The 55,870-nt window shown below is 71.1% G+C and carries 48 protein-coding genes and 8 pseudogenes (1 of these 56 cut by a window edge); 30 read left to right on the top strand and 26 right to left on the bottom strand.

The genetic code is table 11. The features are described from left to right. The 5 genes and pseudogenes from ACQEWB_RS00280 to ACQEWB_RS00260 form a co-directional block, all read right to left on the bottom strand. Nucleotides 1-63 carry the start of a YihY/virulence factor BrkB family protein gene (locus ACQEWB_RS00280; RefSeq protein ID WP_432825719.1) on the bottom strand. 855 nt of this gene lie to the left of the window's left edge, so the window shows 63 of its 918 coding nt (coding positions 1-63); its start codon is at nt 61-63; its stop codon lies beyond the left edge, outside the window. Beyond that, complete coding sequence (locus ACQEWB_RS00275; RefSeq protein WP_432825717.1) at nt 53-556, bottom strand: hypothetical protein; 504 nt, start codon at nt 554-556, stop codon at nt 53-55. The genes ACQEWB_RS00280 and ACQEWB_RS00275 overlap by 11 nt, the downstream gene beginning before the upstream one ends. 110 nt (nt 557-666) lie before the next feature. Continuing rightward, on the bottom strand, nt 667-1,419 hold the full coding sequence (locus ACQEWB_RS00270) for an anti-sigma factor (RefSeq protein WP_432825715.1): 753 nt from the start codon (nt 1,417-1,419) through the stop codon (nt 667-669). Continuing rightward, the gene (gene sigK / locus ACQEWB_RS00265) at nt 1,416-2,000 is read right to left on the bottom strand and encodes an ECF RNA polymerase sigma factor SigK (protein ID WP_432843583.1); all 585 of its coding nucleotides are present in this window, start codon (nt 1,998-2,000) and stop codon (nt 1,416-1,418) included. Before sigK ends, ACQEWB_RS00270 begins: the two co-directional genes overlap by 4 nt. 486 nt (nt 2,001-2,486) lie before the next feature. Continuing rightward, nucleotides 2,487-2,609, bottom strand: a pseudogene (locus ACQEWB_RS00260) (NUDIX domain-containing protein); the annotation flags it as partial. A gap of 186 nt (nt 2,610-2,795) precedes the next feature. Here ACQEWB_RS00260 and ACQEWB_RS00255 point away from each other — a divergent pair. Continuing rightward, the gene (locus tag ACQEWB_RS00255; RefSeq protein ID WP_432825713.1) at nt 2,796-3,614 is read left to right on the top strand and encodes an SAM-dependent methyltransferase; all 819 of its coding nucleotides are present in this window, start codon (nt 2,796-2,798) and stop codon (nt 3,612-3,614) included. A 19-nt stretch (nt 3,615-3,633) separates the two neighbouring features. Here ACQEWB_RS00255 and ACQEWB_RS00250 read toward each other — a convergent pair whose 3' ends face one another. Then, complete coding sequence (locus ACQEWB_RS00250; RefSeq protein WP_432825711.1) at nt 3,634-4,554, bottom strand: helix-turn-helix domain-containing protein; 921 nt, start codon at nt 4,552-4,554, stop codon at nt 3,634-3,636. A 103-nt stretch (nt 4,555-4,657) separates the two neighbouring features. Next, nucleotides 4,658-4,888, bottom strand: a complete 231-nt coding sequence (locus ACQEWB_RS00245) for a DUF397 domain-containing protein (RefSeq protein ID WP_432825709.1) — start codon at nt 4,886-4,888, stop codon at nt 4,658-4,660. Between the two features lie 385 nt (nt 4,889-5,273). On the opposite strand from ACQEWB_RS00245, the gene ACQEWB_RS00240 reads away from it, so the two are divergent. After that, a complete protein-coding gene (locus tag ACQEWB_RS00240; protein WP_432825707.1) occupies nt 5,274-5,801 on the top strand; it encodes a hypothetical protein in 528 nt (175 codons plus the stop codon). Nucleotides 5,802-6,073: 272 nt separating this feature from the next. Beyond that, nucleotides 6,074-7,318, top strand: a complete 1,245-nt coding sequence (locus ACQEWB_RS00235; protein WP_432825705.1) for an NAD(P)/FAD-dependent oxidoreductase — start codon at nt 6,074-6,076, stop codon at nt 7,316-7,318. 15 nt (nt 7,319-7,333) lie between these two features. Here the strand turns inward: ACQEWB_RS00235 and ACQEWB_RS00230 are convergent, their stop codons facing one another. Next, on the bottom strand, nt 7,334-8,839 hold the full coding sequence (locus ACQEWB_RS00230; protein ID WP_432825703.1) for a cryptochrome/photolyase family protein: 1,506 nt from the start codon (nt 8,837-8,839) through the stop codon (nt 7,334-7,336). 94 nt (nt 8,840-8,933) lie between these two features. Beyond that, the gene (locus ACQEWB_RS00225; protein WP_432825701.1) at nt 8,934-10,430 is read right to left on the bottom strand and encodes an SDR family oxidoreductase; all 1,497 of its coding nucleotides are present in this window, start codon (nt 10,428-10,430) and stop codon (nt 8,934-8,936) included. A gap of 122 nt (nt 10,431-10,552) precedes the next feature. Here ACQEWB_RS00225 and ACQEWB_RS00220 point away from each other — a divergent pair. Together ACQEWB_RS00220 and ACQEWB_RS00215 are read left to right on the top strand one after the other, a co-directional pair. Beyond that, nucleotides 10,553-10,832, top strand: a pseudogene (locus ACQEWB_RS00220) (hypothetical protein). Nucleotides 10,833-11,045: 213 nt separating this feature from the next. Beyond that, a complete protein-coding gene (locus ACQEWB_RS00215; RefSeq protein ID WP_432825699.1) occupies nt 11,046-11,402 on the top strand; it encodes a hypothetical protein in 357 nt (118 codons plus the stop codon). A gap of 25 nt (nt 11,403-11,427) precedes the next feature. Here the strand turns inward: ACQEWB_RS00215 and ACQEWB_RS00210 are convergent, their stop codons facing one another. Continuing rightward, nucleotides 11,428-12,255, bottom strand: a complete 828-nt coding sequence (locus ACQEWB_RS00210) for a hypothetical protein (protein ID WP_432844406.1) — start codon at nt 12,253-12,255, stop codon at nt 11,428-11,430. Here ACQEWB_RS00210 and ACQEWB_RS00205 point away from each other — a divergent pair. Together ACQEWB_RS00205 and ACQEWB_RS00200 are read left to right on the top strand one after the other, a co-directional pair. Beyond that, nucleotides 12,152-12,361: pseudogene (locus ACQEWB_RS00205) on the top strand (DUF5825 family protein); the annotation flags it as partial. The gene ACQEWB_RS00210 and the pseudogene ACQEWB_RS00205 sit on opposite strands and share 104 nt — an antisense overlap. A 202-nt stretch (nt 12,362-12,563) precedes the next feature. Then, a complete protein-coding gene (locus tag ACQEWB_RS00200; RefSeq protein WP_432825697.1) occupies nt 12,564-13,148 on the top strand; it encodes an exonuclease domain-containing protein in 585 nt (194 codons plus the stop codon). A gap of 18 nt (nt 13,149-13,166) precedes the next feature. On the opposite strand, the gene ACQEWB_RS00195 is transcribed toward ACQEWB_RS00200, so the two are convergent. Genes ACQEWB_RS00195 through ACQEWB_RS00160 form a run of 8 tightly spaced genes read right to left on the bottom strand, consistent with a single transcriptional unit; the run spans nt 13,167 to nt 21,605 of the window. Next, nucleotides 13,167-14,372: a hypothetical protein gene (locus tag ACQEWB_RS00195; RefSeq protein ID WP_432825695.1), complete on the bottom strand. Its 1,206-nt coding sequence runs from the start codon at nt 14,370-14,372 to the stop codon at nt 13,167-13,169. A 52-nt stretch (nt 14,373-14,424) separates the two neighbouring features. Next, nucleotides 14,425-15,219, bottom strand: a complete 795-nt coding sequence (locus tag ACQEWB_RS00190; RefSeq protein ID WP_432825693.1) for an IclR family transcriptional regulator — start codon at nt 15,217-15,219, stop codon at nt 14,425-14,427. After that, nucleotides 15,216-15,944, bottom strand: coding sequence for an MBL fold metallo-hydrolase (locus ACQEWB_RS00185; RefSeq protein WP_432825691.1), 729 nt, complete (start codon nt 15,942-15,944; stop codon nt 15,216-15,218). Before ACQEWB_RS00185 ends, ACQEWB_RS00190 begins: the two co-directional genes overlap by 4 nt. Then, a complete protein-coding gene (locus tag ACQEWB_RS00180; RefSeq protein WP_432825689.1) occupies nt 15,935-17,074 on the bottom strand; it encodes a M20 family metallopeptidase in 1,140 nt (379 codons plus the stop codon). The genes ACQEWB_RS00185 and ACQEWB_RS00180 overlap by 10 nt, the downstream gene beginning before the upstream one ends. Further along, nucleotides 17,071-18,009 (bottom strand): ABC transporter permease, encoded by a 939-nt coding sequence (locus ACQEWB_RS00175; protein WP_432825687.1) that lies wholly within the window; start codon nt 18,007-18,009, stop codon nt 17,071-17,073. Before ACQEWB_RS00175 ends, ACQEWB_RS00180 begins: the two co-directional genes overlap by 4 nt. Next, nucleotides 18,006-18,959: an ABC transporter permease gene (locus ACQEWB_RS00170; protein WP_432825685.1), complete on the bottom strand. Its 954-nt coding sequence runs from the start codon at nt 18,957-18,959 to the stop codon at nt 18,006-18,008. The genes ACQEWB_RS00175 and ACQEWB_RS00170 overlap by 4 nt, the downstream gene beginning before the upstream one ends. Then, nucleotides 18,952-20,520, bottom strand: a complete 1,569-nt coding sequence (locus ACQEWB_RS00165; RefSeq protein WP_432825683.1) for a sugar ABC transporter ATP-binding protein — start codon at nt 20,518-20,520, stop codon at nt 18,952-18,954. Before ACQEWB_RS00165 ends, ACQEWB_RS00170 begins: the two co-directional genes overlap by 8 nt. Before the next feature lie 23 nt (nt 20,521-20,543). Beyond that, complete coding sequence (locus ACQEWB_RS00160; protein ID WP_432825681.1) at nt 20,544-21,605, bottom strand: ABC transporter substrate-binding protein; 1,062 nt, start codon at nt 21,603-21,605, stop codon at nt 20,544-20,546. A gap of 307 nt (nt 21,606-21,912) precedes the next feature. Here ACQEWB_RS00160 and ACQEWB_RS00155 point away from each other — a divergent pair, with 307 nt between their 5' ends. From ACQEWB_RS00155 to ACQEWB_RS00145, 3 genes and pseudogenes are all read left to right on the top strand, one after another. After that, nucleotides 21,913-22,749 (top strand): DUF1206 domain-containing protein, encoded by an 837-nt coding sequence (locus ACQEWB_RS00155; RefSeq protein ID WP_432825679.1) that lies wholly within the window; start codon nt 21,913-21,915, stop codon nt 22,747-22,749. 135 nt (nt 22,750-22,884) lie between these two features. After that, nucleotides 22,885-23,751 (top strand): calcium-binding protein, encoded by an 867-nt coding sequence (locus tag ACQEWB_RS00150; protein WP_432825677.1) that lies wholly within the window; start codon nt 22,885-22,887, stop codon nt 23,749-23,751. A gap of 150 nt (nt 23,752-23,901) precedes the next feature. Beyond that, nucleotides 23,902-24,354: pseudogene (locus ACQEWB_RS00145) on the top strand (SGNH/GDSL hydrolase family protein); the annotation flags it as partial. A gap of 187 nt (nt 24,355-24,541) precedes the next feature. Here the strand turns inward: ACQEWB_RS00145 and ACQEWB_RS00140 are convergent. Beyond that, complete coding sequence (locus tag ACQEWB_RS00140; RefSeq protein WP_432825675.1) at nt 24,542-26,227, bottom strand: PucR family transcriptional regulator; 1,686 nt, start codon at nt 26,225-26,227, stop codon at nt 24,542-24,544. Between the two features lie 258 nt (nt 26,228-26,485). Here ACQEWB_RS00140 and ACQEWB_RS00135 point away from each other — a divergent pair, with 258 nt between their 5' ends. The 3 genes and pseudogenes from ACQEWB_RS00135 (at nt 26,486) to ACQEWB_RS00125 (ending at nt 32,052) form a co-directional block, all read left to right on the top strand. After that, nucleotides 26,486-27,754 carry an aspartate aminotransferase family protein gene (locus ACQEWB_RS00135; RefSeq protein ID WP_432825673.1) on the top strand — a complete coding sequence of 423 codons (1,269 nt, stop codon included), beginning with the start codon at nt 26,486-26,488 and terminating at the stop codon, nt 27,752-27,754. Next, nucleotides 27,751-30,616: pseudogene (locus ACQEWB_RS00130) on the top strand (FAD-binding and (Fe-S)-binding domain-containing protein). The gene ACQEWB_RS00135 and the pseudogene ACQEWB_RS00130 overlap by 4 nt, the downstream one beginning before the upstream one ends. Further along, a complete protein-coding gene (locus ACQEWB_RS00125; protein ID WP_432825671.1) occupies nt 30,613-32,052 on the top strand; it encodes an NAD-dependent succinate-semialdehyde dehydrogenase in 1,440 nt (479 codons plus the stop codon). The pseudogene ACQEWB_RS00130 and the gene ACQEWB_RS00125 overlap by 4 nt, the downstream one beginning before the upstream one ends. Nucleotides 32,053-32,220: 168 nt before the next feature. Here ACQEWB_RS00125 and ACQEWB_RS00120 read toward each other — a convergent pair whose 3' ends face one another. Continuing rightward, nucleotides 32,221-32,964: an IclR family transcriptional regulator gene (locus tag ACQEWB_RS00120; protein ID WP_432843581.1), complete on the bottom strand. Its 744-nt coding sequence runs from the start codon at nt 32,962-32,964 to the stop codon at nt 32,221-32,223. Between the two features lie 278 nt (nt 32,965-33,242). On the opposite strand from ACQEWB_RS00120, the gene solA reads away from it, so the two are divergent. The 12 genes from solA (at nt 33,243) to ACQEWB_RS00060 (ending at nt 46,391) form a co-directional block, all read left to right on the top strand. Then, nucleotides 33,243-34,376 (top strand): N-methyl-L-tryptophan oxidase, encoded by a 1,134-nt coding sequence (gene solA / locus ACQEWB_RS00115; RefSeq protein ID WP_432825669.1) that lies wholly within the window; start codon nt 33,243-33,245, stop codon nt 34,374-34,376. 5 nt (nt 34,377-34,381) lie between these two features. Continuing rightward, entirely contained in the window at nt 34,382-35,356 is a 975-nt protein-coding gene (locus ACQEWB_RS00110) for an ethanolamine utilization protein EutE (protein ID WP_432825667.1), read from the top strand. 74 nt (nt 35,357-35,430) lie between these two features. Then, complete coding sequence (locus ACQEWB_RS00105; RefSeq protein ID WP_432825665.1) at nt 35,431-36,531, top strand: ABC transporter substrate-binding protein; 1,101 nt, start codon at nt 35,431-35,433, stop codon at nt 36,529-36,531. Then, complete coding sequence (locus ACQEWB_RS00100) at nt 36,524-37,657, top strand: ABC transporter ATP-binding protein (RefSeq protein WP_432825663.1); 1,134 nt, start codon at nt 36,524-36,526, stop codon at nt 37,655-37,657. Before ACQEWB_RS00105 ends, ACQEWB_RS00100 begins: the two co-directional genes overlap by 8 nt. A gap of 4 nt (nt 37,658-37,661) precedes the next feature. Then, nucleotides 37,662-38,588 (top strand): ABC transporter permease, encoded by a 927-nt coding sequence (locus tag ACQEWB_RS00095; RefSeq protein ID WP_432825661.1) that lies wholly within the window; start codon nt 37,662-37,664, stop codon nt 38,586-38,588. Next, nucleotides 38,585-39,454 (top strand): ABC transporter permease, encoded by an 870-nt coding sequence (locus ACQEWB_RS00090; protein WP_432825659.1) that lies wholly within the window; start codon nt 38,585-38,587, stop codon nt 39,452-39,454. The genes ACQEWB_RS00095 and ACQEWB_RS00090 overlap by 4 nt, the downstream gene beginning before the upstream one ends. Next, on the top strand, nt 39,451-40,842 hold the full coding sequence (locus tag ACQEWB_RS00085) for an aminotransferase class III-fold pyridoxal phosphate-dependent enzyme (protein WP_432825657.1): 1,392 nt from the start codon (nt 39,451-39,453) through the stop codon (nt 40,840-40,842). The genes ACQEWB_RS00090 and ACQEWB_RS00085 overlap by 4 nt, the downstream gene beginning before the upstream one ends. A 38-nt stretch (nt 40,843-40,880) precedes the next feature. Then, the gene (locus tag ACQEWB_RS00080) at nt 40,881-41,834 is read left to right on the top strand and encodes a succinylglutamate desuccinylase/aspartoacylase family protein (RefSeq protein WP_432825655.1); all 954 of its coding nucleotides are present in this window, start codon (nt 40,881-40,883) and stop codon (nt 41,832-41,834) included. Beyond that, entirely contained in the window at nt 41,831-43,390 is a 1,560-nt protein-coding gene (locus ACQEWB_RS00075) for an aldehyde dehydrogenase family protein (RefSeq protein ID WP_432825653.1), read from the top strand. The genes ACQEWB_RS00080 and ACQEWB_RS00075 overlap by 4 nt, the downstream gene beginning before the upstream one ends. Next, nucleotides 43,387-44,325 (top strand): aldo/keto reductase, encoded by a 939-nt coding sequence (locus ACQEWB_RS00070; RefSeq protein WP_432825650.1) that lies wholly within the window; start codon nt 43,387-43,389, stop codon nt 44,323-44,325. The genes ACQEWB_RS00075 and ACQEWB_RS00070 overlap by 4 nt, the downstream gene beginning before the upstream one ends. Nucleotides 44,326-44,383: 58 nt before the next feature. After that, on the top strand, nt 44,384-45,049 hold the full coding sequence (locus ACQEWB_RS00065) for a haloacid dehalogenase type II (protein WP_432825648.1): 666 nt from the start codon (nt 44,384-44,386) through the stop codon (nt 45,047-45,049). Between the two features lie 49 nt (nt 45,050-45,098). Then, nucleotides 45,099-46,391, top strand: a complete 1,293-nt coding sequence (locus ACQEWB_RS00060) for an NAD(P)/FAD-dependent oxidoreductase (RefSeq protein WP_432825646.1) — start codon at nt 45,099-45,101, stop codon at nt 46,389-46,391. 127 nt (nt 46,392-46,518) lie between these two features. On the opposite strand, the pseudogene ACQEWB_RS00055 reads toward ACQEWB_RS00060, so the two are convergent. Next, nucleotides 46,519-46,641, bottom strand: a pseudogene (locus ACQEWB_RS00055) (hypothetical protein); the annotation flags it as partial. Nucleotides 46,642-47,545: 904 nt separating this feature from the next. Between ACQEWB_RS00055 and ACQEWB_RS00050 the strand changes: the two are divergent. Continuing rightward, nucleotides 47,546-47,680: a hypothetical protein gene (locus tag ACQEWB_RS00050; protein WP_432825644.1), complete on the top strand. Its 135-nt coding sequence runs from the start codon at nt 47,546-47,548 to the stop codon at nt 47,678-47,680. 189 nt (nt 47,681-47,869) lie between these two features. Here the strand turns inward: ACQEWB_RS00050 and ACQEWB_RS00045 are convergent, their stop codons facing one another. Beyond that, nucleotides 47,870-49,312 (bottom strand): APC family permease, encoded by a 1,443-nt coding sequence (locus ACQEWB_RS00045; RefSeq protein WP_432825642.1) that lies wholly within the window; start codon nt 49,310-49,312, stop codon nt 47,870-47,872. Between the two features lie 62 nt (nt 49,313-49,374). Beyond that, nucleotides 49,375-50,070 (bottom strand): FadR/GntR family transcriptional regulator, encoded by a 696-nt coding sequence (locus ACQEWB_RS00040; protein ID WP_432825640.1) that lies wholly within the window; start codon nt 50,068-50,070, stop codon nt 49,375-49,377. 191 nt (nt 50,071-50,261) lie between these two features. Between ACQEWB_RS00040 and ACQEWB_RS00035 the strand changes: the two genes are divergently transcribed. The 3 genes from ACQEWB_RS00035 (at nt 50,262) to ACQEWB_RS00025 (ending at nt 52,343) form a co-directional block, all read left to right on the top strand. Beyond that, nucleotides 50,262-51,689 carry an amino acid permease gene (locus ACQEWB_RS00035; RefSeq protein ID WP_432825638.1) on the top strand — a complete coding sequence of 476 codons (1,428 nt, stop codon included), beginning with the start codon at nt 50,262-50,264 and terminating at the stop codon, nt 51,687-51,689. A gap of 107 nt (nt 51,690-51,796) precedes the next feature. Then, nucleotides 51,797-52,204 (top strand): class I SAM-dependent methyltransferase, encoded by a 408-nt coding sequence (locus ACQEWB_RS00030; protein ID WP_432825636.1) that lies wholly within the window; start codon nt 51,797-51,799, stop codon nt 52,202-52,204. Further along, nucleotides 52,185-52,343, top strand: coding sequence for a hypothetical protein (locus tag ACQEWB_RS00025; RefSeq protein ID WP_432825634.1), 159 nt, complete (start codon nt 52,185-52,187; stop codon nt 52,341-52,343). Before ACQEWB_RS00030 ends, ACQEWB_RS00025 begins: the two co-directional genes overlap by 20 nt. A 341-nt stretch (nt 52,344-52,684) precedes the next feature. Here ACQEWB_RS00025 and ACQEWB_RS00020 read toward each other — a convergent pair whose 3' ends face one another. The 3 genes and pseudogenes from ACQEWB_RS00020 to ACQEWB_RS00010 all read right to left on the bottom strand — a co-directional run. Beyond that, entirely contained in the window at nt 52,685-53,647 is a 963-nt protein-coding gene (locus ACQEWB_RS00020; protein WP_432825632.1) for a serine/threonine dehydratase, read from the bottom strand. Beyond that, nucleotides 53,644-54,522, bottom strand: coding sequence for a carbon-nitrogen hydrolase family protein (locus ACQEWB_RS00015; protein WP_432825630.1), 879 nt, complete (start codon nt 54,520-54,522; stop codon nt 53,644-53,646). Before ACQEWB_RS00015 ends, ACQEWB_RS00020 begins: the two co-directional genes overlap by 4 nt. An 80-nt stretch (nt 54,523-54,602) precedes the next feature. Next, nucleotides 54,603-54,749 (bottom strand): annotated as a pseudogene (locus ACQEWB_RS00010) (hypothetical protein); the annotation flags it as partial. An 80-nt stretch (nt 54,750-54,829) separates the two neighbouring features. Here ACQEWB_RS00010 and ACQEWB_RS00005 point away from each other — a divergent pair. Further along, nucleotides 54,830-55,774, top strand: a pseudogene (locus tag ACQEWB_RS00005) (LysR family transcriptional regulator). Nucleotides 55,775-55,870: the final 96 nt, after the last annotated feature.

The raw sequence follows: 55,870 nt of genomic DNA, 5'->3' as shown, positions 1-55,870 counted from the left end.
GGGCCACCACGCCGTGTGCGCCTGGGTCCGGCGGGCGCCCACGGCGCCGGCTTCAGCGGACATGGGGCGCGCGGTGCGGGAGGGCGCTCAGCGGGACCCGGGTGCGGCTCGTGCGTGGCGCCAGGGTCTGCTCGGCCTCCTCCGTCCTCCCCCGCAGGCGGGGGAGGACGGCGCCGGGCGGTGTGTCCGACTCCAGCCAGACCCGCAAGCCGATCTCCAGCCGGTCTCCGGAACGGGGCACCACACGGGCGCGGCAGCGGGCCACACCGGGCACGGACGCCACCCGGGTGGACAGCGCCTCGGCCAGCGCGTGCGAGCGCAGGGTGCCGCCGGGGGAGCCCACGGCCAGCCTGCGGCGCGGGCCCGAGCGCAGCTGCCGCAGGGCGGTCCAGGTGAGCAGCACTGCCAGCGCGGTCGCCACGGCGATGACGGTGGGTGCCCACCAGCCCTCCCCGTGCAACCGCGTCAGCTCGCCACGGTCCAGGAGCGCGGTGCCCACGGTCGGGGCGAGCCACCAGGACGGCATGGGCTGCGGAGTCGGAAGATCGATCGTCATGACCGTACGACAATCCGCAACCGCCCATGTGACGGGTTGCGGGTAACAACACCCGTATGCCGTACTGGCTCGGCCGTACCGACGCGGACGAGCGGACGCGGGGGCGCCGGTCAGTCAGGGAAGGCCAGCAGGGCCACCGGAGCGGACGTGGGCTGTTTCGAGCCGCCTGCGGGCTCGACGGTGATGCCCATGCCGGACGCCCCGTCGACGGCTCCTTTCATGAGCACGGACTGTGCACCGCGGTGCGAGTTCATCAGCCCAGCCGACCGCATGGTCCCGTCGTCGTCGAACCAGAGCTGGTACACCTTCCCGCTCGGCGGAGCGGTCATCCCGGAAACCGTGAACACGGCCTTGTCCTGGCTGTGCGAGACCGTGACGGTACCCGTGGCGCCGCCGGTCAGTTCCGCGGCCCGGGTACGGGCGTCCGGCGCGGCCAGCACGGCGGCGATCTCGCCGGTGGCCTGCTCGGTCCGGCGGGCCTGGGTGTCGGCGTCCCGGGCCTGGTCGTGCTGCCATACGGCCACCCCGCCCAGCGCCGCCGCGGCGGCGAGGCAGGCCGCCAGTGTCCACCGGGTCAGTGCCACCGACCGAAGCCCGGCCCGGACGGCCCGCATCCGCTCCGATCCGCCGGGTGGTTCCTGGCGGACGGTGCGGATCGTGCGCAGCACCTGCGTGCGCAGCTCCGGTGAGGGCCGTACGGCGGCCGCCAGCCCCATCCGGGCCGCGGTCTCACGCAGTTCGACCGTCTCCTGTGCGCACCCCTCGCAGCCGGCGAGGTGCCGCTCGAACGCGGCCCCTTCGTCGTCGGACAGGGCGTGGAGCGCGTAGGCGCCCGTCAGCCGGTGCAGGTCGACGGTCGTCATACCGTCACCCCCAGACAGTCACGCAGGCGGATGAGTCCGTCCCGCAGCCGGGTCTTGACGGTCCCCAGCGGAAGCGCCAGCACCTCCGCCACCTCGCGATACGTCAGCCCCCGGTAGTAGGCCAGCGTCACGGCCTGACGCTGGACCTCGCTGAGCGTCCGCAGACAGCGCCGCACCTGCTCCCGCTCCAGCCGCGCCTCGACATGCTCGACCACCTCGTCGTACTCCGGCACCCGGTCGAGGAGGGCCGCCTTGTGGTCCCGGGCCGCCGCGGCCTCCACCGAGCGCACCCGGTCCACCGCCCGGCGGTGCGCCAGCGTGAGGATCCAGTTGATGGCCGTGCCCCGCTCGGGCCGATAGCGCGGCGCGGTGCGCCACACCTCCACCAGCACCTCCTGCGCCACCTCCTCCGACTGCGCCAGGTCCCTGACGACGGCCCGCACGACCCCGAGCACCCCGCTCGCGACAGCGTCGTAGACACCGGCGAACGCCTCCTCGTCACCCAGGGCCACTCGGCCGACCAGCTCCTGCAGATCAGGCTCGGTCGATGGATTTCTACCGATGTGTACCGCTTCCCTCACTGAGAGCCTCCGTCGTCGCGCGTGTCCAGCCGTAATCCGTTCCTGTCGGGACGACGGATTGGATGCAGCGGCGACGAAGTGGCTGGTGGCGGGGCGCGTCGAGGTAGGTGACCGGGGTCGCCAGGTCGCGGGCGCGCGGTGGCCGGATTCGCGTGCCGTGGCGGAGTCACCGCCGTGTGTCAGCGACGGCCTGACCGAGCCGCCAACCACGCCGCATGCCGACGGATTCGGAGCAGATCGTCGGGAAAGCAGCTCTCCCAGCCGTCCTCCAGCCGTCCTCCAGCCGTCCCCCAGCCGTTTCCAGTGCGCGGGATGCCCGTCCTCCGGGACGAGAGAGGCCGAGGCGTCGACGACGGCGGCGTACGACAGGCCGAGAGTTGGAGGCCAGTCCGGGTGGTAGGAGCGGACGGCGACCGCCGCGGGCTCGGGCAGCAGCTCCACCCGAAGGCCCGTCTCCTCGACAAGCTCGCGGGCCGCGCCTTCGCGTGGTGTCTCCCCGATCTCCACTTTGCCACCCGGAGGAACCCAGCCGCGCCAACGGTGCTTCACCAGCACCACCCGGGCAAGATCCTCGTCGAACACCCATACCTCGGCCGCAAGAGGTTCCATCGCCCCGCGCCGGGCAGCGGCCAGCCACCCGCGAGGCCACCATACGGGTCCGCACCGACAACGCGAGCCGTGCAGGACCCGTCCCTCCTTGGGGTAAGGAGGTGGCTGGGGCAACTGGCTTGTCCCTAGGATGTGTTGTCTGACGTGTGCGGGACGTCGCGGCGCGACGTGGGGCAGGGGGAGACGATGGAGCCGGGGAAGCGGTTGTCCACCAAGATCGATGCCACGGTGCCGACTGCCGCGCGCATGTACGACCACTATCTCGGCGGCAAGGACAACTACGCCGTGGACCGGGCCGCCTGCGAGGAGCTGGACAAGGTGGTGCCCAGCACCCGGGTGCTGGCCCTGAACAACCGGCGCTTCCTGCAACGGGTGGTGGGCCGGCTCGCCGGGGAGTACGGCATGAGGCAGTTCCTCGACCACGGATCCGGTCTGCCGACCCAGAACAACGTGCACCAGGTGGCCCAGCGGGTCGACCCCGAGTCACGCGTGGTCTACGTCGACAACGACCCGATGGTCCTGGTGCACGGCAGGGCCCTGCTCGACCAGAACGATCGCACCGCCGTCATCCAGGCCGATCTCCGCGAGACCGAGGAGATCTTCTCCCACCCGGACACCAAGCGCCTGATCGACTTCTCGCAACCGGTCGCGGTGCTCTTCAACTCGGTGTTCCACTGCATTCCCGACAGCGAGAGCGACGGGCCCCTCGCCGTGGTGCGCAGGGTCACCGAACGCCTCGTCCCCGGAAGCTGCCTGGTGATGTGTCAGCTGGTCAGCGAGGACGCCGAGGTCCGCGACTTCGTGACCTCCTTCATGGACCAGGCGACGCAGGGCCACTGGGGCCGGGTGCGGCAGGAGAAGGACGTCGCGGAGTGGTTCGACGGGATGGAGATCCTCGAACCGGGCCTGGTCGAGGTGTCCACCTGGCGGCCCGACAATGAGGTGGTGCCCCGTCAGGCCACCCTGGAGTGGATCGAGTTCGGCGGCGTCGCCCGGATCCGCTGAACCGGGTGCGGGCGACGCCTTATACGTCGCCGTAGCGCTGCTTGGCCGTGGCGTGCAGGAGGGCCAGGGAATCGCGCGGATCCAGGGCGTCGTCGGCGAGTTGGTCCAGGGATACCCGGTACTGCTCGGTCTCGTCGCGGTCCTCCAGGAACGTGGCGCTCCTCATGTGCTCCAGGTACACGACGTCCGGCAGGTCGAAGCCGCCGAAGCGCAGATAGGTGACGGGGATGGCCGGCGCGGAGGCGTCGGTCACGTCCAGCGGCACGATCTGCACGGTCACATGCGGCAGTTGGGCCATCTCCACGAGGTGCCGGAGCTGCTCCCGCATGACTTCACGGCTGCCCAGGATGCGCAGCAGCACGGACTCGTCGACGATTGCCCAGAGCTGGGGTGCGTCCGCCCGCAGCAGCAACTCGGCTCGACGCGTGCGCAGTTCGACGCGGCGCTGCACCTCGCGGGCCGGGGCGGAGGGCAGACCCCGCTGCACCACCGCACGGGTGTACGCGGGAGTCTGCAACAGCCCGGGGACGTACTGGATCTCGAAGGTACGGATCGAGTCGGCCGCCTCCTGCAGCCCGACCAGCCGGTCGATCCACTCCGGCATCAGCCGCTTGTCGAAACGCTGCCACCAGCCGGGCTCCCCGGCACGGCGCAGCAGTTGCAGCAGCACGGACGCCTCGTGGTCGTCCGTCCGATAGAGGGAGAGCAGCGCCCGGATGTCGCCCTCGGTGGGCGGCTTGCGTCCCTTTCCGGCCTCGATGCGCGACAGCTTCGCCGGGCTGAACCCGACGGCCCGTGCGGCCTGTTCCTGGGCCAGGCCCGCGTCTTCGCGGATGCCCGCCAACTGCACGCCGACCAGCATCTTCAGCAAAGTCGGCGCGGGCTCCGTGCGGTTCAGATACGGTTCGAGGCGGGAGACGCGGGGTGACTCGGAGGGCATCCTGACTCCCGGTGGGCGGAGGACGACAGTTCGCATTATCGCATCAACATGCCCTCCGTCGCAGGCGTCGACCCATGCGGACGGTGCGGGTCCGGCCATGCCGTCACCGCGGGGTGGCGAACTCGCCCTCCCGGACGCCCGCCACGAACGCGGCCACTGCGGCGGACGTGCATATCAGCGCAGGCCCGTGCGGGTGACGGGAGTTGCGGATCGCGACACCTCCCTCCGCCAGTGCGGCCACCTCGACGCAGTTGCCCTCGGCGTTGCTGTGCCGGCTCTTGAACCAGCGGACGTCCAGTGAACTCGCTCGCACCCCGTTGGGAATCGTTGGCACCACTGCCTCCTCGCACGTGCTCGCACCACGCGCCGGGCCCCACCGGTTCCGGGGCGGCCCGTCCCGTGTTACGTCGACTGGCCAAAACCGCATGCAATTTCCCGTGAAATTGCACGAGTTGGCTCTCGGGGTGGATAATAACCGGGCAGCCCGACCTTCATGCCGACGCCCCACCCTGACGTCACCTCAGGAGAAGACGTGTCGTTCCCCGCGCACCCGACAATCTGCTCCGACCTCGCCGTTCTCCGGCAGGAACGGCCCGCAGTGCCCGGTGCCGCGGTACCTGTCCCGTCCCGGACGGCCCAACTGCCGCTGGAATCAGGCCGACACACAACGTCCCGCAGTGACGCCCTGCCCATACGGCTCTGTATGGGGCAGGTCTGACATGTCGTCAGTACCGGCGCCTCGCAGCGGTCCACCTGTAACCACGGACAGGGAGATCCCCAACGCGCTCCAGGACGTCGGCCTCATCTCCTGGCGGGACATGGAGGACGTCTCGGGATCCGCCGCGGCCATCCCCTTCCTCCTCGCCGCCGTCGCCTCGGGCGACCCGGCCGCCGCCCGCGACGCGCTGGAGCGTCTGCGGCAGCGCATCTGCCAGTACGGCTTCGTCGTCGGCCAGGCGACCGCCGTCACCGTTCCCATCCTGTGGGACCTCGCGCAGCGCCCGCAGATCACCTGCCGGGCACAGATCCTGCGGCTCCTGCGGGACATCGCCGGCGCCCGCCAGTGGGCGACCACCGCCGCAGCGCACCCGAAGATCCACCGTCACCACGGCGACCACGTTGAATGGGAACACGCGGCCCGCCGCGCCGTACGCGCCCAGCGCGGCGCGATCCCCCGTCTGCTCGCGGAGCCCGACGCGGAAGTCGTCCACGCGACGAAGGAACTCGCGGCGACGCTCGCCGAGTGAGATTTCGTATCCGGCACGGTTGTGCGGGACCGTCGGCCGCCCTCGGTCCGTCGGCCGGGATCGGCCACGCCGAGCCCGGAGCACGGGGCCTCCAGGCCGACTCGCGTGTGGAAGGCGCCCGGCGCATCCGGGAAGCGCCCCACAGCGGAAGTCATCGACGTGGGCGTGCACGCATCGCCCTCACGCCCGCCCGGAGCCCAACCGGCGCATGACCCGGGCGGCGCGTGACCGCAGCCCCGTCGACCGGACGTCCGAGAGCCGAGGAGCCCACCATGCCCATCCCCACCCGTACTCCCGACGTTCTCGTGGTCGGCGCGGGCGTCGCCGGACTCGCCTGCGCCCAGGACCTGCTCGCCGGCGGACTCGACGTCACCGTGGTCGAGGCCTCCGACGGGGTCGGCGGACGGATGCGTTCCGACCGTGTCGAGGGCTTCGTCGTCGACCGCGGCTTCCAGGTCTTCAACACCTCCTATCCGCAGGTGCGCCGACGCCTGACGCTGCGCGCTCTCGGGCTGCGGCCGTTCACCTCGGGCTTCCTCGTGCACACCGCGGAGGGCAGGTTGCGCTTCAGCGACCCGACGCGGGGCCCCCGGACCCTGACGGACCTCGTTCCTGGACGCCTCGCCGGCCCACGCGACCTGGCGGCGCTCGGCCTGCTCTCGGCGCGGGACATGCTCGCCCCCGTAGGCCTGGTGAAGCGCTCGCGCGACCGCACCACCCGCACGGCCCTGGCCGACGCGGGATTCTCCGAGGGATTCGTTGAACGCTTCTTCCGGCCGTTTCTGTCGGGGGTCTTCCTGGAGGACGAGCTGGAGACGTCCAGCCGGTTCTTCCACCTCGTCTGGCGCAGCATGCTGCGCGGCACCCTGTGCCTGCCCACGACAGGGATCGGGGCGGTACCGAACGCCCTGGCGGCCGCCCTGCCGTCCGGCACGGTCCGGCTGGAGACGGCCGTGACCGCCCTGACGGACGAGGGCGCCGTCACGGCTGACGGCGCGGAACTGCCCGCCCGTACGGTCGTGGTGGCCACCGGGCCCGGCCCGGCCGCCGACCTGCTGCCCGGCCTTGACCTCCCCGGCTACCGGTCAGTGGCGACGTATTACCACATGCCGCCGCGCTCACCGCTGCGCGAACCCACGCTCCTGGTCGACGAACGCCGCCGCTTCCTCAACACCTGCGTCCTCAGCGAGGTCGTCCCGGCCTGCCCGCCCGCCGGCTCCGCCCTCGTGGCCACCTCCGTCCTGGGAACGGACGCCGAGGAACGGGAGAGCGCCGTACGCGAGGCGCTCGCCGAGGTGTACGACACCGACACGGGACCGTGGGACCTGCTGACCAGCCGCACCATCCGGGAGGCGCTGCCCGCCATGCCGCCACCGCAGCCCCTCGGCCGCACAACCCGCGTCGGCCCGGGCCGCCACGTGTGCGGCGATCACCGCTCCACCGGCTCGGTCCAGGGCGCCCTCGCCTCCGGAGCGCGCGCCGCCCGCGAAGTACTGCGGGACCTGCACCGAGCCTGAGGCGCGCCGCCCTCGTCAGGGCGGGCTGTCGCGGCGGAGTTCCTCCTCGTGCAGGAGCTCGTCGAGGTCACGGAGCCGGTCCAGGCCGCGCACCGCCCGGGTCATGCGCCGGTTGGGCTCCAGGCGGGCACGATGGCGGTGCAGGAAGGCCCAGTACCCGGCCGTGAACGGGCAGGCCGCGCCGCCGGTGCGCTCGGTGGGCCGGTACGCGCACGGGCCGCACAGGTCGCTCATACGGTTCACGTACGCGCCGCCCGACGTGTACGGCTTGGTGGTCGTACGGCCGCCGTCGGCGTACTGGGACATGCCGACCACGTTCGGCAGCATCACCCAGTCGTAGCCGTCGACGAAGCAGCGGTGGAACCAGTCGGTCACCGCGGCCGGGTCCCAGCCCCGTTGCAGGGCGTGGCTGCCCAGCAGCATCAGGCGGGGGATGTGGTGCGTCCAGCCGGTGTCGCGCACCTGCGCGAGGACCGTGGCGAGGCAGCGCGCGGTGACCGCGTCCGCGTCCAGCTCCAGGAACCACTCCGGCAGCGGCGCGTGATGGCGCAGGTCGTTGCGGTGCCGGTAGTCCTCACCGAAGTACCAGTACAGCTGCCACACGTACTCCCGCCAGCCCGCGATCTGCCGTACGAACCCCTCGACGCTGTTGATGGGGGCGGTCCCCGCCCGCCAGGCCGCCTCGGCACGCTCGACGCACTCCAGCGGGTCGAGCAGTCCGAGGTTGAGCGAGGACGACAGCAGGCTGTGGCTCATCACCGGGTCACCGGCGAGCATCGCGTCCTCGTGCGGGCCGAAACCGGCCAGCCGGTGCTCGACGAACCGGTCGAGCGCGGCCCTCGCCTCACGGCGGGTCGCCGGGAAGCGGCGGGGGCCGTCGCGTCCCACGAACCGGATGCCGTCCTCACGCTCCCAGCGGTCGAGGTCGTGGCGGACCTCGGCGTCCAGGTCGTCCTCGCGGGGCCGGTACGGCGCCGGGGCCCCGAGCGTCTTCGCGCCTTTCGGCGGTGGCTCCCGGTTGTCGTGGTCGTGGTTCCAGCGCCCGCCCGCCGGGCCGTCACCGTCCAGGAGGAGGCCGTACCCGCGGCGCACCCAGCGGTAGAAGTCCTCCTGGAGCAGTCGTCGTCCGCCGTGGCCGTCCGCCCAGACGCGGAAATCCGCCTGCGGGACGAGGAAGCCGCGCGCGGGCAGCACGGTGACGTCGGGCAGCGCCGACACCAGCCCCAGGGCGGCACGGGAGGTTGGGTGATGAACCGTCAGGGGGCTCGAGGGGAACGCCTTCCGGAGTCCCTCGCGGTACGTCTCCGCCTTCACGTACGTCACCCGGTCCCCGAGCTCCGCGGCTCGGTGGCGCATGGCGGACAGGACGAGGTGCGCTTTGGCGCGGTGGAAGCGCCGGCGGCGGAAGACCGACCGGGCCTCGATCATGACGACCGGAGCGTCCCTGTCGGGTCCGCCGTCACCGGGGGTGAGGAAGTGCGGGCCGAGCTGGTCGCCGAACAACCAGTGGGTGATGGTCAATCGGGGGCTCCTCGGTTCTGAGCGCGCGGGTCTGTCCGAAGCGGTCGGCGGTCGTACCGGCGTACGCCGACGAAGAACAGGACGACCGGGGCGTTCATGGCGTGCGGGACGCGGTGAGCGCGATGTTGCGGGCCATGCCGCCGAAGACCACGCTGTGGAAGGGGGAGACACTCCACCAGTAGGCGTGACCGAGCAGCCCGTGGGGGTGGAACAGGGCCCGCTGACGGTAGCGGGTGCGGCCCTGGTCGTCGGTGTCGGCGGACATCTCCAGCCAGGCCAGGCCGGGCAGCCTCATCTCGGCCCGCAGCCGCAGCAGACGGCCCGGCTCGATCTCCTCCACGCGCCAGAAGTCCAGCGAGTCGCCAGTCCGCAGCCGTGCCGCGTCCCGGCGGCCCCGGCGCAGACCCACCCCGCCCACCAGCCGGTCGAGCCGGCCCCGGACCGCCCAGGCCAGCGGGAAGGAGTACCAGCCGTTGTCGCCGCCGATCCCTTCGATCACCCGCCACAGGGCCTCGCGCGAGGCGTCGACGACGAGTTCCCGCCGGTCGGTGTAGAGGCTGCCGCCCGCCCAGTCGGGGTCCGTGGGCAGCGGATCGCTGGGCGCCCCGGGCACCGACGCCGACGACCAGCGGGTGGTGACCTGGGCGTCGCGCACCCGCTGAAGGGCCAGCCGTACCGCTTCGTCGAAGCCGATCGGGTGGCCCGGGCCGTCGGGCACGTACCGGGCGATGTCGTGCTCGTGGCAGACGACCTCGTGCCGCAGTGACTCGGTCAGCGGCCGTGCGATCGACGCGGGCACCGGGGTCACCAGCCCGACCCAGTGGCTGGACAGGCCGGGAGTCAGCACGGGCACGGGGACGATGACCCGGCGGGGCAGGCCGGCGACGGCCGCGTAGCGCAGCATCATGTCCCGGTACGTCAGCACGTCCGGTCCGCCGATGTCGAAGGCGCGGTTGACGTCGGCCGGCATGTCGGCACTGCCGACCAGACAGCGCAGCACGTCCCGTACCGCGACCGGCTGGATCCGGGTGCGTACCCAGCTCGGCGTGATCATCACCGGGAGGCGCTCGGTGAGGTAGCGCAGCATCTCGAAGGAGACGGAACCCGAGCCGATGACCACCGCGGCGCGCAGCTCGATGGTGGGCACGCCGCAGCTCCGCAGGATCCGGCCCACCTCGGCCCGCGAGCGCAGATGCGGCGACAGCTCGCTCTCCGGCACACCCGAAGGCGTCAGACCGCCCAGGTAGACGATGCGCCGTACGCCCGCCTCCCGTGCCGCCTTTCCGAAGGCCCGTGCCGCCCGGCGGTCGGTCTCCTCGAAGTCGCGGCCCGTGCCCAGCGCGTGCACCAGGTAGTAGGCCACATCGACCCCGCGCATGGCCTCGGCGACAGAGACGCCGTCGGTCACGTCACCCCGCACCACTTCCGCCTGCCCGGCCCAGGGGTGGTCGCGGAGCTTGCCGGGGGAGCGGGCCAGACAGCGCACGCGGTGCCCCGAGACGAGCAGCTCCGGCACCAGCCTCCCGCCGATGTAACCCGTCGCCCCAGTCACCAGGCAGTGCAGCCCCGCTCCGTCGCCATCAGCGCTCATCAGCTCATCGCCCTCCGTTCGCCCTCCGTGTCGGTGTCCCTGTGATCACTTCCACCGGGGCGGCGGGGTCGGATGCGGACGGTTGCTTCTTTCGCCCGGACACGCGCCCTAGCATGTAATGCATGCAATCGGATAGTGACCATTACATCCTGCGTGTCGGCGTGCCTTCGGTCGACGTCTTCCACCGCCTGCGCACCGACGCGGGACTCTCCGACAAGGCCCCCGAGGCGGTCGCGCTCGCGCTGCCCAACACGTGATACGGCGTCGTCCTTTTCAGGTGGTCGACATCTGCGTGCACCCCGATCACCAGGGCCCGCACGCTTCCTGTACGAGAAGTTCGGCTTCGCCGACACCGCCGCGCACCACGCGATCGGCATGTACCGCTCGATGAACGGGAGTTGAGCGTCGCTGCCCGATGTCAGGCGCTGGGTGCAGCCGGTTCGCAGCCCGGTGACACCGAGGACTCCGTGACCCCGTTTGCTGTGCCGTACGGCTTGCCTAGCCCGAGTGGTTCGTCGAGAGCTTCGCCGACTACTGGCAGAGCATGGGCTCCTCGCGCATCGAGGGCCGTATCGCCGCGTACCTGATGGTCAGCGACGCCCCCGAGGGCGGCTCGTGGTCGAAGGGGCGCGCGGCTGCTGGTGGGGCGAGAAGCACCACTGCACGTTCTGCGGGCTCAACAGTTCGTTCATGGAATATCGCAGCAAGAGCCCGGACGCCTTCTACGACGAGGTGGTCCGCCAGGTCGAACGCCACCAGGTGCTCGACCTGTACGTGGTCGACAACATCCTCGACATGAAGTACCTGCCCACCGTGCTGCCCAGGATGCACGAGAGCGACCCTCTAGCGGGCCGGCCTGGTCAACGTCCAGCCGGGCATCGAGAGCCTGAGCAGCCGGGTGCTGAAGCTGATGGCCAAGGGCGTCACCGGCTGTCTGAACGTACGGATTGCTGCGGGACGCCGAGACCGTGAGGCTCTCGGTCTCCTGGAACTATCTCTACGGCTTCCCGGGCGAGCGCCCCGAGGACTGTCTGCCGCTCGTGGCGACCGGCCCGAGTTCGGCTTCCAGCCCCTTAAACCGGACGCCCAGTACCCGCGCAACTACAACCTGCCCGAGTCCGAACTCCTTGAGCTCGGTTACCTGTTCACCGGTCCGCACCGCGGCATCGACGACACGACCAGCGACGTACTCAAGGCCGCTGGCGCCCGCTGGATGGCGCAGCACGTCCAGTCCAGGCTCAGCTGCGTGGACCTCGGCAACCGGATCGTCCTGGTCAGCCGACGCAAGGACTTCGACTGGACCACGATGACCCTCCAGGACCCCTTCGAGGTGGCCGTGTTCCGCCTCCTCGACCAGCCGCACTCCGTGGCGGCGCTCCTCCACAAGCCGGCCGGCGAGGTCCCAATCGGCGACGGTCGAGGCGCTGCTCGCGGACTGGCTGCGGCTCGGCCTGGTCTTCACCGACGACGAACCGGAGCCCGAGTCCACGTCCGAGCCCGTGCCTTTGCCGAGTCTCGCGGGCTGACACAAGGAGTACGCGCGATGCCGACCACCCTCCCGCTCACCCTGACCACTTGGCGCGATCACGACGAGGAGGTGCTCCAACTCCCCGCGATGCAGCCGCTGGTGACGGTCGTGGCGGAGTCCGCCCCCCGCCGTGACCGCCGCGGAGCTGTACGGCAAGGGCGTACGGCTGGTCGCCCTGGAACGTCCCGCCGACCTGTCCGGGGCCACCGGAGCCCGTGCGATCGTCTCGACGACGCTGCTGGTGGGCGAACTCACCAGCTGGGGCATCGTCGTCGACTGGGACGTGGACCTCGGCATGGACCTGGAGATCTGGCAGTCGTTCAACCACCTGTATCCGCCGCGTCAGATCCTGCACGCGGAGAAGGCCGAGGAGATCCGGCAGGAGTGGCGTTCGACCTTCGACGTCAGCAAGTGCGTCTACCGCAAGGGCCCCGGCTTCGTGCAGATCCGCGACCGCCTCGCCGGAGGCTCGCCGGCCGAGCGGGCCGTCTTGCCTGGTGGCTCCCGTACCGGGTCCACCGCTGGCCGTGGCCGTCGTTCGCGGTGTAGCAGTGGCCCCGGAAAACCACGTGACCAGGTCGCTGCCCCTGCCTACTCTTCCCGCCATGGACAGCACCTGGGCCGAGGGCCTCGTCAACGTCGTGGACGTCGAGGCGACCTGCTGGACCGGCTCCCCACGGCCAGGCCAGGTCAGCGAGATCATCGAGATCGGGCTGACGGTCGTCGACCTGCACGCCGGCGAGCGCCGCGCCCGGCACCGGATCCTGGTGAGGCCGGTCCGGTCCACCGTCAGCGAATTCTGCACGGAGTTGACCGGCCTCACCCAGCACGAGGTCGATGAGGGAGTCAGATTCGCCGACGCGTGCCGGCTGCTGGCGGCCGAGCACCGCGCGGGCGCCCGGCCATGGATCAGCTGGGGCGACTACGACCGCCACCAGTTCACCCGGCAGTGCCGGGCCACCCGCACGCCCTACCCGTTCGGCCGCCACCACACCAACGCCAAGGCCGTCTTCACCGAGGCGTACGGTCTGCGCAAGCGCCCCGGCATGGCACAGGCCCTGGAGATCGCCGGGCTGCCGCTCGAAGGCCGGCACCACCGGGGCGAGGACGACGCCTGGAACATCGCCGCCCTCGTCCTCCACCTCTCGGCACAGGGCCGCTGGCCGACCGAGACGGAACACCCCGTCTGACGCGCCCCGCCGCGGCGGTCACCGATCGAGGGCCGCGGGAATGCGTTCGAGCACGGGGAACGGCACCAGGCCGTAGTGGTAGAAGTCCACCGCGTCCGCACCCGCCGCGCGGGCCGCCGCCGTCTTCTCGGCCAGCGCGGCGGCGGACCCGGTGTCCGGAGCGCCCGGCCGCAGTACGGTCCGCAGAGCGCAGGTGTCCGCCAGTGCGGCGCGATAGGCGGCCGTGTCGGCCGCGACGCGGGCCGGGTCGCGGGCGTACGCGAGCAGGGCGTAGCCGGGCACGACCGCGCCGACGGCCGCCGGGTCGACGCCGATCAGCCAGGCGTCCTCAGCCGCGAGCGCGCCGGTCGGGAGGCCGTCGGCATAGCCCTTGGCGGCGCCGGTCAGATCCAGGAAGACCAGTTCGGAGCCCTCGCTCGCCACTGCGTCGGCGACGGTCCCGGCGAGTGAGGTGACGGTGGAGCGGCGGGCGCGGGCGTAGGCGGCGATCGGCTCGGGCAGGTCGTCGAGGCCGCCGGGGCCCGCGGGGGCCAGGGCGGAGCCGTCGAGGACCCGGGCGGTCGCTTCCACGGCCACCGCCCGTGCCTTGGCGGCGTCCACGCCCTGCGCCTCGGCATGCCGCGTGCAGTGCGGGCAGAAGCACAGGCCCAGCAGGAACTGCTCCAGCGGGCCGAGGGGCACGAAGCTGCGCTCGTGGTGGTAGCCGTGGCCGAAGGTGCCGTAGTGGAGCGACTCCGCCACCACCGCTTCCACGCCGAGGCGTGCGACGGACCTGGCCAGGGCGACGGCGTAGGCACGCACATCCGGGTGGGCGGGGCAGAGGTCCGCCGGAGCGGCCCGGTCGCCGAAGCAGTTCTCCTGGGTGACGTCCGGGTGGGCCAGCCCCAGGGTGGTGTTGTGCAGGAACACGGTCCAGCCGTGCAGGGCGGCGCCCCGCTCCGCGGTGGCACGACGCAGCTCGCGCAACGGTTCAAGGTCGGCGCCCGGCTGTACGGGTGGGGTCAGACGGGCCCCGTCGAACAGGTCAGCCGCGAGCGTGAAGTGCACGCCGTCCTGGCGCAGCGTGACCCGGGCGGGGCCGTGCGGCGTCACGTCGCGGGCCCGGTGGTAGGCGGCGGCGACGGTCAGGGTGTCACAGCCGTAGGCGCCGAGGACACGGTCCAGGACCGGGGCGACGCCCTCGGCGCGCAGGTCCTCGACGAAGGCATAGAGAGCGGATCGCACTGGATTCCCTTCGGGTTCCCGGGAGTCGGTCAGGTCCGTTTCCGGGTGTCGGTCAGCGTCCCCGGGCGGAGCCCAGGACGTGCGAGATCTCCAGGCCGGTGCGGACGACCATGGGGCCGACCTCACGGACCCGGGCGGGCGTCATCCGGGTGGTCAGACTGGAGACGCTGAGCGCACCCGCCACCGCGTCGGTGTGGTCGAAGACCGGCGCGGCGACACATCGCACCTCGGGTTCGTTCTCCCGGTCGTCGATGGCGTAGCCGCGCTGCCGGACCCGTTCGAGTTCGATGCGCAGCCGCGCGGCATCGGTGACCGTGTACTGCGTGATCGGGGGCATCCCCGCGTCCACCACGATGTGGAACGCCTCCTCGCCCTGCCAGGCGAGGATGGCCTTGCCTACCGCCGTGCGGTAGGCGGGCACCCGGCTGCCGATGCGGGATGCCATGCGCACGCTGGTCTCGTTCTCGACCTTGTCGATGTAGACGACGTCCGGCGGCTCGTACACGACCAGGTGGCAGGTCTCCCCGACCGCGTGCTGGAGTTGCCGGAGCGGTTCGGCGGCGGCGGTGCGCAGATCGAGGGAGGACAGATAGGCCTGTCCCAGCCGCAGGGTGCCGTGCCCGAGCCGGAACCAGCCGGTCTCCCGGTCGCGCACCAGCAGGTCGGCCTCGATGAGCGGCGTGGTGAGGCGCAGCACGGTGCTCTTGTTGACGCCGAGGTCGTCCGCGATCCGGCTCAGGGACATGCCCCGGCCCGTGCCGGCGTGGTCACGGACGTATTCCAGGACCGTGAGGGCGCGCCGCAGTGAAGAGGACTGGTTGCGCCGGGCCGGGGGTGTGGCGGTCATGTCGTACTCCTGGGCAGTAGTCCACGGGCCACGATGTCACGGGCGGTGGTGAGGTGACGTCCGGCTCCGGCGAGCGAGATCTCGTGGTGGCCGGGGAACAGCGCGTCCACGTCGAGCGCGGCCAGCATGGTCAGGCTGGCCGCGTACTCCGGCACCCGGCAGTCGTGCAGGTTCTGCAGGGAGATCCGCCCCCCGGTGAAGACACAGTCCCCGGAGAACAGGGCCGTGTGGTGCGGGGTCGTGAGCAGGTAGCACATGTGCCCGTCCGCGTGACCGGGCGTGGCCAGGGCTCGTACGACGACCCCGCCGCCGAGGTCGAACTCCGCGCCGTCGGCGACCGCCTCGACCCGGGGGCAGGGCGGGACGGCGTACTCGGGCGGGTAGACCCCTGCCGCCTTCCCCTTGTCCACGCTCAGGCCCGCCTCGTTCCCGTCGGCGATCCAGGCGACCGCCTCCGCCCCGGCCAGCACCCGCAGGCCGGGCAGCGCCGCGGCGAGAGCGGCGGCCCCGCCGGCGTGGTCGGCATGGCCGTGGGTGAGCAGGAGCAGGTCGGGGCGGACGCCCGCGATGCGCAGGATGTCGGCGGCGGAGCGTCCGGCACCGGCATCAATCAGCGCGCTGCGGCGGCCGCCCCGCACGAGATAGGCATGGCAGTCCAACGGGTCGGTGAGATCGAACCCGGCGGCTCCGCTGGCGACGAGCGTGACATGGTCGGTCAGCCGCATGCAGGCTCCTCCGGTACGGCCAGGGCACGCACCGCCGCCACCACGACCCGCGCGGCCAGCTCCACCTCCGCCAACTCCACCGATTCGTCCGCCGCGTGCGCGTCCCGCAGCGAACCGGGGCCGAGGACCGCCGTCGGCACGCCCGCCCGGGCGATCTTGCTCGCGTCCGTCCCGAAGGGCATGCCCGCGGTCTCGCCCGGACGGCCGTGAGCGGCGAGGGCGCCGCGCAACGCGCTCACCAAGGCCGAGTCCACTGGGGTGTCGAGAGCGTGGTCGACGAGGAACGGGGGGTCCAACTCGGCTCCCAGCTCGGCGAGTTCGGCGCGGTCCTGCCGCCAGACGTCGTCCGCCTCCTCGCCCGGCAGGGTACGCCGGTCCACGTCCGCCTCGCAGATGCCGGGAATCGTGTTCGGGCCGGTGCCGCCGCGGATCCGGGTGACCGTGCGGGTCGCCGGGCCGAGCAGCGGGTGCTGGGCGACGTCTGGGGGAGTGGCGGCGAGATGGGCCAGGACAGGCGCCATCAGGGAGATCGCGTTCACCGCCTCATCCGGGCGTGAGCTGTGCCCCGCCCGGCCCGAGGTCCGCACGGTGTAGCGCACCACACCCTTGTGGGCGACGACCGGCACCAGCCCGGTGGGCTCCCCGACGATCGCGCCCACGACCGTGCGCTCGCTCAGCTGCTCCAACAGGTGTACGACGCCCCGGTAGGCGTGCTCCTCGTCGCACACCCCGGCCAGCACGACCGTGTGCAACGGCTGCTCCCCACGGGCGAGTTCGGCGGCGGCCAGCATGAACGCGGCCAGCGGACCCTTGGCGTCGCAGGCACCGCGCCCGTACAGGCGGCCGTCGCGCACCTCACCGTCGAACGGCGGCACCGTCATCGCGTCGGTCTCGACCGTGTCGAGATGCGACTCCAGCAGTACTGCCTCCGCCAGCCGCCCCGGCACGATCGCCACCACGTTGCACCGGCCCGGCAGCACCTCGTGCAACTCGGCCCGCACGCCGTGCCGTTCGAGCCAGTCACGGACGTATCCGGCCACGGCCGTCTCGCCCCCGTCGCCCGACCTGCCGCGCGGGTTCACGCTGGGCAGCCGTACGAGATCCCGCAGCAGGGACGTCAGGTCCGTCATGCGCGGCGCTCCCTCGCGTAGACCAGCAGCAGGCCGATGATCAGCACCCCGAGGACGACCTGGCGCACGCCCTCCGAGAGGTTCCAGGACGTCAGCAGCGCGGTGAGCAGGGTCAGCAACAGGGCTCCGCCGACGGTGCCGAGGAGGTGACCGCGGCCGCCCAGGATGGAGGTGCCGCCGAGCACCACGGAGGCGATGGACAGCAGCTGGTAGGGGTTGCCCATGGTCAGCGAACTGGTGCCGGTGAAGCCGAGCAGCACCAGACCGGCCACCCCGGCGAGCAGGGCGCAGCCGACGTAGGCGGTGAACGCCGTCGCCGCGAGCGGCACTCCGGAGGCGCGGGCGGCGCTTTCGCCGGAGCCGAGCGCGAAGGCGTACCGGCCGGTGCGGGAGGCGTGCAGCAGCCAGCCTGCGACGGCCGTGATGCCGAGCCACAGGACGAACGCCCAGGGGACGCCCAGCACACGCCCGTTGGCGAGCGAGTCGAGGAGGGGCACCTCGGCCGAACTGGGCGAACCGTCCGTGTAGACGAGCAGGGCGCCCGCCAGAATGGTCCCGGTGGCCAGCGTCATCACCATCGGCGGCACCCGCAGCCACACCACCCCGGCCGCGTTCACCGCTCCCACCAGCGCACTGAGCGCGAGGGCCACCAGGATGCCCGTCGCGCCGCCCCCGGTACCGGAGGCGACCTTCGCGCAGACGACCGCGGACAGGGCGACCACCCCCGACACCGACAGGTCGATGCCGCTCATGATGATGACCAGGGTCTGGCCGACGGCGACGATACCCAGGAAGGACGCCGTCTGGACCAGGTAACGGAAGCTGGAGGCGCTGTCGAAGCCGTCGGCCAAGACGACCGCCGCCGTCCAGGTCAGCGCCAGCACGCCGAACGCCCAGGCGGCCCGGCTGCCACGTACCACGGCCAGCGTGCTCATACGGCCGCCTCCTTCGCGACGTACGTCTTCAGCGCGAGCGCGACCACGAGGATCACGCCCTGCACGACGAGCTGGTAGAACGGCGAGATCCCGGTGAACAGCAGCAGGTTGGTGAGCAGGCCGATCACCAGCGCGCCCAGGACCGTCCCGCGCATCCGGCCGACCCCGCCGAAGAAGCTGATGCCGCCGAGCACACAGGCGGCGATCGAGTTGAGGGTGTACGGCGCGCCGATCGTCGGATCCGCCGAACCGGTCTGGACGGCGAGCCCGATCCCGGCGAGCCCGGTGAACACGCCGGCCAGGGCATAGCCGCCGATCTTCACCGCACGTGTGGCCAACCCGCTGGCGTAGGCGCCGTGTTCGTTGCCGCCGACCGCGTACAGGGCGAGCCCGTGCCGGGTGGTGCGCAGCAGTTTCCACGCGGCGAGGACGACGGCGAGCGCGAGGGCGGGCACGGCGACGCCGTTCCAGCCGTTGTTGTACGCGTTCACCAGCCCGCCCGGCACATGTCCCCCCGGCTGCGGCAGGACCACGAGGGTCACACCGCTCCACAGGAAGGAGGCGGCGAGGGTCACCACGATCGGCGGGAGTCCCGCGTACGCCACGAGCGTGCCGTTGACCGCGCCGGCCCCGACCGCCGCGGCCAGCGCGAGCAGCGCGGCGGCCACGACTCCGCCGGTGCCGTGCGGGTCCTGGGTCGCGAACACCGCCATGGCGAGGGCGAGCACCGAGCCGAGGGAGAGGTCGATGCCGCCGAGCAGCATGACCGACGTCTGCCCGGCGGCGGCCAGCAGCAGCGGCAGGAACTGCGCCGACAGGATGGTGACGGAGGCGGGGGTCAGCAGTCCGGGGTCGTAGTGCTGGTAGGCGATGAGCAGGACGAGGAGGAGGCCGAGCAGCCACAGGATCTCGGAGTCGGCCCGGGCGCGGGAGAACAGACGCTCACGCACGGGCCACGCTCCCGGGTGCGGAGGTGTCCGGGGCCGAGGTCGCCCCGATGTCCGTGACGGCCGCGCCCGTCACGGACGCCCGCACGAGTCGCTCCTCCGTGAGGTCGGAGCCGGCCAGCCGGTCGACGACCGCCCCCTCGTACAGCACGGCCACCTCGTCGCAGAGGCCGACCAGTTCCATCGTGTCTCCCGAGGTGATCAGGACCGCCATGCCCTCGTCGGCCAGGCGGCGCAGCAGGTGGTAGATCTCGCGCTTGGTGCCGATGTCGATGCCTCGGGTCGGCTCGGCGAGGAGCAGCACGCGGGGCGCCGTCGGCAGCCACTTGGCGAGGGCCACCTTCTGCTGGTTGCCGCCGGACAGCCGGCGCGTCTCCTGTGCGGGGGAGGCGGCCTTGATGCGCAGCCGCTTGGTGAGCTCGGCGACCAGCCGGGACTCGGCGCCACGCGAGACGGTGGTGAGGCGGCGGGCCGGGGCGAGTTCGCGCAGGCTGGGCAGGGCGAGGTTGTCGCGGACGGAGCGCGCGGTGTGGACGCCCTCGGTCTTGCGGTCCTCCGGCACGTACGCGATGCGGTGCCGGATCGCCCGCCGCGGCGAGGTGATCCGGGCGGGCCGTCCGTCCACTGCGATCCGCCCGGTGTGCCGGGCGAGGCCGAACAGGGCGCGCAGCACCTCCCGTTGGCCCTGCCCCTGGAGCCCGCCCAGGCCGAGGACGCGGCCGGGCACGAGGTCCAGGTCGACCCCCGCGCAGGCGCCGGGGACGGTCAAGTCCCGCGCCTGGAGCAGGGGTTCAGAAGGGGAACCGTTCGCCTTCGCCGGGAACAGGTCCGAAAGTTCTCGCCCGATCATGAGGCGTACGACGTCGTCGTGATCGGTCTGTTCCCGTTCCCGCGTCGCCGTCACGGCTCCGTCCTTGAGCACCGTCAACCGGTCGCTGATGGCGAAGAGTTCGGCCATGCGGTGGCTGACGAAGATGACGGAGCCGCCGTCGGCGCGCAGTTCGCGCACGACCCGGAAGACGGAGGCCACCTGGTCCTCGTCGAGGGCTGAGGTGACCTCGTCCAGGATCAGCAGGCGGGGCCGGCCGGCCAGCGCCTTGGCGAGTTCCACCAGTTGGAGGCCGCCGAGCGGGAGCCGGCCGGCGCGCAGGTTCGGGTCGATGTCCAGACCGACCCGTTCCAGCAACGGGCGGGCCCGCTCGGCGAGTTCGCGGGATCGCACCAGACCGTGCCGGCTGGGCCAGGCGCCGAGGAAGACGTTCTCCGCGACGCTCTGGTGCGGGTTGAGGCTCAGCTCCTGGTGGACGGAGCCGATCCCGGCGGCCCGGGCGCGGTGTGGTGACCACGCCCGGGGTACGGGTGTGCCGTCGTGGACGACCTGGCCGGAGTCCGGCGCGAGCAGCCCGGTGATGAGGGAGAGCACGGTGGACTTGCCGGCACCGTTCTCCCCGACGAGCGCGAGGACCTCGCCGGGTTCGACGGTGAGACTCACCTCGCGCAGCACCTGGTTGCCCGCGAAGGACTTCGAGACCTGTTCCACGCTCAGCACGGGCGGCCTAGTCACTTTCCCGACTCCGCCTTCCGGCTTCACTTGCCGAGGAGCTTGTCGATCGCGGACTGCGAGATGTCGTTGATCGGGTACGAGTCGTCGGGCTGGTCGGTCTTGACGTACTGCGAGAGGTTCTCGTCGGTGATCTCGGGCAGCGGGACGGTGATGTCCTGCGGGACGGAGACGCCTTCCTTCTTGGCGACCGCGGCCTCCAGCGCGATCACGGCGAGGTAGTTGGGCTGGGCGGTGGCGTAGGAGGAGAATCCATTCTTCTTCTGTGCCTGCCACATCTTCAGGAAGCCGTTGTAGTTCTCGCCGGTGATCGGGACGAGCTTCTTGTCCTGCTTGACCAGCGTCTGGAGGGCGGCGGCCGAGAGTGCTCCGCCCTGGGAGAAGACGCCCTGGACGCCGGGGTGCGCGGAGTAGGCGGAGGCGAAGGCCTGGGCGGCCGGGGCGAGGTTGTACTCGCTGTGCACATTGCTGACGATCTTGATGTTCGGGTACTTCTTGAAGACCGCCTCGGCCCCGCTCCAGCGGTCCTCGCTGACGGCGACGCCCGCGGGGCCGTTCATGGCGATGATGTCGCCCTTGCCCCCCAGCTTCTTGGCCAGCCAGGTGGCCATCATCGAGCCCCAGGCCTTCTGGTCCGTGCCTACCCTGATCACCTTGCTGCTGGTGGGCAGCGAGTCGAAGGCGACGACCGTGATGCCCGCGGACACGGCCTGCTCCAGCGCCGGGTTGAGGGCGGTGGAGGAGCCGGCGTCAACGAGGATGACGTCGTACTTCTGCTGGATCATGGCGCGGATCTGCGCGATCTGCTGCGAGGTGTCGCCGTTGGCGTTGAAGGTCTTGAACTCGGAGACCTTGCCCGCCTTCTTCTGCTTGGCGACATCGCTGTTCAGCATCTTCAGCGTCTGCTGCATCCACGACGGAGTCAGGTAGATGGTCGACCAGCCGACCTTGAGGTTCTTGGCCGCGGCGGCGGAGGCGCTTGTGCCGGCGGAGGCCGAGCTGTTCTGGACGTCGCAGGCCGTCAGCGCGGCAAGGGCGCACAGGGAGGCCGCGAGGGCCACTCCACCTCGTGCTGAGCGTGAGTTCATGAAAAGCTCCTCGGTTCCCTCGAAGACGTCCGGGCCGCGGGGGCCCGGGGGGACGGGGTTGGGAAAGGGCGTGCGCGCACGCCGGAACATCCGCGTTCCGGCTGGTGGGGGCGTTACGCCCGGTGAGGACCGGTCTGTTGAGAGGGGAACTTATGGGTACGCCCAGCCGTGCACCACATCTGCAATACAGAATTTCGCATTGCACAACACGACCGCTCACGTGGCTGCCGACGGCGACTGCGCGGGCGGACCGCGTACAGCTGCGCAATCGGGGCACCTGGAGTCTCCTGGGCGACGGGAGGCCGGGATGAACGCGGGAGCGTTGGCGCGGGACGGCAGGGTCGGGGCGGCGAAGGCCGCCCGGGGGTCCGCGGTGAAAGCGGCCGCGCGGGCGGGGTTCGCCGCGCGCGGGGTGATGTATCTGCTCGTTGGCGTACTCGCCCTGCGGATCGCCTTCGGGGACGGTGGCCGGGACGCCGACCGGCGGGGAGCCCTCGCCGAGATCGGGAACCGGCCGTTCGGCTCGGTGCTGCTGTTCACGCTGGGCGTCGCACTGGCCGGCATGGCGCTGTGGCGGCTGTCCGAGGCGGCCTTCGGCGCGACCGGCCCCGACGGGCGCAGCGCGAAGAAGCGCCTGCTGTCAGTGGCCCGCTGTGTGTTCTATTTCTTCGTCGCCCACTCCGTCCTCGCCCTGGCGGCGGGCTCGGGCAACGGCGGCGGCTCCGACGACCGGCAGTCCAAGGACGTCGCCGCCCGGCTGCTCGGCGTACCCGGGGGACAGTGGATCGTCGCGGTGGCGGGCGCCGGGATCGTCGTCGCGGGACTGTGGATCGGCGGACGGGCCGTGCTGCGGAAGTACCACGACAAGCTGCGGCTGGGGGAGATGTCCTCGCGCACCCGGCACGCGGTCGACGTCACCGGTGTCGGCGGTGGTGCGGCCCGCGGGCTGGTGTTCGCCGCCGCGGGTGTCTTCGCCGTACGTGCCGCGGTGGACTACGAGCCGAACCGGGCCAAAGGACTCGACGACACCCTGCGGTCCTTCGCCCACACGCCCGCCGGCCCCGGCCTGCCGGCCTGCGTCGCGCTCGGTCTCGTCCTGTTCGGACTGTTCTCCTTCGCAATGGCCCGCTGGCGCAAGGTCTGAGCTTGTCCGTCGAGGGCAACGGTGGGGCGGGTTCGGTGGTCGTAGGGAGCGACACACATCAGTCTGCGGCTCTCACCTCCAACTGCCTCTGGCCGTGGGGTGGGTAGCCGCAGGGCTTCGTTCCCGGGAGGAACCATGAGCCGCTTCACCGTATCGTCGGCCGAGAGACGCACCGGCGGGTGCGAGACCGACGTGCCCGCCACCGCGCCCGCCCCGCGCATGAGGGCGGTCGGCGGCGTCATACGTCGCGGCGCGGTGGTGGGCGCCGTCACGGTGCTGGCGGCGGGGCTCGGCGGCTCGGCCGATGCCGCGTCCAAGGCTGCGAACGGTGACCCCGTGATCAGCGGCGCCACCGTCAACTCCGGGCACGACGTGATCGTGGGCATCACGCACGACGTGGTGTTCCCCGTGACGGTTTCCGGGTCGGACGACTCCGGCCTGCTCTCCGCGGACGCGGATCTGAAGGGGCCGCACGGCGGTTTCTACACGACGGACACCATGTGCCAGAGCGAATCGGCCTGCACGATGGCGTTCACCGTCAACGCCCACCTGGCCCCGGGGAGCGACGATCCGGTGGACCTGGCGAACGCCAACGCGGGCACGTGGTCCGTCGACACCTTGGTCGACGCCAACGACGGCGGTTCCGCCTTCGCCTCCGGCGTGGGAACGTTCGGCCTCAAGCGGGCGGCACGGCTCACGGTCAACGCGTCGCCGGAGCCGGTGGCCAAGGGTGCCAAGATCACCGTCACCGGCAAGCTCGTGCGGGCCAACTGGGACACCTACCGCTATGCGGGATACGCGGGCCGGGCGGTGAAACTCCAGTTCCGTCCCAAGGGGAGCAGCACCTACACCACGGTGGCCACGGTGAACACCAACAGCACCGGCAATCTCTCCACCACCGTCAAGGCGGTCCGGGACGGCTACTGGCGTTGGAACTTCACCGGTTCCACGACCACCGGACCGGCCAAGGCACCCGGTGACTACGTAGACGTGCGCCCCTGACGCCGGACGGGCACGAGCCTCCGACGCGGAAGCGTCGGAGGCCTCCACCGACCGCGTACGACCGTAAGGCGGGTCGAGCCCTGACATGACGGCTCGGACCAGGAGGTCTGTGTGCTGTGCGCTGGTCTTGGCTGCCGATACGCCCGCGGCGGCGCGACCACCGAGGAGATGTGGAAGCCCCAGGGCACCAACGGACACCGACCTGGTGACGGTGCAGATCGGCGGCAACGACATCGGGTTCGGCTCCATCATCGGCACCTGCGCCCAACTCGCCTCGAAGGACCTGACGGGCAACCCCTGTCAGCAGTACTACACCGCGTCAGGTGTCAACCAGCTGGCGCTGACGGTCCTCAAGACGGCGGCGGCTGCTACCCCTCGGTTCCGTTCGCCGCCAAGGACTTCCCCTACCCGCGCGACACCGAGAAGCGTGTCGACACGTACGGGCCCACGCGGGGCCACGACGTGTGCAAACCGCCCGCGGACCGCTGGATCGAGCCACTCCAGCCGGCTTCACCGGCGGCTCCGGCCCACCCCAACGCGAAGGGTGCGGCGGCCATGGCGGAGGCCGTACTGGCGGAGTTGGGCGCCGGCCACGGACACTGACGCGCTTCGGAGGCATCTCCAGCGGAACAGCGCCCGCAGAGCTTTGTCTACGCGTTCCGTACGCCACTGCTGTCCGCGGGGGATCCCCGCGGACAGTTGGCGATCCAGGGCAGTCAGGGTTCCCTCGAAGACATCCGTGCCGCGAGGCTCGGGAGGACTTCACGGCACCCCGCCGGGGCAGGAGACGTCAGCGGACGCGCAGGACGTCCAACGCGGTGAGAGCCACATGCAGGGCGGTGCGCTGTTCGCCGGATTCCAGGTCGCAGTCGAGGATCCGCTCGATCGTGCGCAGGCGCTGGTAGAACGTCTCGCGGGACAGGCCGCTTTGGCGGGCGGCGCCGGTCTTGTTGCCGGCGGCGTCGAGGTAGTGGCGGAGGGTCGCCAGCAGGGTGGAGCCGTTCCTGGTGTCGTGCTCGACAAGGCGGCCGAGCTGTTGTTCGGCGTATTCCTGGATACGGGTGTCCTCGCGCAGCGCGTACAGCAGCCGGGGCAGGTCGATGTCGGCGAGTTCGTGGAAGGAGCGGCCCGAGGGGAGGGGCTGATGGGGCGGGGTCGCGTCGGCCACGCGGGTCGCCCGGCGGAAGGAACGGGCGGCGTGGGTGATGTCGTCGACCTCGGAGCCGACGCTCACCACGGCCTGTGGGGCGAAGCCGAGCACGGTCCGGCTCAGCCGTTCGACGGTGGGTTGCCAGGGGTGCGCCGGGCCCAGGGCGAGCAGGACTCCCAGACGGCCGGGGGACAGTTCACCGACGAGAGCTGGGATTCCCATGCCGCGCAGGTCCTGGGACAGGCGGGCGTCGGGGGCTGTCGGGTAGGTCGGCGCAACGGTGGTCGTGGGGGGCGCCGGGAGATCCACCACGACCATGACGAACCGCCCGGTCGTCGTCGGAAGGCCCAGCGCGGCCAGGCGGGCGCGCGCGTCCTCCGGGGACCGGTGGCGCTGCTCGACGAGATCGCGCAGGGCGTTGCGGTGCGCGGTGCGTTCCCAGGGCGTGGCGTGGATGAGACGAGCGACCGTCAGGGCCATCGCCGTGCGTTCCAGGACGGTGACGTGCTCCGGCCCGAAGGCCGGTTCGATGCCGGTGGGGGCTGAGGCGGGCAGCATGGTCACGCGCCCCCAGCGTTCGCCCTGGTACTCGACCGGTGCGGTGAGCCAGCCCGCCGGGCCGCGTAGCCCCGCCCGGTCGCCCGGCGGAGTCGCCCGGGACCGCTGCTCCCATCCAGTGAGCGCGTCTTCGAGCGTGGTGCCGGAGGGCTCGCAGATCAGTGCCTGGTGGACCAGGTTCTCCAGGACGACCGTACGACCGCTCATCTCGGCCGCCGCCCGCAGGACGTCCTCCGCTCCCGCCCCTCGGAGCGTCAGGGCGGTGAACGCCTCGTGGACGCGCTGGGTCCGGCGCATCGCGTCGGCCTGGTTCCCGAGGATGAGGGTGTGGACGACCTGGGTGACCTCCAGGAAGTTCACGTCCCTTGTCAGGGTGATCAGAGGCAGTCCACGGGCGCGGCAGGCGTGTACGAGGGCGTCGGGCGGTCGGTGATAGCGGCGGACCAGTTCGATGACCAGGGCCGCCGCGCCGACCTCCGCGAGCTCGTCGACGTACCGCCGTACGCCCGCGGCGTCGTCGGGCAGCGGCATACCGGTGGTCAGGACGAGTTCGCCGCCCTTGAGGAAGGAGCCCGGGTCCGTCAGCTCGGTGATGTGGACCCAGCGGACCGGGCGGTCGAGGCGGTCGACGCCCGTGACCACCTGAGGCCGTCCGTCTGCCAGGACGGGCAGGGCCAGCACATCGGCGACGGTGAGGGCGTGGCCGGGCGTACCGGCGTCCCGGTCGTGCGGGTCCGACGGGCGGTCCGTCCAGGGGCTGTCGTTCACGGTGTCTCCATGGGGGCCCTGCTCGGGTGAAGCCGAGACCGGGGGAGTGCCCCGTCACTTTGACAAGCATCCCTGACCTGCGCAAGTGCCCCTTCGGCGCGGTCGGGCAAGGCAGTGACCGCAGGATCGCGGCCGTACGCCGGACACAATGTCAGAACTCCCTACCCCGGCCGGACAGATCGCGCGTTGGCCCCGCGTGGGACGGCACGGATGCTCGAAGCACCGCACCTGTCCGACGACCCACGCCGGGAGACGCCCATGACCGCACTGTCGCCGCACCTTCGCCAGGCCACGCCCGTGACCGCGGTCCGGGGAGAGGGCGTCCACCTCTACGACGAGGACGGCCGCCGCTACCTCGACTTCACCGCCGGCATCGGTGTCACCAGTACGGGGCACTGCCATCCGAGGGTGGTCGCGGCGGCGCAGGAGCAGGTGGGCACGCTCATCCACGGCCAGTACACGACGGTCATGCACCAGCCCCTGCGGCGCCTCGTCGACAAGCTCGGCGAGGTCCTGCCGCCCGGCCTGGACAGCCTGTTCTTCACCAACTCCGGCAGCGAGGCCGTTGAGGCGGCGCTGCGGCTGGCCCGCCAGGCCACCGGCCGCCCCAACGTCCTGGTCTGCCACGGCGGTTTCCACGGCCGTACGGTCGCCGCCGCCTCCATGACCACCTCCGGCACCCGCTTCCGCTCGGGCTTCTCCCCGTTGATGAGCGGTGTGGTCGTCACCCCCTTCCCGACGGCCTTCCGCTACGGCTGGGACGAGGACACCGCCACCCGATTCGCCCTCCAGGAACTCGACTACACACTCCAGACGATCTCCTCGCCCGCCGACACCGCCGCGGTCATCGTCGAGCCGGTGCTGGGCGAGGGCGGTTACGTCTCCGCCAACCGCGCCTTCCTGGAGGGGCTGCGGGAGCGGGCGGACCGGCACGGTTTCCTGCTGATCCTGGACGAGGTGCAGACCGGCGTCGGCCGCACCGGACGCTTCTGGGGCCACGACCACTTCGGCGTCACCCCGGACGTCCTCGTCACCGCGAAGGGCCTGGCCAGCGGTTTCCCGCTGTCCGGCATCGCCGCCTCCGAGGAGCTGATGACCAAGGCGTGGCCGGGCTCGCAGGGCGGTACGTACGGCGCCAACGCCGTGGCCTGCGCGGCGGCCTGCGCCACCCTGGACGTCGTACGCGACGAGAAGCTCGTGGAGAACGCGGAGGCGATGGGCGCGCGGTTGCGGGAAGGGCTTCAAAAGGTGGCCGACCGGACCCCCGGCATCGGCGACGTCCGCGGTCTCGGGCTGATGCTGGCCAGCGAGTTCGTCACCGAGGACGGTGCCCCGGACCCCGAGACCGCCGCCCGCGTGCAGCGCGCCGCCGTCGACGAAGGCCTGCTCCTGCTGCTGTGCGGGGCCTGGAACCAGGTCGTGCGGATGATCCCCGCGCTGGTGATCGACGAGACGGCGGTCGACGAGGGACTCCGGGCCTGGGCGAGCGCGGTGGAGGCGGGAACCTCGGGAGCGGCGGGCCGATGAGCGACGCCCTCGCGCGGCTGACCGCCCGGCTCGGGGAGTCCGCCCCCGGACTGCGGGTGGAGACGGGACCGGGCACCGGCTCCTACGCCTACGACGCCTCCAACTACCGGGTGCCACCGCAGGCCGTGGTGTTCCCCCGTACCACCGATGACGTGGTCGCGGTGGTACGGGCGTGCCAGGAGACGGGCGTCGCGGTCACCGCGCGGGGCGGCGGTACGAGCATGGCGGGCAACGCGGTCGGGCCGGGCGTCGTTCTCGACCTCTCCCGGCACCTGAACCGGATCCTGGACATCGACCCGCAGGCGCGCACCGCGCGCGTCGAGGCCGGAGTGGTCCTCGACGCGCTCCAGAAGGCGGCGGCTCCCCACGGACTCGCCTTCGGCCCGGACCCGTCCTCGCACAGCCGTTGCACCCTCGGCGGCATGATCGGCAACGACGCCTGCGGCAACCGGTCGGTGCGGCACGGGCGGACGAGCACGCACGTCGAGGCCCTGGAGGTCGTGACGGCCGACGGGTGGGGGCCGTCGCCGACCGCACCGGGCTGCATCCGGTGGACCCCGCGGACGCGGAGCGCGTCGCGCGCCTTGAAGCCGACGTACGACGCCTGATCGCCGACCACCTGGCCCCGATCCGTACCGAACTCGGCCGCATCCCGCGCCAGGTCTCCGGCTACCAGCTCCACCACCTGCTGCCCGAGCACGGCTTCGACATGGCCCGCGCCCTGGTCGGCACCGAGGGCTCCTGCGCGGTCGTCACCGCGGCGACGGTCCGCCTGGTGGCGACCGCACCGGCTTCGGCCCTGCTCGCTCTCGGCTACGACGATGTGGTCGCCGCCGCCGAGGACATCCCGGAGATCCTGCGCTGGAACCCCACCGCCGTGGAGGGCATGGACGAGGCGATCGTCGCCACCATGCGCGTCCGCCGGGGCCCGGACTCCGTCACCGGACTGCCCGAGGGACGCGCCTGGCTCTACGTCGAACTCGACGGCGACGATCCGGCCACGGTGGACACCCGGGCCGCCGAACTGCTCGACGTCCTCAAGGCCCAGGGGCGGACGACCGGAGGCCGGGTCGTGGCGAGCCCGGCCGAACGGCGCTCGCTGTGGCGGGTCCGCGAGGACGGCGCCGGACTCGCCGCCCGGCTCGTCGACGGCGGGGAGTCCTGGCCCGGCTGGGAGGACTCGGCGGTCGCCCCCGAGAACCTCGCCGGATACCTCCGGGACTTCCGCGCACTGCTCGCTGCCCATGGCTTCACCGGCGTGATGTACGGGCACTTCGGGGCGGGCTGCGTCCACGTCCGTATCGACTTCGACTTCGCCTCGGACGAGGGCCGTGGCGCGGCCCGCCGCTTCCTCCGGGAGGCCGCCGCGCTGGTCGTCGCGCACGGCGGGACGCTGTCCGGCGAGCACGGTGACGGCCGGGCGCGCGGCGAGCTGCTGGAGGTCATGTACAGCCCCCGCATGATCGGCGTGTTCGCCGCCTTCAAGAAGGTCTTCGACCCGAAGGGCTGCTCAACCCGGGGGTCATCGTCGCCCCCGCCCCGCTCGACGCCGACCTCGCCCTGCATCAGATCCAGCCCCTGGCCACGGAGTTCGCCTTCCCCCACGACGAGGACGGCTTCGCCGGCGCGACCCGCCGCTGTGTCGGAGTCGGCCGGTGCCGCAGCGACACGGGCGGCGTGATGTGCCCCAGCTACCGGGCCACGGGGGAGGAGAACGACTCCACCCGGGGCCGGGCCCGGATGCTCCAGGAGATGGTGCGCGGCGAGACGGTGACGGACGGCTGGCGCTCGACCGAGGTCAAGGACGCCCTCGACCTGTGCCTGTCCTGCAAGGCCTGCTCCAGCGACTGCCCGGTCGGCGTCGACATGGCCACGTACAAGGCGGAGTTCCTGCACCACCACTACAAGGGCCGCCTCAGACCCCGCTCCCACTACTCCCTGGGCTGGCTGCCGCTGACCTCCGCCTTCGCGGGGTTCGCGGCCCGCCCGGTCAACGCGCTGCTGCGCGGGCCGGCCGGCCGACTGCTCGCCCGCCTCGGCGGCGTGACCACCAAGCGCGCGATCCCTTCCTTCGCCTCCCGCCGCGCGATGCGTAAGGTCCTGCGCCGGGCGCGGACCGTCGAACCCGCCAGGGCCCTGCTGTTCGTCGACAGCTTCACCCGCGCCTTCCGCCCCCAGGTGGCGGATTCCGCCCGCCGTGTCCTGGCCGAGGCGGGCATCCCCACGACCGCACAGAGCGGCCTGTGTTGCGGACTGACCTGGGTGAGCACCGGCCAGCTGTCGGTGGCCCGTCGCGTCATGGCCCGCACGGTCGCCCGGCTCGACGACGGCGACGACCGGCCCATCGTCGTGACCGAGCCCAGCTGCGCCGCCGCGCTCAAGCGGGACGTGCCCGAACTCCTCGACACCGACGCCGCCCGGCGGGTCGCGGACCGCGTGCACACCTTCACCGGCGCCCTCACCGACCTGGCGGATCCCGGCTGGACCCCGCCGCTGCCCGAGCACGTCGTCCTGCAGACCCACTGCCACGAGTACGCCACCTTCAAGGGCCGCCGCCCCGCCGACCTGCTGCGCCGCCTGGGTGTCCGCGAGGTCGACGAGGCCGAGGGCTGCTGCGGACTCGCCGGGAACTTCGGCTTCGAGGAGCAGCACTACGACACCTCGATGGCCGTCGCCGGCCTGGCCCTCAAGCCCCGCCTGGACGCAGTCGACGGTCAGCCTGTGGTGGCCGACGGCTTCAGCTGCGCCACCCAGATCGACCACCTCGCCGAGGGCCGGGACATCCGTGCCCTGCACCTCGCGGAACTGCTCGACCCCGCAGCCGACCATCCCGCCGCCGACCGACCAGGAGAGACCCCATGACCGAGACCCCCACGCAGCTCTTCATCGGCGGCGCCTGGGTGGACGCCACGGACGGCGCCACCCTCCCCGTGGACGACCCGGCGACCGGCGAGACCATCGCCCACGTCGCCGACGCGGGCGCCAAGGACGCCGCACTCGCGGAGGAGGCGGCCGTCCGGGCCCAGGAGGCGTGGGCGCGCACGGCACCGCGGGCCCGCAGCGAGATCCTGCGCCGCGCCTACGAGATCATCCTCGACCGCAGCGACGAACTCGCCCACCTGATGACCTCCGAGATGGGCAAGCCGCTCGCCGAGGCCAGAGGCGAGGTGGCGTACGCCGCCGAGTTCTTCCGCTGGTTCTCCGAGGAGGCCGTGCGCATCGACGGCGGCGGAGGCGTCCTGCCGGACGGTCGGCACCGCATGCTGCTCTCCCGCCGCCCGGTCGGACCGAGTCTGCTGATCACCCCGTGGAACTTCCCGCTCGCCATGGGCACCCGCAAGATCGGCCCCGCCGTCGCGGCGGGCTGCACGATGATCCTCAAGCCGGCTCCCCAGACGCCGCTCACCAGCCTGGCGCTCGCCGCGATCCTTCAGGAGGCCGGGCTGCCGGACGGCGTTCTGAACGTCGTCACCACCTCTCGTGCGGGCGAGGTGTGCGAACCGCTCCTGCGCGGCGGGCGCATTCGAAAACTGTCCTTCACCGGTTCCACGGCCGTCGGACGGCTGCTGCTGGCGCAGAGCGCGGAGGCGGTCGTACGGACTTCGATGGAGCTGGGCGGGAACGCGTCGTTCATCGTCTTCGAAGACGCCGATCTGGACACGGCCGTGGACGCGGCGATGGTCGCCAAGATGCGCAACATGGGCGAGGCGTGCACGGCCGCGAACCGGTTCTTCGTGCACAGCTCGGTGGCGGAGGAGTTCGGGCGGCGCCTCGCGGAGCGCATGGGCGCGCTCGTCGTGGGCCCCGGTACCCGGGACGGCGTCGACGTCGGCCCGCTGATCGACCGGACCGGCCGGGCCAAGGTCGAGGAGCTGGTCGCCGACGCGGTCGGGCGTGGAGCCCGGGTGCTCGTCGGCGGTCGTACGCCCGAGGGGCCGGGCTGCTTCTACCCGCCCACTGTCCTCGCCGATGTCGACGCCGGGAGCCGGCTGATGGACGCGGAGATCTTCGGACCGGTCGCCGCGATCCTCACCTTCGACGACGAGGACGAGGTCGTCCGCCGCGCCAACGACACCGACTGGGGCCTGGTCGGCTACGTCTTCACCGAGGGCCTCGACCGGGCGCTTCGCGTCAGCGAGCGCCTGGAGGTGGGCATGGTGGGCCTCAACACCGGTCTCGTCTCCAACCCGGCCGCCCCCTTCGGCGGCGTCAAGCAGTCCGGGCTCGGCCGTGAGGGCGGCCGGGTCGGGATCGACGAGTTCCTGGAGTTCCAGTACCTCGCGGTGCCCGTGCGATGAGGGCGGTAGTCCTGCCCTGACATACGCCCCGTCGCGCACCGCGCGGAAGGCCCCGTGTCCGGCCGCACTTCTTCGGGCCGGGCACGGGGCGTCATGTCAGCGTGCGGGCGTGCCGGCGCGCCGCCGGTCCACGGCACGTCATGCCGCCGCGCTTCCCGTCCGCACCCCTCAGCCCAGATGCCGAGCGGTGATCTCCGCAGCCGCGTGTGCCACCAGTCGTCCCATTTCGGGAAGCCGGTCGGCGTCGAAGCGGGAGTCGGGCATGGAGACGGCCACGGTGGCCAGGGGAGTGCCGTCCTGGTCCAGGACCGGCGCGGCGATGGCGCAGACGTCCGGCCGGAACTGGTTGCGGTTGACCGCGTAGCCGTCCGTGCGGATCCGGCGCAGCTCTGCGCGCAGTTCCTCCGGCTCCACCGGGGTCGTGTCGCTGTAGCGCTCCAGGCCCTGCGCGATGAACTCCTCGACGTCCTGTTTCGGCAGGTGGGCCAGGACGGCGCGCCCGGTGGCGGTGGCGTGCAGCGGCGAGGTGTCGCCGATGGTGTGGAAGGTGCGTACGGGATGGTCGCAGTCGACGCGGTCCACCACGACCATGCACTGAAGGGCGTCCGGCACCGACAGGTGGATGGTCTCGTTCACCTCGTCCCGCAGGTGCACCATCGGTTCGCGGGCGGCGGCGAACAGGCTGGAACCCTGGAGCGCGGCCGGGCGTACGGCCAGCACCCGGGCGCCGATCTCCCAGCGGGTGGTGTCCTTGCGGTTGGCCCGCAGCCACCCGGCCTCGTTCAGGGTGACCAGCGTGCGCTGCACCGTCGACTTGGGCAGCCCGAAGAGCTTGGTGAGTTCCCCCACGGTCACCGGCTGGTGCTGGGCGACCGCCTCCAGGATGCGCAATGACCTGGTCACGCTCTTCATTTCCATTGGGTTTCCCCCGTTAACTTTGCGAACTCCGTGCGCACGCCCCTTGACTCCCCTCGTGCGCCACTGCCATTGTCGTGCCAGATTCTAGCACAGCGTTCCACAATGTGGCACGGAATTGCCGAAGAGGAGGGCGAGCCCCTCCCACCGGAGACCGGAAGGCCCGAAGGCCCGAAGGTCGGAGCCGACGGCCCCGTACCCCTGAATCTGGAATTCGAGAATCCGCATCCCCGGGCGTAAAGCATCCACGGCCCGGCAGAAGAAAGGAACCTCCTGTGTCTGCCAGGAAGCGCGTCGCCGTAGTCGGCGTCGGAACCATGGGCAGCCAGGCCGCCTGGCGCCTGGCCGCCCGCGGAGCCGAGGTGGTCGGCTACGACCGCTTCGCCCCGGGCCACGACCGCAGCGCCGCCGGCGGCGAGACCCGGATCTTCCGCAGCGCCCACTTCGAGGACTCCCGGTACGTGCCGCTGCTCCAGCACGCCGACGCCCTGTTCGACCGGCTCCAGGAGGAGACCGGCCGCGAACTGCGCCGGATGACCGGATGCCTGCTGATGGGGCCCACCGAGCACCAGCAGATGGCCACCGTCCTTCAGTCCATCGCCGAGCACGGCCTGGACCACGAGGTGCTGGACGCCGGCGAACTCGCCAAGCGCTTCCCGCAGTTCCGCATCGAGGACGGCGACGCCGCCGTACTGGACCGCCGCGCCGGGTTCATCCGGCCCGAACTGACCATCCAGACCGCCGCCCGCCGTGCCGAGGAACTGGGCGCGGTCATCCACCGCTACACCCCGGTCCGCGAGATCGTGCCCGTCGCGAACGGCGTCGAGATCCGCACCGACGCGGGCAGCGAGCACTTCGACACCGCCGTGGTCAGCCCCGGCCCCTGGGTCAACGACCTGCTGCCCGACCTGCCGTGGGAGGTGGACGTCCGCCGCCTGCTCAGCGCCTGGTACGTGCCCACCAGCGACGCCTGGTACGGCGAGGAGTGCCCCGCCTTCATCCGCACCGCGCCCACGCACTGCTACGGACTGCCCTCCCCGGACGGCGTCTCCGTCAAGCTCGGCCTGTCCCGTGTGCTGCACCGACCGGCCGGCGATCCGAACCACCTCGACCGGACCGTGCAGCCCGAGGAGCTGGAGATCTTCACCGAGCTCATGAGCCGCTACATGCCGGACCTGAACCCCGACCCGGTCCGCCTCTCCGTCTACATGGAGGGCTACACCGAGAGCAGCCGCCCGCTCGTCGGCCCGCTGCCCGGCACCGAGAACGTCGTCCTGCTCGCCGGCTTCTCCGGACACGGCTTCAAGCTCTCGCCCGCCTTCGGTGACATCGCGGCCGACCTCGCCCTGGACGGCTCCTCGCCGCAGCCCGTCGACTTCATCTCCACCCTCGACCGGACGGAGGCGTGACCAGCATGACCACCCCCCTCTCCGTCGGCGCCCTCACCGCCGAGCCCGGCACCAAGACCCGCGGTACCGTCCCCGCCGACCTCGGCACCCTCACCGTCGACATCCCCCTGACCCTGGTCAACGGCGCCCACCCCGGCCCCCGCGTCCTGATCACCGCGGGCGTCCACGGCGGCGAGTTCACCGGAGTCGACGCGGCCACCCGGCTCGCCGCCCTGCTGGAGCCCAGCGAGGTGCACGGCCAGGTCGTCGTCTGCCCGGTCGCCAACCCCCCGGCCGTCTACCAGGGCCGGCTCGGCATCTCCCCGCTCGACGGCATCAACATCAACCGCGTCTTCCCCGGCGACCCCGACGGCTGCCCCACCGAGCGCCTGGCCGCCTGGCTCTTCACGCACCTCCTCGACGGCGCCGACGCCTACGTCGACCTGCACTCCGGCGGCATCGACGAAGTGCTCACTGATTTCGTCGGCTACCGCCTCACCGGCGACACCGAACTCGACGCCAGGACCGCCGACATGGCCGACGCCCTCGGCATCGAGGACGTCATCTACGGAATGAACGCCGACGGCGGCAACAGCCACGCGGCCGCCGCCCGCAAGGGCATCCCGGCGATCCTCGTCGAGACCGGCCAGCTCGGCGAACGCGACCCGGAGACCGCCCGCCGTCTCGTCAGCGGCCTGTACGGGCTGCTGGGCCGCCTCGGCGTCCTGGAGGCCGAGCCCGCGGAAGCGGCGCCGACCGTCCGCGCATGGGTCTGGGCCGCCGGGATCACCGCCGAGGCCACCGGTCTCTGGTACCCCGAGTTCACCGCGGGCGACGACGTGACGGAGGGCCAGGTCATCGGCCACGTCATCGATCCGGCCGACGGCCAGGAGCACAAGGTCCACACCCCCGCCGCCGGCCGGGTCTTCTACGGCATGCGTGGCCTGACCGTCGCCCCCGGCGCCGAGCTGGCGGCCATCGCCATCCCTGCTCCTCACTAACCCCACCCCCCAGACACGCCCGCACTCGCCCGCCCCATCCCCTCCCCTCGTACGACATCCCCAGGAGGCCCCCGGTGAAGGACTCACGGATAGACCGCAGAGTGTTCCTGCGCGGAGTCGGCGGCATCGCCGCCGGCGTAGCCGCCACCTCGCTCACCGCCTGCGGCACCGGCACCAGCCGGTCCACCGTCAGCGGCGGCAAGAGCTCCAAGACGCTCGTCGTCCGCAACAGCGGTGGCTCCTACGGCGACGCCAACCAGCAGGCGATCTACGACCCGTTCACCAAGGAGACCGGCATCCAGGTCAAGGTGGTGAACATCGAGTACGCCCAGATGCTCGCCCAGATCAAGCAGGGCCGCCCGCAGTTCGACGTCATCGACGACTCGATGGCCGACTTCGTCCTCTTCAAGCAGCAGGACGCCACCGAGGACCTCGACTACGACCGGCTGAAGAACTTCAAGAGCGCCGGCATCGCCAAGGCCCTCGTCACCTCCAACGCGGTCGGCAAGAACTACTGGGCCAGCGTGATGGCGTACCGCACGGACGCCTTCGGTGGGAAGAAACCTTCCTCCTGGGCCGACTTCTGGGATACCAAGACCTTCTCCGGCAACCGCGCCCTCCAGGCCCTGGACGCCGACCTGCCCGAGCTGGAGTTCGCGCTCCTCGCCGACGGCGTGGCGCTGGACAAGCTCTACCCGCTCGACGTGGACCGCGCCTTCAAGGCCCTCACCGAGATCAAGCCCCACGTCCGCAAGTTCTGGGACACCGGCGCCCTGCCCGGGGTGCTCCTCGGCCGCAAGGAGGTCGACGCCTCCAGCGTCTGGCACGGCCGCCTCGACGCCCTCATCAAGGGCGGCTCCCCGCTGGCCTACCAGTGGAACGGCGCCCGTCGGCAGAGCAACGCCCTCGGCATCCCCAAGGGCGCGGCCAACGTCGACGCCGCCTACCAGCTCATCGACTTCGCGCTGCGCCCCGAGGTACAGGCCGCCTACGCCGAGATCTACCCGATGGCCCCCTCGGTGCCCGCCGCCTACAAGAAGCTCTCCACCAAGACGGCCTCGAACCTGGGCAGTTCACCGGCGCACCTGGAGACCGGCTTCGACCTGGACGTCGAGTGGTGGATCAAGAACCAGGACGCCGTGTCCAAGCGGTGGCAGGAGTGGACGCATGCCTGAGACCGACGTCATGCCCTCGCTCACCGTGCCCGAGACGCTGACCGGCTCCGGGAAACCCCTGTCGGTCACCCGGCTGCGCAAGACCTACGGCGGTGTCACGGCCGTCGACGAGGTCTCCATGGAGATCGCGGCCGGCGAGTTCGTCACCTTCCTGGGCTCCTCCGGCTCCGGCAAGACCACCACCCTGATGATGATCGCCGGGTTCTGCGAGCCCGACTCCGGGTCCGTCGTCGTCGGCGGCCGGGACGTCACCCGGCTCGCCCCGCAGAAGCGCGGCCTGGGCTTCGTCTTCCAGCAGTACCTGCTCTTCCCGCACATGACGGTGTGGGAGAACGTCGCCTTCCCGCTCCAACTGCGCGGTGTGCCCAAGGCGGAACTGCGCCGCCGGGTCGGCGAGACCCTGGAGATGGCGGGCCTGTCCGCTATGGCCCGGCGCAGGCCGCGCGAGCTGTCCGGCGGCCAGCAGCAGCGGGTCGCGCTGTGCCGGGCCCTGGTCTACCGGCCGCCCGTCATCCTCATGGACGAGCCGCTGGGCGCCCTCGACAAGAAGCTGCGCGACCAGCTCCAGACCGAGATCAAGCGCATCCAGCGGGAACTCGGCCTGACCGTCATCTATGTGACGCACGACCAGGAGGAGGCGCTCGTCCTCTCCGACCGCATCGCGGTGATGCGGGACGGGCGGATCGACCAGTTCGACACCCCGCAGGAGCTCTTCGAGCGCCCCCGCACCCTGTTCGTCGCCGACTTCCTCGGCGCCGCCAACTTCCTCCCCGGGCACTGCGAGCAGCAGGCGTCCGGCCACACCCTCGTACGCCTCGACACCGGCGGACTCCTCAAGGCCCGCCCGCAGCCCGTACCGGAAGGCGCACGGGTCCGCGCGGCGGTCCAGCCCGGCCGGATCACCCTGTGTCCCCCCGGCGAGGGCTTCTGTACCGGGACCGTCGAGACGGTCACCTATGTCGGCACCCTCGTCCGGATCACCGTCCGCTCCGAAGGCAGCGCGGACGCTGCTCCCGTACGACTGGAACTGCCCGCCGGTCGCGCACCCGCCACCGGCGAACGCGTCGGCCTCACCGCGGACCCCGACAACGTGAGCGTCTTCCCCGACACCGAGGGGGAGGGCTGAGCGCATGGCCGTACTCGCTCCCGTGACGGGCGGTTCGGCGGCCCCCGTGCCGCACAAGAAGCGGCGCTCCCGCGTCTCGCTGTCCGACCGGCGCACCCGCTTCGGGCTCCTCAACGCCGCGCCCGTCGTCGTCTACCTGCTGATCCTCTTCGTCTACCCGATCTTCAGCACCCTACTGCTGAGCCTCAAGGACGACGACGGCGCCTTCACCCTCCACTGGTACGCCGACGCCTTCCAGGGCGCCAACCTGGAGATCCTCCTCACCACCCTGCGGATCTCCTTCGAGACCTCCCTGCTGGCCCTGGCCGTCGGGTTCCTGCTGGCTGCGGCGATCTCCCGGCTCAAGCCGCTGTGGGCGGGCCTCGCGATGATCGTCGTGGTCGTCCCGCACTTCATCAGCGCGCTGGTGCGTACCTACGGCTGGATCATCCTGCTCGGGGACAACGGTGTCGTGAACAACGTCCTGACCGACATCCACTTCCCCGGCGCCCCCTTCCAACTGCTCTACAACGAGACCGGCGTCGTCATCGGCACCACCGCCGTGATGCTGCCGTACACCGTCCTCCTGCTGTACGCGGTGATGAAGGGCATCGACCGCCGACTGATGGCCGCCGCGGCGAGCATGGGCGCCGGCCGGATCACGATCTTCCGCCGGGTGTACGTCCCTCTCGTCGCCCCCGGCCTGGTCAACGCGGGCGTGCTGTCCTTCATCCTCTGCCTCGGTTACTACCTCACCCCCGCCCTCATGGGCGGCGAGAAGCAGACCATGGTCGCCTCGCTCATCGACGAACAGGTCATGAAGCAGAACCAGTGGAACGGCGCATCCGCGCTCGGCATCATCCTGCTGCTGCTCACCTTCGCCGGACTGCTGCTGCTCAGGCTGCTGAAGTCCGCGGGCGAGGCCCTGCGGAACCGGGGGACGGCATCATGATCGAGCTGCGCTCCACCCTCGCCGGACGCGTCACCCTGGCCGTCTTCTCCACGCTGATCCTGCTGTTCCTCGCGCTGCCGATCGTCGTCATCGTCGTCACCTCCTTCGGCAAGGACGCGTTCGGCGCCTTCCCGCCGGACGCCTGGACGTTCCACTGGTACGCGCAGCTGTTCGCCGACGGCAGCAAGTGGCCGGCCGCGCTCTCCCTGAGCGCCCTGGTCGCGGCCATGACCACGGTCTTCTCCCTGCTCCTGGGCATGACGGCGGCCACCGCACTGGTACGCAGCGAACTCCCGCTGCGCTCGGCGGTCTACGGCCTGGTCCTCGCCCCGCTGGTGATACCCCAAGTGGTCGTCGCCCTCGGCCTGTTCCTCCTGTTCGAACCGGCCTCGATGCTCGGCAGCCCGATCGCCATCGCGCTCGGCCACACCGTGCTCGCCTCACCGATCGCGGTGATGATCCTCATGGCCACCCTGAAGGGCATCGACGAGCGACTGGAGGACGCCGCGGCCAGCATGGGCGCGAGCCGGCTGACCGTCTGGCGGCGCATCACCCTCCCGCTGGCCATGCCCGGCATGGTCGCCGCCGGCATCTTCGCCTTCATCACCAGCTTCGACGAGTTCTTCATCTCGCAGTTCCTGTCCTCCGTGGACACCACGACCCTGCCCGTCCAGGTGTTCAACGTCCTCCAGTACAACGTCGACCCGTCGGTGACCGCCGTCAGCGCGATCCTCATCGCGGTCGCCGTCGTGGCCCTCGCCCTGGTCGCGGTGGTCCGCAAGCTCGGTGGCTCCGGCAAGCAGGACGGCCTGCTGCCCACGGAGACCGGACTGGGCCTGTCCGCCGGAAATGAGACCGCATCATGACCACCAGCACCCGCACCCCCACTCCGGAGCTGTCCGCCAGCGCGGCCAGACACCTGCTCCTCAACATGACCCCCAACGGCTCCCTCGGCCCCGAGGGGGAGAAGCTCTTCGTCGTACGGCGCGGCGAGGGCCCCTACGTCGACGACGCGGACGGCCGCCGCTACATCGACGGCCTCTCCGGCCTGTACTGCTGCCAGCTCGGCTACTCCTACGCCCCCGAGTTCGCCGAGGCCGCCGAGAAGCAGCTGCGCGAGCTGTGCTTCAGCCCGCTGTGGTCCTTCTCGGCCCACCCGACCGCCATCGAACTCGCCGAACGCCTCTCCCGTATCGCCCCGGTCGACATCGAGGCCACCTTCTTCTCCGGCGGCGGCGCCGAAGCCGTGGAGACCGCCTGGAAGATCGCCCGCCGCTACCACGCGCTGCGCGGCGACACGGGCCGGGTCAAGGCCATCTCCCGACGCGGCGCCTACCACGGGCTGACCATCGGCGCCCTGTCCCTCACCGACGACGCCGGGCTGCGCGAACCGTACGGCCCCGGCGCGATCGAGACCCGGTTCGTGTCCAACACCAACCGCTACGGACTCGACGCCGGACACGCCGACGACGCGACGTACACCGCCCACCTGCTCGCCGAGCTGGAGGCCGCGATCCTGGACGAGGGCCCGGAGACGATCGCCATGCTGATCGCCGAGCCGGTGCAGAACCGCGGCGGCTGCATCACCCCGCCCGAGGGCTACTGGCCGGGCCTGCGGGCCCTGGCCGACCGGTACGGCTTCCTCCTCTGCGCCGACGAGGTCATCACCGCCTTCGGACGGCTGGGGGAGTGGTTCGGCGGCGACCGCTACGACGCCCGCCCCGACATCGTCACCGTCGCCAAGGGCATCACCGCCGGATACGCCCCCATGGGGGCAACGCTCGTCAGCAGCAAGGTGGTCGAGGTCATCAACCGGCCCGGCGCCGTCCTCAACCACGGCTACACCTTCGCCGGACACCCGCTCAGCGCCGCGATCGCCCTGCGCAGCCTGGACATCATGGAGCGCGACCGGATCCTGGAGAACGTGCGCGGCCACCAGGACCGCCTCGCGACCCGCATGACCGCCCTCGCCGACCTGCCCATCGTCGGCGACGTCCGCGGCACCGGCTTCTTCTACGCCTGCGAACTCGTCGGCGACCTCGACGACGGCCGCTTCAGCGACACCGCCCGAGCCGCCCTGGTCGCCGACCTCATCCCGCGCCGGCTGCGCGAGGCCGGCCTCCTGGCCCGCGTCTACAACCGCGCCGCCCCGCTGGTCCAGATCGCACCCCCGCTGATCAGCGACCGGCACCTCCTCGACCGTATCGCCGACATCCTCGCCGAAACCCTCGACGAGGCGTCCGCCCGCCTGTGACACCCGCACCCCGCGTGTTCTCGAAAGGAACTTCCCCCATGTACTCCATCGGTCCGCTGACCGTCGCCCCCGGCGAGCGCGCCCAGGGCCTCATACCGGTCGGCACCAGCAGCTACGGCGTGGAACTCGGCCTCCCGCTGATCGTCGTCAACGGCGCCCAGGACGGCCCCGTGCTGTGCGTGGACGCGGGCGTGCACGGCGACGAGTACGACGGCCAGGAGTCCGTCCGCCGGGTCCTCGCCGAGACCGACCCGGCCACCCTGCGCGGCACTCTCGTCGGCATCCCCTGCATGAACACCCCCGCCTTCGAGGCCGCCGCCCGCACCAGCGGCCTGGACCACCTCAACCTCAACCGGATCTTCCCGGGCGACGCCGACGGCTCGTACTCGCTGCGCCTGGCCGCCACCTTCGTCGAGCAGGTCGTCCCCGCCATCGACGCCCTCGTCGACCTGCACACCGGCGGCACCTTCGGCGAGATCGCCCCGCTGGCCATCCTCCAGGGCGGCTACGAGGACCTCGCCACCGACCTCGCCCTCGCCGCCGGGCACGACCTGGTCTGGAAGGGCGGCAAGTGGGGCGGCACGGTCCGCCACCCCACCCTCGCCGCCGGAAAGCCCGCGATCACCATCGAGGCGGGCGGCGGCACCTACCGTGAGTCCATCGTCGAGCTGCACATCAAGTCGGTCCGCAACATCATGCGCCAACTCGGCATGATCGAGGGCGAACCGGAGCTGCGCGAGACGTACACGACCGTCTCCGGCACCTTCGCCCGCTCCGACTCCGGCGGCTTCTTCCTCGGCCACGCCGAGCCGGGCGAGAGCTGCAAGGAGGGAGACCTGATCGGCCGCATCGTCGACCACTACGGCAACGAGCTGGAGGAGGTCCGCGCCCCGCAGGACGGCGTCGTGCTGTGGGTGCGCCGGATCCGGACCGTCCGCCCCGGCGACGAGGTCGTCATCTTCGGCGAGATCCAGGGGGAGCTGCGGCCATGACCACCGACGATCCGGCCGTGCCCACGGACCAGCCGGCGATGACCACCCCCGATCCGGCCATGACCGCCGACCGTCCGGCGATGACGACCGGTGTTCCAGCGATGACCGTCGACACGCGGTCGCTGCTCGTCGACGGCAAGCAGGTCCCGGCCGCCGACGGCCGCACGTTCACCGTCCTGGACCCGTCGGACGGCACGGCCATCGCCGAGGTGGCGCTGGCCGGCCCGGCCGACGTGGACCGGGCGGTGGCCGCGGCCCGCGCTGCCTTCACCGCGCCGGAGTGGGCCCGGATGCGCGCCGCCGACCGGGGCAGGATCCTGCACCGGATCGCCGGGGCCATCCGCGACCAGGGTGAACGCCTGGCCCGCCTGGAGAGCCAGGACGTCGGCAAGCCACTCGCCCAGGCGAAGGCGGACGTCGAGTCCGCCGCCCGCTACTTCGAGTTCTACGCCGGCTTCGCCGACAAACTCGGCGGTACGACGATCCCGCTCGGCCCCGGCCTGGTCGACTACACCGTCCGCGAGCCGATCGGCGTCTCCGGCCAGATCATCCCGTTCAACTACCCGCTCCAGAACACCGCGAGGGGTTCCGCCCCGGCGTTGGCGGCGGGCTGCACGGTGGTCCTCAAGCCGTCCCCGGAGGCACCGCTCACCCCGCTGGAGATCGGGGCGATCGCCCTCGAATGCGGTCTCCCGCCAGGCGTGTTGAACGTCGTCCCCGGCGACGGCGAGACCGGCGCGGCCCTCGCCGGGCACCCGGACATCGACCAGGTCACCTTCACCGGCTCGGTGCCGACCGGGATCAAGGTCGCCCAGGCCGCCGCCGCCAACGTGGTGCCGTCCGTGACCGAACTGGGCGGCAAGTCGCCGTTCGTCGTCTTCGCCGACGCCGACTTCGACCTGGCGCTGAAGGCGATCCTGGGCTGGTCGTTCAGCAACGCCGGACAGATGTGCTCGGCGGGCACCCGCCTGCTGCTCCAACGAGGCGCCGAGGACTTCCTGGACCGGCTGGTCGAGGCGATCGCCGCCCTGCGCGTCGGCCCGGGCCTGACCGACCCGGACATCGGCCCGCTGGTCGCTGCCCGCCAGCGCGACCGCGTCCTCGACTACCTGGAACTGGCCCGGAAGGAAGGCGCCGTGGCGAGGGTCGGTGGCGGCTCGCCGTCCGACCCCGCCCTCGCCGACGGCTACTACATCGAGCCGACCGTCCTCACCGGCCTGACCAACGCCTCCCGGTGCGCCCGCGAGGAGATCTTCGGCCCCGTCGTCACCGTCATCGACTTCGACGACGCCGACGAGGCCCTCCGGATCGCCAACGACAGCCCGTACGGCCTCTCCTCCTACGTCTGGACCCGCGACATCGACAAGGCCATGACCCTGGCCTCGGGCATCCGGGCCGGCCAGGTCTACGTCAACGTCACCAGCGCCGGCACCGGCATCGAGCTCCCCTTCGGCGGCTACAAGCACAGCGGCTGGGGTCGGGAGAAAGGCCTCGAAGCCCTGGCGAGCTACACGCAGACGAAGAACGTCTGCATCGGATTCGGGGACCGGTCATGAGGTACCGCACGCTCGGTGAACGCGGACCGGTCGTCTCCGTCGTCGGGGTCGGCGGCAACAACTTCGGCTCCCGCCTCGACGAGGACGGCACGAGGGCCGTCGTCCACGCGGCCCTTGACGCGGGCGTGACCCTGTTCGACACGGCCGACATGTACGGCGGGTTCGGCGAGAGCGGCGGTGCGCGCGGCGACGGCGAACGCCTGCTGGGCGCCGCCCTCAAGGGCCACCGCGACGGGGTCGTCCTGGCGACCAAGTTCGGCATGGAGATGGGTCCCGAGGCGGACGCGTACGGCCCCCGCGGCGCCCGCCCCTACATCCGGTACGCCGTCGAGACGTCCCTGCGCCGCCTGGGCACCGACCGGATCGACCTGCTCCAGTACCACGAGCCGGACGGCGTCACCCCGCTGGCGGAGACGATCGCCGCCCTGCGGGAACTGGTCGACGAGGGCAAGGTCGGCCACATCGGCTGCTCCAACCTCCCGCCCGAGGACCTGACCGACGCCTTCGTGTCGACCCAGGCCCGCTACCACCTGCTCGACCGCGGCGCGGAGACCACCCTGATCCCGGCCTGCCGCACCCACGGCATCGGCCTGCTGCCCTACTACCCGCTCGCCAACGGCCTGCTCAGCGGCAAGTACCGGCGCGGTGAACAGCCGCCCGTCGGCAGCCGCCTGTCCTGGCGTCAGGGCTGGCTCACCGACGAGGCCCTCGACCGAGTGGAGGCGCTGACGGCGTACGGAGCCGAGCGCGGCCTGACGCTCCTCCAGGTCGCCGTGGGCGCCCTGGCCGCGCTGCCCGCCGTCGGCTCCGTCATCTGTGGCGCCATGACCCCCGAACAGGTCACCGCCAACGCGGCGGCGGCCGACTGGATCCCCGGCGCCGCCGACCTGGCCGCCCTCGACGCGCTCGTCGCGCCTGGCGAACGCGTCGTCTGACCCCTTCAACTCCCCGGCACCCCCTCAACTCCCCAGCAAGAGAACGAGGTTGAACACCATGCGAGAGATCGTCACCTTCGACGCCTACGCGACCCTGATCGACTTCCAGCTCGCCCCCACGACCCTGGAGGTCCTGGCCGACCGCCTCGACCTGGACAACCTGGACGTCGACGAGTTCCTGGACGATTTCCGCGTCATGCGCTTCCAGGCCGTCCTGGAGGCCTATCGCCCCTACCACGAGGTCCTGCACTCCAGCCTGCGCAACGCCATGCGCCTGCACGGCCTGGAGTACCGGAAGTCCGACGGCGACGCCCTCGCCGCGGTCGTCCCCACCTTCGGCCCCTTCCCCGAAGTCCCGGACGCCCTGCGGGCGTTGAAGTCCAAGTACGAGATCGCCATCATCTCCAACACCGACGACGCCATGATCGCGCGGAACGTCGAGAACATCGGCGTCGACTTCGACTACGTCATCACCGCCCAGCAGGCCGGCGCGTACAAGCCGGACCGCCAGACCTTCGAGTACGCGTACAAGACCATGGGCGTCGAACCGTCCCAGGTCATCCACACCGCCCAGGGCTGGGAGTACGACCACATCCCGACCCGCGACCTCGGCCTCAGGCGCCGGGTGTGGATCAACCGCTACGGCCGCAAGGGCAGCGCCGACTACCAGCCCTACGACGAGCTGCCCGACCTGTCCGGTCTGCCGGCGCTCCTCGGCTGCTGAGAACCACCGCGACGACGGACTACGTACGGATGATGTGAGGACCCACGCCATGAAGCAGATCCCCTACTGGCTCGACACCGCACCTGCCCTGCCCGACCGGTCCGGCAAGGACCTGCCCGCCGAGGCGGACGTGGTGGTCGTCGGCGGTGGCCTCACCGGTCTGTCCACCGCCTACCACGCGGCCCGCAAGGGCGCCCGGGTCGTCCTCGTGGAGAAGGACAAGGTCGGCTCGGGCGCGTCCGGGCGCAACGGAAGCATGTGCACCCAGGGCATGACCATCGGCGTCGGCGAGGCCCGCAAGCGCTTCGGCCAGGAGCGCGCCCGCGAGCTGTACGGCTCCTTCCGCGAGGCCGTCGACGTCGTCGAGGACATCATCGGCACCGAGAAGATCGACTGCGACTTCGACCGCGCCGGACGCCTGGGAGTGGCGTACAAGCCGCAGCACTTCGAGGCGATGAGGGCCACCCAGCGCGACCTGGCCGAGAACTTCGGCCACGAGACGCAGCTCCTGTCCCGTGCCGACCTGAAGTCGGAACTCGGCTCGGACTACTACCATGGCGCCCTGCTCGACCCGCTCAGCGCCGCCCTGCACGTGGGCAAGTACGTCCACGGCATGGCGGAGGCCGCCGAGCGCGCGGGCGCCGAGATCCACGAACGCAACGCGGCCACCGGCTTCACCCGCCTGCCCGGCGGCGGCTTCGACGTCGAGACGCTGCACGGCACGATCCGCGCCAAGCAGGTCATGGCGGCCACCGACGCCTACACCAACAAGGCGCTGCCCTGGTTCCGCAAGCGGCTGATCAACGTGGGCAGCTTCATCATCGTCACCGAGCCGCTCGGCGAGGAGCGCGCACGCGAACTGATCCCCAACGGCCGCCTGGTGGTCGACTCCAAGAACATCGGCCACTACATCCGCCTCACCCCCGACAACCGCCTCGCCTTCGGTGGCCGCGCCCGCTTCGCCCCCTCCAACCCGGCGTCCGACGTGAAGAGCGGCGACATCCTGAAACGCGAAATGACGGAGATCTTCCCGCAGTTGGCGGACGTGCGGATCGACTACGTCTGGGGCGGCATGGTCGGCTTCTCCTGGGACCGCCTCCCGCACGCGGGCGAGGCCGAGGGCGCCAAGGGCCTCTACTACTCGATGGGTTACTGCGGACACGGCGTCCAGATGGCCACGTACATGGGCCGCGCGGTCGCCGAGATGATGGACGGCAAACCGGACGCCAACCCCCTGCACGGCCTCGGCTTCCCGAAGGTCCCCGTCCCCTTCTACAACGGCACGCCCTGGTTCCTGCCGTTCGGCGGGGCCTACTACAAGGCGAAGGACAAGCTGCGCTGAGTCCCCGCGGGATCGGGTAGGGCCGGGACGCCCTGCGGGTCCCCGGCCCTACTGCCAGGGGTGGGGCGAGTGCGGCAGCGGTGGGCATGTGGCGCTCGGCCAGGTTGAGTTCCCGCCAGTCGGTGGTGGTACGGATCCACTCGCCCTCGGGCGTGACGGCGGCCCACCGCCGGATCAGGTCCAGGAACTCGGGGATGTTCCGGGCCTGGTGCATGGGGACGTCGTGGGCACCGAGCGCCGCGAAGATCAGGTGGGTATGGGTGTCGGCGAAGGCGGGCAGCGCTGTGGCACCAGGCAGGTCGTGGACCTGTGTGTGTCCGCGCTCACCAACGTGTGCACCGCCCCGGCGCGGATCAGCAGATCGGCTCCACGATCAGTCATCGTCTTCTCCCTCAGCTTGAAGGTGCCGGATCCCGAACGGGTCGTTCGGTGACGAGACCGTTGCAGGAGGGCTGCGGAATTCACCACCACGCTGAGGGCTTCTGTGCAGAAAGTACGCCAGCGCCCGGGCCTATCCTACGGATCATGCGATAGAAGCTCGATGGAACCGACCCGCGGATCGCTGGGGCCCTGGTCGTCTCGCCCTCCACACCCTGCTGCGGGTCTTCCCCACCGCCTGCCGCTGGACCGCCGGCCCCCTCTCGCCTGCGGAACCGGCCGAACCCGCCCCGACCCCGCGTCACCGACGGCCCCGGCACCGTCGTACACGCCTCTCGACGTCGACAACGCGCTGATCGCCGGGCTGACCGAGGACGGCCGGGCCACCGAGCTCGATCTCGCACTTCTCGGCGCGCAGGCCTTGAGCGCCCACCCGCACGTCCGGTTCTGCGCCGGCACCACCGGCCCGCCAACCTGGTCGTCGCCGTCGCGGCCACGGACCTCGACGCCCTGTAAACCTTCCTCACCGACGGCGTCGGCCCTTGGAGGCGGTCACCGCCATCGCCACCACCGCGCTGCCGGCGACCGTTGAACGCACGGGCCTGATCCGACACTGACGAAGCCGTTGTCGCCGGGCAACGGACAACAACAAGCAGGGTGCAACTCCGGTTCTGGTGCCGCGAATACTCGGCGGTGGTCGAGTCCGGCCCGCGGTCACCACCGCCGTTGGCGTGGAAGAACGCCTACCCGAGACAGAGCGGGAGCACCGTCACGCGATGACGGTGGAGGAAGAAGCGCAGCCGCCGGTGGCCTCCGTGCCTTGGGGGAGGGGTGTCCTGCGCCGGAGCGGCGGCCACGTCGACAGCTACGGCCACGAGGGTGTCGTCTCCGTTCCTGGACGGGCAGCCTGATGGCAGCGAGCGCAGGTGCTACCGGCCGTCTCGCGGCCCGACGCCGAGGCGGTCACGCACCGGCCGTTCGACCGAGGCGGTGACACCGATTGCCGCCCGAAGCGCACGGACGCGCGCCATGCGACTCACTGACCGGAGCGGAACGAGGCGGGGGCTTCCGTCGCGCGACGGCCCGTTCGGTGGGGGCGTTCACTCCACGTCGGCGACTACCGAGCCCACGCGTTCGGCCAGGCCCGGATCGCGGCGGACGAGGAGGGCCGCGTAGCCGACGGCGAGGAGCAGGGCCGCGAGGGCCGCGACCGGGAACCAGTTGTACGGGGCCGGTTGGCCAGGCTTGGCCAGGTAGTAGAGCGGCACAAGGATGGCGAGGGCGCCGAGCGAGGGCAGCACCAGGTGGCGCACCGTGTGGAACTCCTGCGGACGGTAGCGCCGGTAGTACAGGGGCAGCGCGATGTTGGACGCCAGGTAGACGACCAGGATGAGGATGGTGCCCAGGGTCGAGGACTCGGTGAAGAAGACCACGGGGTCCATCGGGCCCCCGTCGGCCCCGATCAGGTGGCCGAGGCCCCAGCCGCCGATGATCAGCAGGGCGGTGACGGCGAAGGTGACGATCGCGTTGTTCGGCGTACGGCGCACGGGATGGACGTAGCCGAAGAAGGAGGGCAGCAGCCCTTCGCGTCCGGCGTTGAACACCAGCCTCGCCTGGGAGTTGATGCCGGCGATCAGCACGCCGAGGGTCGAGGTCAGGCCGCCGACGTAGGCGAGGAAGGCCAGCGCGCCGAGGGTGTCGTGGGCGATGTCGATGAAGGGGATGGGGGAGTCGCCGAGACGCTGGACGTCGTAGTCGAAGCCGGTGACGGTGGCGTAGGAGAAGAGGATGTAGCTCGCCGTCATGATCCCCACCGAGGAGAACACGGCACGGCCGACGTTGCGCCGCGGGTTCTCCGTCTCCTCGGCGAGGGCCGCGGAGTTCTCCCAGCCGACGAACAGGTACACCGCGAGGGGGAAGCCGGCGGCCAGGCCCTTGAGGCCGTGATGGATGTGGTCGGGCAGGAACGGCGCCGCGGACAGGTTGCCGCGGTGTTCGACGAGTGCCGCGACCGAGACCGCGACGAGGACCACCATCTCCACGGCGAAGAAGTAGCCGGCCCACTTCGTGGAGAAGACGATGCCGCGCAGCATCACCACCACCGACGCGCCGGTCAGCAGCAGTGTCCAGATGATCCACGGAATGTCGATGCCGGTGTAGTGGTGCAGGGTGATCTGTACGAAGCCGCCGGAGATGGCGATGACGGAGGCCATGGCGATGATGTAGCCGAGCCCGGCCAGCAGGGCGGTGGTCACGGCGCTGACCGGCCCGAAGGTCTTGCCGACGAAGGTGATGAAGCTGCCCGCCGAGGGATGCGCGCGGGAGAACTGGGCGAGGGTGTTGCCGAGGAGCGCGACGGCCACGCCGGCGGCGAGGATGGTCAGCGGTGAGGCGACGCCCGCGGTGGTGGCGAGGAAGGCGAAGCCGAAGAAGAAGCTCATCGCCGGGCCGACGTTGGCCATGGTGGCGGCGGCGATGTCCGCCATGCCGAGGACACCGCCGCGCAGCCGCTCGGGCGGACCGGCGGTTCCGGGGTCGGGCATGACGGCGGCTCCTTGCGCGGGGTCGGTGCGGGTCGGTGCTGGCTGGCGGGCGTGGGCGGTTCTCAGGCCGTTCCGGCGTCGCGGTGGGCCTTGACGGCGGCCACCGCCGGCGCCATCGCGCCGCGGGTGAGTTCGTCGAGCAGGTCGGCGTGGTGGCGGTTGCGGGCCCGTACGACCTCGGGGGCCGGGGCGGGCAGCAGCAGGCACTGGCGGCCGAGCAGGTCGGCGGCGAACTCGCGGATCCCGGGGCCGCCGAGCGCCTCCGCGAGGTCGAGGTGGAAGCGGGTCTCCAGTTCGAGCAGCTGGTCCGGTACGTCGGCCCGGTCGAGTTGGTCGACCAGGGACCGCAGCCCGTCGAGCCGGCCCTGCGGTATCTCGCCCACCGCGTGCGAGACAAGACCGCACTCCAGCAGCGAGTGGACGGAGTCCAGCGAGGCCGCTTCGTCGGGGTCGTGCATGACGGCCACGACGGTGTCCCAGTCCTGGGCGACGAAGGTCCCACCGGCCCTGCCCCGACGGCGGTCGAGCAGGCCGTCCTGGCACATGCCCTCCAGAGCCCGGCGCACGGTGATCTCGCCGATGCCGAGTTCCTCGGCCAGGACACCGACATCGGGCAGTCGCTCTCCCGGTGCCTCGGACCTCAGACGCACCCGCAGCGCGATCCGTGAGCGGACGAGTTCCGACCCGGTCTGCCCCCTCCCGGGCAGGACGCGGACGTCGAGCACCCCGGAGACGAACTTGCCCGCTGCCTTGACCACGACGTCACCTTAAGCGCCTTCTGAGCGGGGTCACGGCCCGCGTGAGATGTGCATGGAGGCTCCTACGGACGTAGCGGCTCCGCGTTGCACGCAAAATAGAGCATGATGAACAGTTAAACAAGACTTGTTCTTTTAGATCGTACTGAACTAATTTCCCGGTCACCGTCCCCACTCCTCTCATGGATGTCGCGATGACCTCAACGCTCACCCAGAGTCCGCCCTCCGAGCCCGGCCTCAAGCCGGGACTCAAGAACCGTCACCTGTCGATGATCGCCATCGGCGGCGTCATCGGTGCCGGCCTGTTCGTCGGCTCCGGCTCCGGCATCGCCGCCGCCGGTCCCGGCATCCTCGTCTCGTATGCGCTGGTCGGCGTCCTCGTCGTCCTCGTGATGCGCATGCTGGGCGAGATGGCCGCCGCCAACCCGACGTCCGGCTCCTTCTCCGCGTACGCCGACCGGGCGCTGGGCCGCTGGGCCGGCTTCACCATCGGCTGGCTGTACTGGTTCTTCTGGGTCGTGGTGCTCGCCGTCGAGGCGACTGCCGGAGCCAAGATCCTGGCGGGCTGGGTGCCCGCCGTACCGCAGTGGGGCTGGGCGCTGATCGTCATGCTCGTCCTGACCGCCTCCAACCTCGTCTCCGTCAACTCCTACGGCGAGTTCGAGTTCTGGTTCGCTGGCATCAAGGTCGTCGCCATCGCCGCGTTCATCGTGCTGGGCGGTCTCGCGATCTTCGGTCTGCTGCCCGGCTCGGACCACCCTGCGTCCGGCTTCTCCTACCTCACCGCGCACGGCGGATTCCTGCCCAACGGACCCGGCGCGATCCTCACCGGCGTCCTGATGGTGGTCTTCTCCTTCATGGGCAGCGAGATCGTCACGCTCGCGGCCGGCGAGTCCCAGGACCCGCGGGGCGCGGTCACCAAGGCCACCAACAGCGTGATCTGGCGGATCGCGGTCTTCTACCTGGGCTCGATCCTGATCGTGGTGTCGCTGCTGCGCTGGGACGACCCGGCGATCCTCAAGGACGGCTCGTACGTCGCCGCGCTCAGCTCCATCGGCATCCCGCACGCCGCCCAGATCATGAACGCGATCGTGCTCACCTCGGTGCTGTCCTGCCTCAACTCCGGCCTGTACACGGCCTCCCGGATGGCGTTCTCGCTCGGCGGGCGCAGCGACGCCCCGGCGTCCTTCGCGCGCACCACGCAGCGCGGCGTACCACGCACGGCGATCCTGGCCTCGGTCGTCTTCGGCTTCGTCGCGGTCGCCTTCAACTACCTGTGGCCGGACACTGTCTTCCAGTTCCTGCTCAACTCCTCCGGCGCGATCGCCCTGTTCGTCTGGCTGGTCATCTGCTTCTCGCAACTGCGGATGCGCAAGATCATCCAGCGGGAGTCGCCGGAGAAGCTCGTGGTGCGGATGTGGCTCTACCCGTACCTCACCTGGGCGACGATCGCACTGATCACCTTCGTGCTGGGCTACATGCTCACCGACACGGCCGACGGCGGCGGACGCGACCAGGTGGTCCTGTCCACCCTGGTGGCACTGGGCGTGGTGGCCTTCGCGCTGGTCCGCCAGCGGGTGAGCCGCAAGCGGGACGAGCCGGCCACGACGTCCACCTCCTAGGATCCGTCCGCGCTACGGCCCCGGGTGCGGCGATGCCGCCCGGGGCCGTAGCGCGTGGCGCTGACCCCGGACCGCGAGGCCGAGGGGCGACGAGCACGGCAGGGCGCTTGCTCGGCCATGCGGGCCTGGGCGTCCTGGACATCGGCTGCGGCGCCGGGCACTACATCGCCGAGCTGCGGGCGCGGGGGGCGGCCGAGGTGGTCGGCGTTGAGGGCAGCGCGACGCTGCTGGGCCACGCTCGCGACATGGTCGGCCGCGACGCGGCCGTTACGCTGCACCACCACGACCTGGAGGAACCACTCGACTTCCTGTCAGACGACTCGTTCGACCTTGCCGTCGCGGCCCTGGTGCACCACCACTCAGAGGACCGCACACAGTTGCTGGCCGAACTGCACCGCGTGCTGCGTCCCGGCGGGACGCTGCTGCTTCGACGAGGACCGCGTCGAGACCCGCTTCGGGACCAGTGGCTTCACCAACTCGTACTGCCGTATGACGATGCAGACCTTCCTGGGTGAACTCGTCGAGGCCGGGTTCGCCCTGGAGCGACTTGTGGAGCCGCGCGCCGCGGAGTCCGCCCGCCGCGTCGACGAAGAGCGCTACCTCAAGACCCTTCAGACGCCGTTCTTCGTCGCTGTGCGCATGCGGAAAGACTAGGCATTCCGGCATGCCATGGCCCGCTGGTTGACCGTGAGGGGCTCGGAATCGGACGTTTCGGCGCGACGGTCCTGACGCGTCCCCGCGGGCCGGCTCAGCGGGCGGGCTTCGGCTTCTTCACCCAGCCGGGGACGGGCTTTTTCCGGGGCAGCCGCCTGGTCATGAGGGTGAAGGTCCGGACCTGTGTTCTCCCATCTGCCAGCGGCGGGACGCTTCACCAGCGGCCGTTCCTTCACGCGACGTTGCTCGACACCTCGAAGCGTGGAGAACGGTCGCCCTGCTGTCTCGGGAACGAACCAGGATCAGCGGGTCAGGTGAACGGCCGAGGTTGAACACCATTCTCAGCAGTCGATACTCGACGAGGGTGCTGTGTTGGCTCCTGAGACGACGACGGTGGCCCCGTCCGGGAAGTGTTCGGGGTGGGCGAGGAGCGCGGCGAGAGCGGTGGCTCCGCCGGGTTCGGCCACGATGCGTAGCCGCTGCCAGAGGAGTGCGCGGGCGGCGGCGATGTCCTCGTCCGCGACGGTGAGGGTCTTCATGCCGAGCGAGAGGCCGACAGCGGTGGCGATGCGGCCCGCCCGGCGGGCGCCCAGGCTGTCCAGGGCGATCCCGCCGACTTCCACGTCCACCGGTTCCCCTGCCTCCAGCGCTGCGGTGAGCGAGGGTGCTGAGGACGGTTCGGCTGCGGTTACGGGGTTGCGTCCGTCCAGCGCCAGGGCGACCCCTGCGTACAGGCCTCCTCCACCGCACCCGACCAGGACGGGCTGCCCCTCCGGTACCTGCTCGGCGAGCTCCAGGCCGAGCGTGCCCTGCCCTGCCACCGTCTGCGGGGCGTCGTAGGCGTCGATGTGGAAGGCGCCCTCGTGGCGGGCATGGTCCTGGCTGGCTGCCAGTGCGTCGGCGTAGAAGCCTTCGACGCGGCGCAGGCGTGCGCCGAGGGATTCGATGATGTCGGTCTTGGCCTTGGGTGAGAAGTCGGGCACGAACACGGTGGCGGGCAGGCCCGTTTCGCGCGCCGCCCAGGCCACGGCGGCCCCGTGGTTGCCTCCCGACGCGCAGCAGACGCCGGCGGTCGGGGCGCCGGATTCCGCGGCGCGCAGGAGGGCGAGGGTGTTGGATGCGCCGCGGACTTTGAAGGAGCCGGTGTGCTGGAGGAATTCCAGCTTCAGATTGACGGGGATGGGCACGTCCAATTCCCCGGCCGCCACCTGTATGACGGGTGTGCGGCGCACTACGGTGCGGATCCGTCCGGCTGCAGACGCGATGTCGTTCATGGAGGGGATGATGACGGGCTGTGCGTTCATGGGCGGTGTCCAAGGGAGCCGGGATACCTCTGATTGAGGATGGGCATATCGGCCGTGCCGTCAGGCGTGGCACGCGACTGGGTGAACGTGGTGGGCAGGTCGGCCGAGGGGGATGGGCTCGGACTGTCGTTGGTCTGTACGGCGCGGCGGGCCGTGGTGTCCACGTGAAGGCGGAAGATGTCGGGCCGCGCATAATGGCCGACGGGGTCGAAGTCGTAGCGAGCGCGTGGGATCAGCCCCATGTCGAGGTCCGCGGTCAGCAGGACTTCCTGATCCAGGACGGGCCCGGCCAGCACTTCGCCCAGCGGGCCGATGATGCTGCTGCCGCCCCGGGAGATGAGGTGCTCCGGGTCGTCACCGTACGGCGTGGGGTGATCCGCCGGGAAGTCCCTCGTGCGCAGGCATTGGTTCGCCGCCAGCACGAAACACCTGCCCTCCATGGCGATATGACGCATGGTCGCGTGGTGGCTTTCCCTGCTGTCCGCTGTCGGCGCACAGTACAGTTCAATGCCTTGCGCATACATGGCCATCCGCGTCGCGGGCATCATGTTTTCCCAGCAGATCACGGCCCCGAGCCGTCCGAGCTTCGTACGGTGCACATCAAGGGTTGAGCCGTCGCCGAACCCCCAGATCATCCGCTCGGCGCCGGTAGGCATGAGCTTGCGCCGCTTCCCGAGCAAGGCTCCTGTGTCGGAGAAGAACAGGACCGAGCAGTAGAGCGTGCCGTATTCCCGTTCGACGACGCCGATGACCAGGTGTGTGCGGGCACCGGCCGCCAGTTCGCCCAGGCGGTCCGTGACCGGGCCGGGCACCTCCACGGCGCCGTTCCAATACCGGGCGAACTCGTCTCGTCCGGCAGTGGTCCGGTCGCCCACCACACCCCGAACGCCGATCCCTTGGGGTACCCGCCGATGAACGCCTCGGGGAACACCACGAGATCCAGGTTCCGCTCGGCTGCCTCGGACAGCCACCGTTCCACCACACGCAACGTGGCCACCGGATCGAACGGAACCGGGGCGGCCTGCACCACGCCTGCCCGAACGACACCCGCCGGGCCGGAACCTGTGTCCGGGCTGTTGTAAGTGCTGTCGTCACTGGTCATGCCTATACGCTGCACCGCTTCCACCGTGAAGCCAAGAGCGAGCTTCTTCAACAATCCTGAAGCATCTCTACAGTAAGAGGTTGAATGAACGGCAGTTGCAGATCTTGCGGGAGCTCGGCGAGCTGGGAAGCGTCACCGCGACCGCAGGGGCGCTGTTGATGACTCCCTCGGCAATCTCCCAACAGCTACGGCTGCTGTAACGCTCGATCCCGGTCCCACTCACCGAACGTGCCGGGCGGCGGTTGGTGCTCACCGATGCCGGGCAAGCCCGGGCCAGTGCGGCGATCGAGGTGGAGACCGCGCTGGCCAGGGCACGGCACACCATTGAGGAGTTCGTCGACCAGCCGGACGCAGAAGTGTCGGTAACGGCTTTCCACAGTGGGGCCGCCTCGTTCTTCCCACTGCTGCTTGCCCAGGCCAGCCCTGGACGCCCGCAGCTCTCGCTCGCCGACGAGGACGTCGCGCAAGACCATTTCCCGCGACTGACCCGGGACTACGACCTCGTACTCGCCCACCGTCTCGACCAAGCGCCACTGTGGCCGACTACGGTCACCACCAGCACGCTGCTGCGTGAACCGCTCGACATCGCCCTGCCGACCGACCACCCCTTGGCCGCCATACGACGCCTCACCCCGCGAGACGTCGCGGATCAACCCTGGATCACCGTCAACGAAGGCTTCCCGCTGATGGCCACCATCGACGCCATCGCGACCGCCGCGAACCGACGGCTCGACATCGTCCATCGCATCAACGAATTCGCGGTGGTCGCCGAAGCCGTTGCCGCCGGAGGCGGCCTGGCCCTGATGCCCCGCTGGACCACACGCCCGCACCCCGCAGTGATCCTCAGACCGCTCAGCGGCGTGCACACCCGACGCCGTATCGATGTGCTCCACCGCCCTGAACGTGCGGCACGGCGAGCCGTCCGGATGGTGCTCACTGAACTGCACCGTGCGGCCGCAACGATCCAGAGCCGAGACCTCGGCGCGGGTTCCGACGCGAAAGAAACACTCGCTGACGAAGCCTGAAGCGGCAAGTCGCCATCGGAGATCCGGTTTCGAACGGCTGCGCATGGCGAGGGCTGGGCACCGTTACCGAGACGGCCAGGTCCAGGTCCAGACGAC

The organism is Streptomyces sp. CA-249302, assembly GCF_050936785.1.
Classification (GTDB): domain Bacteria; phylum Actinomycetota; class Actinomycetes; order Streptomycetales; family Streptomycetaceae; genus Streptomyces.
This window is presented reverse-complemented; position numbering and strand designations above follow the sequence as displayed.

Bases quoted from the DNA above. Each gene is read 5' to 3' on its own strand.
- ACQEWB_RS00190 (WP_432825693.1), bottom strand. From the start codon at position 15,219: ATGACCGCCACACCCCCGGCCCGGCGCAACCAGTCCTCTTCACTGCGG.
- ACQEWB_RS00270 (WP_432825715.1), bottom strand. From the start codon at position 1,419: ATGACGACCGTCGACCTGCACCGGCTGACGGGCGCCTACGCGCTCCAC.
- ACQEWB_RS00250 (WP_432825711.1), bottom strand. From the start codon at position 4,554: ATGCCCTCCGAGTCACCCCGCGTCTCCCGCCTCGAACCGTATCTGAAC.
- ACQEWB_RS00185 (WP_432825691.1), bottom strand. From the start codon at position 15,944: ATGCGGCTGACCGACCATGTCACGCTCGTCGCCAGCGGAGCCGCCGGG.
- ACQEWB_RS00020 (WP_432825632.1), bottom strand. From the start codon at position 53,647: ATGAACGCACAGCCCGTCATCATCCCCTCCATGAACGACATCGCGTCT.
- ACQEWB_RS00075 (WP_432825653.1), top strand. From the start codon at position 41,831: ATGACCACCGACGATCCGGCCGTGCCCACGGACCAGCCGGCGATGACC.
- ACQEWB_RS00070 (WP_432825650.1), top strand. From the start codon at position 43,387: ATGAGGTACCGCACGCTCGGTGAACGCGGACCGGTCGTCTCCGTCGTC.
- ACQEWB_RS00160 (WP_432825681.1), bottom strand. From the start codon at position 21,605: ATGAACTCACGCTCAGCACGAGGTGGAGTGGCCCTCGCGGCCTCCCTG.
- ACQEWB_RS00155 (WP_432825679.1), top strand. From the start codon at position 21,913: ATGAACGCGGGAGCGTTGGCGCGGGACGGCAGGGTCGGGGCGGCGAAG.
- ACQEWB_RS00045 (WP_432825642.1), bottom strand. From the start codon at position 49,312: ATGCCCGACCCCGGAACCGCCGGTCCGCCCGAGCGGCTGCGCGGCGGT.
- ACQEWB_RS00095 (WP_432825661.1), top strand. From the start codon at position 37,662: ATGGCCGTACTCGCTCCCGTGACGGGCGGTTCGGCGGCCCCCGTGCCG.
- ACQEWB_RS00180 (WP_432825689.1), bottom strand. From the start codon at position 17,074: ATGACGGACCTGACGTCCCTGCTGCGGGATCTCGTACGGCTGCCCAGC.
- ACQEWB_RS00065 (WP_432825648.1), top strand. From the start codon at position 44,384: ATGCGAGAGATCGTCACCTTCGACGCCTACGCGACCCTGATCGACTTC.
- ACQEWB_RS00235 (WP_432825705.1), top strand. From the start codon at position 6,074: ATGCCCATCCCCACCCGTACTCCCGACGTTCTCGTGGTCGGCGCGGGC.
- ACQEWB_RS00150 (WP_432825677.1), top strand. From the start codon at position 22,885: ATGAGCCGCTTCACCGTATCGTCGGCCGAGAGACGCACCGGCGGGTGC.
- ACQEWB_RS00100 (WP_432825663.1), top strand. From the start codon at position 36,524: ATGCCTGAGACCGACGTCATGCCCTCGCTCACCGTGCCCGAGACGCTG.
- ACQEWB_RS00200 (WP_432825697.1), top strand. From the start codon at position 12,564: ATGGACAGCACCTGGGCCGAGGGCCTCGTCAACGTCGTGGACGTCGAG.
- ACQEWB_RS00175 (WP_432825687.1), bottom strand. From the start codon at position 18,009: ATGAGCACGCTGGCCGTGGTACGTGGCAGCCGGGCCGCCTGGGCGTTC.
- ACQEWB_RS00050 (WP_432825644.1), top strand. From the start codon at position 47,546: ATGACGGTGGAGGAAGAAGCGCAGCCGCCGGTGGCCTCCGTGCCTTGG.
- ACQEWB_RS00060 (WP_432825646.1), top strand. From the start codon at position 45,099: ATGAAGCAGATCCCCTACTGGCTCGACACCGCACCTGCCCTGCCCGAC.
- ACQEWB_RS00090 (WP_432825659.1), top strand. From the start codon at position 38,585: ATGATCGAGCTGCGCTCCACCCTCGCCGGACGCGTCACCCTGGCCGTC.
- ACQEWB_RS00275 (WP_432825717.1), bottom strand. From the start codon at position 556: ATGACGATCGATCTTCCGACTCCGCAGCCCATGCCGTCCTGGTGGCTC.
- ACQEWB_RS00135 (WP_432825673.1), top strand. From the start codon at position 26,486: ATGACCGCACTGTCGCCGCACCTTCGCCAGGCCACGCCCGTGACCGCG.
- ACQEWB_RS00210 (WP_432844406.1), bottom strand. From the start codon at position 12,255: ATGCCGAGGTCCACGTCCCAGTCGACGACGATGCCCCAGCTGGTGAGT.
- ACQEWB_RS00225 (WP_432825701.1), bottom strand. From the start codon at position 10,430: ATGAGCGCTGATGGCGACGGAGCGGGGCTGCACTGCCTGGTGACTGGG.
- ACQEWB_RS00120 (WP_432843581.1), bottom strand. From the start codon at position 32,964: ATGAAGAGCGTGACCAGGTCATTGCGCATCCTGGAGGCGGTCGCCCAG.
- ACQEWB_RS00110 (WP_432825667.1), top strand. From the start codon at position 34,382: ATGACCACCCCCCTCTCCGTCGGCGCCCTCACCGCCGAGCCCGGCACC.
- ACQEWB_RS00035 (WP_432825638.1), top strand. From the start codon at position 50,262: ATGACCTCAACGCTCACCCAGAGTCCGCCCTCCGAGCCCGGCCTCAAG.
- ACQEWB_RS00240 (WP_432825707.1), top strand. From the start codon at position 5,274: ATGTCGTCAGTACCGGCGCCTCGCAGCGGTCCACCTGTAACCACGGAC.
- ACQEWB_RS00085 (WP_432825657.1), top strand. From the start codon at position 39,451: ATGACCACCAGCACCCGCACCCCCACTCCGGAGCTGTCCGCCAGCGCG.
- ACQEWB_RS00255 (WP_432825713.1), top strand. From the start codon at position 2,796: ATGGAGCCGGGGAAGCGGTTGTCCACCAAGATCGATGCCACGGTGCCG.
- ACQEWB_RS00125 (WP_432825671.1), top strand. From the start codon at position 30,613: ATGACCGAGACCCCCACGCAGCTCTTCATCGGCGGCGCCTGGGTGGAC.
- ACQEWB_RS00025 (WP_432825634.1), top strand. From the start codon at position 52,185: ATGCAGACCTTCCTGGGTGAACTCGTCGAGGCCGGGTTCGCCCTGGAG.
- ACQEWB_RS00080 (WP_432825655.1), top strand. From the start codon at position 40,881: ATGTACTCCATCGGTCCGCTGACCGTCGCCCCCGGCGAGCGCGCCCAG.